Genomic DNA, 57,671 nt, shown 5'->3' on the forward strand with positions numbered 1-57,671 from the left:
GAAAGGACATCTTCAATACCACATGGGGCTGTTAATATGACGTTGTTTAGTTCATCAAGTGTAACTCCTAATGCCGTTGCTGTTTCAGGAAATTTAGAAATAGCATCAACAGAAGAAGAATATGGTGGCATATTATTCACTACATGCATACGAGCTTGATTTTTTACAGACCAAGGGATAGTAGCATCAATATTCATTAATTTCGTTTCTAATGATTGTTCGTATATCTCATCTTGATGTAGACTATCATAATAAATTACATCAACATCAGGCATAGCCGTTTTAGCTTCATAGTCATGTAAAGTATCCCAAATTTTAGAACGAACAAATCCGGCACAAATCCACCAATCAGGTAACTCTAGTGATTTTGCCATTTGTAATACATTCATCATCCATTCGTCGTTTTCTATTAAGCGAATGATATCTTGTTCTGTTTGTATAGTCATTTGTTATCTCACCTGCTTTTTTTTAGAGAGTAAATTTAATTCATAAGCTTTATAATCCATGTAATCCAGTAAGCACCTGGTATGAATAACAGTTGAGCAAGTAATGTACCAAAAAGTCTAGAAATCATTAGCCAAGCATACATTTTACTCATTGCTTCAGCACCTTCTTCTGATTGAAGAGCTCGCTCTGTTAAAAGAGCAATACGTGGATCTAGTAGCACTGTTAATAAAATAGTAGCAAAACCATTAATAAGACCAGAAGCTGTAGTGGCTTTTGTTGCGAAAGCTGGAATTAAAAAAGAAGCATATAGTGCGGAAAGAACTCCCGCTGTATAAATTGCAGTAGCGAACATGTTAATAAGCATTATACGCTTTGGAATACCGCCGATACGCAGTCTATGAATCATTTCTAACTTTGGAAAGCGGACATATTTTTTTGTGTACTTTAATTTTTGAATGTTATTCGTTTTCATCATTCGAATGAAAGAACCGTCTGTTTCAAAGTTTTGAATGACATATCCAAATAGTTTTGTCAAAGTTGGATACAGTATAATCGCAAGCAATGTACCGATAGAAGCAGATAATAGTACAAGACGTATAATATGCTCTAAATCAATAGAAGGATCTAGTTTTGCTTCGTCCACAATCCCGCCAAGTAAAAAGGCTTGTAGTAAGTTTGACGTTCTTGAAATGAGTAATACGATTCCTACGACGGATAATGCGACAGCAATCTTCTTTAAACGAACCCCCGCTAATCGAATACTATAAGAGCTTGTTTCAACTGCGTGGATCACAATTGTGAAAGCCATTATAAAAATTAACGTAATTGACATTTGTTTCACCAGTTTCTATTAAAATAATTGTAACTTTTTTACTGTATCATATCTATCGTATTTTGTAACTGAAAGTATGTGACATATGGAAATTGATTTTTCGAAAAAATAGATAATGATAGTATAATAGGGAGAAGTGGAAGAGATGTTAGCACTTAGTTATACAGCAAATTAAGTGGAGGAATGAAGCATGTATAAAACATTTCCATTTGATTTAGATGGAACTTTAACGGATCCGAAAGAAGGGATTGTAAACTCGGTTTTATATGCATTAAAAAAAGTAGGAATTGAAGAAGTACATATAAGTGAGTTAGATTCATTTATAGGTCCTCCTATTCAGCAATCATTCATAGAGAGATATAATATGAGTGAAGGAGAGGTTGAACGTGCTGTTTTTTACTTCCGTGAGTATTTAAAGCAGCGTGGATTGTTTGAAAATAATGTATACGAGGGGATTCTGAAGCTCTTGCAACAATTAAAAAGTTCAGGGAATCGCATATTCGTAGCAACTTCAAAGCCCACTGTATTTGCGAAACAAGTTATAGAGCATTTTCAATTAACGAATTATTTCGAAGACATCATTGGAAGTAATTTAGATGGTACGAGAATAAAAAAAGAAGAAATAATTGCTCATATTTTACAAACAAATGAAGAACTAAATAAAGAAGAAATGATAATGATCGGTGATAGAAAGCACGATATAATAGGTGCGAATCAGAATGGAATTGCTTCAATTGGTGTTTTATATGGCTATGGCTGTGAGAAAGAACTGACTGAAGTTAGTGCGACTTACATAGTGAAAGATGTTGAAGAACTGTATCATTTTTGTGTAGAGAAAAATTTAATAAAGCAGTAAATATAGATTCTAGCAATCCCTTTATAACGTATGACGATGAATTCGTTTCTGTTTAAAGGGATTTTTCATATGTAATCGAATAATTATAATTAGACATTTTTAGCATAAAAATTTGTATGAATAAGAGGAGGGATGTCAGAATTAAAAGGTTAGTAGAAATTTATCAATAAAATTTAGAATATTCTGTTTAATGGAGGGGTAAAATTGGAGTTAGTTATTATATTATTAGCACTAAGTTTACTTATGTTCGTAGCATACAGAGGTTTTTCTGTTATTTTATTCGCGCCGATATTTGCATTATTTGCAGTATTTTTGACAGAACCTAGTTATGTATTACCTTTCTTTTCTAATATCTTTATGGAGAAAATGGTTGGATTTATAAAATTATATTTTCCTGTGTTTTTATTAGGAGCAATATTTGGGAAAGTAGTGGAAATGTCAGGAATTGCAGATTCTATCGCAAAAACGATTATTGAGTTAGTTGGTGAAAAACGTACTATATTAGCGATTGTATTAATGGGGGCTATTTTAACGTATAGTGGTGTTAGTGTGTATGTAGTAGTGTTTGCTGTTTATCCGTTCGCAGCTAAGTTGTTTCGACAAGCTAATATTCCAAAGCGTTTAATCCCTGGAACGATTGTTCTTGGAGCAGTAACGTTTACAATGGATGCGTTACCTGGATCACCACAAATTCAAAATGTAATACCTACAACATTTTTTAAAACGGATATTTATGCTGCACCGATACTTGGGATTGTAGGAGCAATTTTTGTTCTTACATTAGGTTTACTATATTTAGAGAGTAGACGTAAGAAGGCAAAAGCGGCAGGTGAAGGATACTTTGGTTTTAATGATGGAAATACTGAAATGGCAGCATCTTTGCAAGTAGAACAAAAAAATATGCCATTAATTAATAACATTGAAATCACAAGAGCACAACAACTTATTGCATTTATACCACTTATTTTAGTAGGTGTAATGAATAAAGTGTTTACTATTATGATACCGAAGTGGTATCCAAGCGGTTTTGATTTTTCTGCAATTGGTATGAAAGCATTTGGAAAAGTAGAATTAAGTGCAGTAGTAGGAATTTGGTCTGTAGAATTGGCACTTATTATAGGGATCTTAACAACGTTATTATTATATTGGAAGCGAGTAGTAACAGGTTTCCAAGCTGGATTGAATACAAGTATTGGTGGAGCGCTACTTGCAACGATGAATACAGGAGCTGAGTTTGGATTCGGTGGTGTCATTGCAGCACTTCCAGGTTTCGCAATTATGAGAGATGGCATCTCTGTTACTTTCACAAATCCGTTAGTGAATGGTGCAGTAACGACGAATATTTTAGCTGGAATTACAGGCTCTGCATCAGGAGGTATGGGAATAGTATTAAGTGCAATGGGAGATAAATTTATTGCAGCGGCCAATCAATTTGATATTCCATTAGAAGTTATGCACCGTATCGTATCAATGGCATCAGGAGGAATGGATACACTACCACATAACGGGGCTATTATTACTATTCTTACAGTAACAGGATTAACACATAAACAGTCATATAAAGATATATTTGCTATTACAATTTTGAAAACGGTTGCTGTATTTTTAGTTATCGCATTCTATACTTTAACAGGACTCTATTAAAAAATTTGAATCGTAAAGATTCATCAAATCGATAATTTATGTTATAAAATATTAATTAGGATAAGAAGGGGTGGGGGACTTGCAAGAGGTTTCTGAGTTTCGTATGCCAAAGTCGGTATTATATGGAAGGAATTCGCTTGAAAAACTGGGAGAACAATCAAAAAAGTTAGGGAAAAGAGCTTTTATAGTTACTGATACAATTATGGAAAAATTAGGATATGTTGAAAAGTGTATGCAACAATTAAATAAGAAAGGTATTACTGTTAGTACATATAATAAAGTGGATGCTGAGCCTACAAATATACACGTATTAGAAGCGTTATCTCTTTGTAAAGAGGAAAAGTGCGATTTTATTATCGGTATTGGTGGTGGAAGTTGTATTGATGCTGCGAAAGCGGTAGCGGTTTTATATACAAATGGTGGAGAAGTTGAGGATTATGTCCAAAAGGATATTAAAATAGAAAACAATCCACTACCACTTATTGCAATTCCAACAACTTCTGGTACTGGATCGGAAGTTACAAGTGTAGCAGTAATTACGAATAAAAAAACAGATGTAAAAATGATGATGAAGCATCCTAGTTTTATACCGAAAGTAGCAATTATAGATCCAGTTTTGACAAGTTCGTTACCCCCACAAATTACGGCAGCAACAGGAATAGATGCGTTATGTCATGCGATTGAAGCGTATATTTCTAAAGTTTCACAACCACTTACAGATGTACTTGCTCTTTCAGCTATTGAAAGTATTATGAAATATTTACGTATAGCATATGAAGATGGACGTAATATGGAGGCAAGAGAAGCGATGATGATTGCTTCCTTACAAGCTGGAATTGCATTTTCTAATGCATCAGTTACATTAGTTCATGGAATGTCAAGGCCAGTGGGAGCATTATTTCATGTACCGCATGGAATATCAAATGCCATACTATTACCTACAGTGTTAGAGTTTACAAAAACAAGTGCAATGAAAAGGTTAGCAAAAATTGGACGTAGTTTAAATAAGGATTTGTATTCGAATTCTGATGAGGAAGTAGCAGACTACACACTTGGTGAAATAAAAAAACTTTGCTTTGATCTTCGTATTCCAAATTTAAAAGAATACGGAATCGATGAAATTGAATTTGAAAATGCTATTTCTAAAATGGCATCAGATGCAATTGAAAGTGGTAGCCCAGCTAATAACCCACGTGTTCCATCATATGATGAAATCAAAGAGTTGTATCGAGAGTGTTTTAATTATAAGTATAAAGAATTTATAAAAACATCAGATTGTTAATTTCAGAATATTCTATAAAAATTTCCTTGGAAATGAAAGTAGAATTATTCTTTATTATTCCGTTAAAACAAGACTTTATATTCCAAACTTAAAGTCTTGTTTTATTATGTATAATATACATAATAAAACATTGTTATTAGTTTTATAAAAATAGTTTAGGTAGGTGTTTATATGAAAACGATAGGTCTTATAGGTGGTATGAGTTGGGAATCAACTTCTGAATATTATCGAATTATTAATGAAGAAATAAAAGAGAGATTAGGAGGGCTACATTCAGCAAAATGTTTGATTAATAGTGTGGATTTTGAAGAGATTGAACGATGTCAGTCTAGCGGAGATTGGGATGGTGCTGGAGAAATTCTAGGGAATGCGGCATATTCATTACAAAAGGGGGGAGCAGACTTTATAATCATTTGTACAAATACAATGCATAAGGTAGTTGGAAAAATAAAGGCGAAAATTGATATTCCAGTCTTACATATTGCTGATGCAACTGCAAAAGAAATTAAAAGAAAAGACATTCAAAAGGTTGGTCTGCTTGGAACTAAATATACAATGGAGCAAGATTTCTATAAGTCACGTATTGAAGAGCATGATATAAAAATAATAGTACCATCAGGAACAAATAGAGAAAAAGTAAACGAAGTAATATATACAGAATTATGTTTAGGAAAAATAGTAGTTCAATCTAGAGAGTATTATAAAAGGGTTATAGAAGAATTAGTACAAGAAGGAGCACAAGGAATTATATTAGGTTGTACGGAAATAGGTTTATTAATAAAGCAAGAAAACGTATCAGTCCCGATATTTGATACGACCCATATACATGCAATTGAAGCAGTCAAGGTAGCTTTAGATAAATAGATTATAATTATATTATGTAAACTTAATTCGTATATCTGGAAAACATTCAGAAAATATTTTATAATGTAAGTGGTTACATTTAAGGGGGAATGCGTATGTTTTCAGTTCAACCAATCGCATTTGTACATAATGAAAGAAAGGAAATAAAAGATGATGAGTGGGGAGAAGTAAGATCCCGTATAACTTTAACTGAAATGTATGCAGAAGAAAGTATACAAGGGATTGAAGATTTTTCTCATATTGAAGTTGTTTTTTATTTTCATAAAGTAACTGACGAGCAAATTCAGTATTTTGCTAGACATCCTAGAAATAATAAGGATTATCCTGAAGTAGGTATTTTTGCACAGCGCGGGAAAAATCGCCCAAATCGCATAGGTGTAACAATTGTAAAGGTGATCAAAAGAGAAGGTAAATCAATTATTGTTGAGGGATTAGATGCTATTGATGGCACTCCTATATTGGATATAAAACCAATAATGAAAGAGTTTATGCCGAAAGAAGAAATACACCAGCCTAAATGGGCAACGGATATAATGAGACAGTATTGGAAGGGGAATGGAGTAAAATGAGAATATATGAGGCAACAATTGCAGATTTAGATGGACTAGCATCAGTTTTTAATAACTATCGCATGTTTTATAGGCAGGATTCTGATTTAGAAGGTGCAAAAGTATTTTTACGAAATCGAATTGAGAAAAAAGAGTCCGTTATTTTCGTAGCAGTTGAAGGCGGCGAATATATTGGATTCACGCAACTATATCCATCATTTTCTTCCATTTCAATGAAAGAATTATGGATTTTAAATGATTTATTTGTACAAGCGGCGAAGCGTGGAGCCGGAACAGGTAAAAAATTATTAGAAGCTGCTAAAGAATACGCATTAGAAAATGGAGCAAAAGGTGTAAAATTGCAAACAGAGATTGATAATTTATCAGCACAACGATTATACGCTGAAAATGGCTATTTGAGAGATAATCGTTATTTCCATTACGAATTAACGTTTTAAAAAATTAAGTTGAAAGAGGCATTTTCAAGAAAAAGAATTTCTTTGTAATGAGAAATTCTTTTTTATTTTTGCCTAAATTAAAAAACATGACAAAAATAAAACGATATTTATTTATTGTTAAACAATAAATGTTGTGATAAAATTATGTTGCCATTAAATAAGTGAGGTATTGTAAATGAATCTTAAACGAAGTTCAACAACGTTCTTAAAAGTAATTATTTTTCTTGCTGGAATTTCAGTACTTGCTTTATGCATATTTTTAGTGCCGGAAATGGCGAATTTCGCAGCAAATTTGTATCCTAATATTGCTCCGATGAAATATCTTGTTTTCATTGTGATGTATGGAGCAGCTGTGCCTTTTTACGTTGCTCTTTATCAGGCTTTCAATCTTTTACAGTACATTGATGAGAACACAGCGTTCTCGGAATTATCAGTAAAGGCGTTAAAGAATATAAAGCGCTGTGCAATTACAATCAGTGGTTTGTATGTATTAAGTTTGCCACTTTTTCATTTTATAGCGAAAAAAATGGACCCTCCTATTGGGCTAGTGGGACTCATTATCGTTTTTGCTTCGCTCGTTATCGCCGTTTTTACTGCTATCCTCCAACGACTTCTACAAGAAGCAATTCACATAAAATCAGAAAATGATTTGACGGTCTGAGGTGGCGGATATGACAATCATTATTAATATTGACGTCATGTTAGCAAAACGAAAAATGAGTGTAACGGAGCTTTCGGAGAAGGTTGGAATTACGATGGCGAATCTTTCTATTTTGAAAAATGGGAAAGCAAAAGCGGTTCGTTTTTCAACATTAGAAGCGATATGTAAAGCTTTGGAGTGTCAGCCAGGGGATATTTTGGAGTATAAAAACGATGAGAATACTCAATAAAAACAGATAACAAATGTAAATAATAGAAGTCAATAAAGAAGGGATAGCCACTAAGCTATTCCTTCTTTACGTTAATTGCTGTTACTAATAAAAAATATAATTTGAATTGCAATGTTTGCGTATCAAAAGGGAACTTGCTACCTTTTGAGGTGATCTGTTTTGTGGAATACAATTATTTGCCAAAAAGGCTATTTTAACTATGTTTTAAATTATTTCGGGTGAATCAAAATTTTCATTTGTATTATAGTTGATTTAAAACCCAGTTTGTTGCATCTTCAAAGTTATCTGCAATGTAGTTTGGTTCAATATGTGCCCATTTGTCTCGGTACGTATGCAAAGCATCATACCCAGCGCCTGTTCGGACTAGAATCGTAGTCGCATTTACTTTTGCTCCTGCAACAATATCAGTCCAACGATCACCAACTACAGCACATTGTGTTAAATTAAGTCCATGTTTTTTTGCTGCTTTAAGCAGCATGCCTGTACTTGGTTTACGGCATTCACAACCATCACCGTGTTTATGAGGACATACATAAATATCATCAAAACCGAAGCCTTCTAATTCTTGTACAAAATCGGCTACAGTTGCTATTCCATCTGCGATACCGGGTTGATTTGTGAAAGAGAAAATTTTTATATTTTTAGCTTTTAGTTTTTGCAAGGATGTTTTTGTGAATGGAAATAATGTAAAGGATCCTGGATAATGTATTGTAGTGTCACCACCAATTGTACCGTCACGATCAATGAAAATTGCTTTAATGTTTGTCATAGTTATAGTCCCTTCACTTTATAAAGTAGTTTAAAAATATTTTACAAATCGGTAGCCATTTACTTCATAACCTAATTTTTTGTAAAAAGGATGAGCTTCTACTCTTTTTGTTCCACTAACTAGCCATGTGTCAATGCAATTATGTTTCTTTGCTAATTGCTCGGCATAATCCATCAAAACTTGTCCAATGCCTTTCCGTCGTATGTTAGAATCAACGCTAATAATTGAAATCTCTCCATAACGTGTTACATCTTCTAAATTTTCACGTATACGAAATCCAAGTAATCCAAATATAGATTCTTCTTCCTCGTAAACATATAAAAAATCAAACGGACTCATTTGTACGAATTGTAGGCGGTTGTTCATATCTTCATAGGAAATAGAGGAACCTTTTAATTCTTTCGTTAAAGAACAAAGTGCGTCTATATCATCTATCGTTGCTTCACGAATTTGAAAAGACATATTATCAACTCCAATAAAATGTAATCAAACATTTAATATTCTGTTAAAAAATGTTTTTTCCTGCTATGAAAATAAATATTTTATAATAATATATAGATAATTATATGTTATTATTTTCCTTGATTGTATTAGAAATGGAAATAGGGGAGATACATGTTAGAAGTAAATATCCGCTCAGCTGGATATGAAATAGGCGAAAAAACAATTCATGATATAGCTTTTTCTATCGAAAAAGGTGAACTAGTTACTCTTATTGGAGCGAATGGTGCTGGGAAAAGTACGACGATTAAAACGATACTCGGATTACTTGTAAATATGGACGGTGAAATATCATTCGGTGAAAAGAAAAATCCGTATGCATACGTACCAGAACATCCAACATACTATGATTACTTGACGCTCTGGGAACATATTGAATTATTAATGGCAGCTCGTGGAAGTGAAATGGGAAGTTGGGAAGAACGAGCGGAACAATTATTACATACTTTTCGAATGAATAAGCATAAACATGAGTATTTATCAAAGTTTTCAAAAGGCATGAAACAAAAATCTATGCTAATATTGGAGTTTTTAACTGAGCCAGATTTTTATATCATTGACGAACCTTATATCGGTTTAGATCCAGTAGCTACGAAAGAGTTTTTAAATTATTTATATAAAGAAAAAGAGCGCGGGGCAGGAATTTTACTTTGTACGCACGTATTAGATACTGCTGAAAAAATTTGTGAAAGATTTTTACTCATTTCACAAGGTACATTAGTCGCAGATGGACATTTAGAATCTATTCAAATATTAGCGGAAATGCCGGGTAGTTCATTATTAGACTGCTTTGATGTAATTGTAAGGCGTGAACAACATGATTAAACAACAATTTTATAAGAGATTACGCCATGAACTCCAGCGGAAATGGAAGTCTATATGTTCGGTAACAGATTGGACAGTCGCATTATATATTATTATTCCAGCACTTATATTTATGGGAATCTATTATCGATCGCTATGGATAAATGAATTATCAACGGAAGAGACGATGTATTTCGGATTAGGATTACTCGCATTTTATTTAGTAACATATCCAAGAGGAGTTCGTTCATTTTTTGAGCAAGCGGATAGTTTATTTTTAATTTCGTATGCAACACATATGCGAAAATTAGTCCAGTATGGCATGATGTACACAGTTGTTCGAATAGCGATAACGAATATAATAGTAGTCGTTATTATGTTACCGGTGTTGATGAAAAGTATCGAAGTAACAGAGATACAAGTCCTGTTATTTTGGGTATTCTTTACTATATTTCGATTTATGTTGTCGTTGTTAACGAGATTTGTTCATGTACATGTGGGGAAACGATGGATTTTATGGATTGTAAAAAATGTAGTATTTTCTATGAGCGTGTCCTTTTTTGGAATTAGTTTATTTTTTATTTATAAAAATCCGTTGTATTCAATTTTATTTATCGGTCTAGTAATTTTCTTAAGTAGTGTATTAGTAAAAGAGAAAATGAATTATAAAAAGTTCTTTTTTAAAGAAATCGAGAAAGAAAAGGAGGAAAGCATGCGCTGGACGAGCGGAATTATGCAAGTTGGTGGTCATGCGGCTAAACCGAGTAGTTCGAATAAAAAACCGTGGATGTTTCCGCGCTCTAAAAGACTTTTAGGGAAAAAAGCTGATTCTCGTATTGTCGAATCTTTTTTGAAAGAATTTTTCCGTACAAGTACTGCACGAATATTTTATATTCAAATTGTATGTATCAGTACTGCAAGTATAATTATGACTCCAAGGTGGATTGCAGCTATTGTTCTCGTATTTACTGTAGTTGCAATTTCTCGCTATGCACGTGATTATTGGAATGAATTTACGAATAAGATGTTTCTTCGTTTATATTGTGATGAAGGGAAATTACTATTGTTAAGATGGAAGGCAGATCGTTATTTATTACTACCAGCAATACTTTTATATGGAATAGTTATACTTTCACAGTTTTATTTATTGCCAGCTGTGGTAGGCAGCGTTGTTTTTATTTTATTAATTGTATGGATTGTATTTGTACCATTAAAAAAGAGCCATTGACGGCTCTTTTTCTAGTCTGTAACACATTGATAAATAAAATATACTAAAACGAGTATACTTGCGGCGGAATACATGACATCTAAAGTCATCTGATCGCCTCCTTATTGTTGTTGTATTTTTATTGTATGAAATCTTACAATTTCATATTCAAGTGAAAAATATGTGAACGTTAACAAAAATGTAAAGTGCAAAAATTACAATCATTTTGTATAATAGAAGAAACCACCGTTATATAAAAAATAATGAGTGAAAGGGGAGGGAACATAAATGCCAAATTGGTTTAGAAAAACCTTAGTCGCATTAATTACCGTGTTTACATTTGGTTTAGTGACGCCTCCTTCCATATTACTTGATAATGCCAAAGCTGCGGACAAGCCTACGAGCACAGCTGGGCAACAAAGTTTGGAGAGCACGTCCTATACATATGAAGAAACGAATGACAGGTTAACCACCGATACTTTTATTACTTATGCAATGCAAGAAGCAGAGAAGCAGTCGATGCAAAAGTTTGGTACTAAAATTGGTCCAGTAATTGAAGATGAGTTTAAAGATGTAATATTACCGAAAATTGAAGAGGCAATTGCTGAGCTTGCTAGTGATGTACCAGAAGATTCACTACAATCATTAGCGATTTCTCAAAAACCAGCTGGTGGAAATAATGAGAAGATTTTTCACGTCTACGATACGAAATCTGGAAATGATTTATTGCGTTTCCATGTAAGAAGAGATCATCCACCGCAAGATGGTTATTATTTTAATTTCCATTACCACCGTTTTGATGATGGATACTCTGGACATCATGAGTTAGGAAATATTTATTGGAATACGAATGTACCACCGAAATGGTTGTCTTAAAAAGAACAAGAGAAAATCTTGTTCTTTTTTATTTTTATAGAAGGGACAGACAACTATGTTGTTGAATAACATAGGTTTAGAAAAAAGAAGCAAAGGGAGTATGGGAATGCAAAAATATATTGTTTTTGACTTTGATGGCACATTAGTAGATTCACAAAATATATTTGTACCGATTTATAATCAACTTGCTGAAAAACATGGGTATAAAGCAGTAAAGGAAGACGAAATTGAACATTTACGTAAATTAACGATGCCAGAGAGATGTAAACAACTTAATGTACCACTGTATAAACTACCGATATTAGCGTTGGAATTTTATAAATTATATCAGCCTGCTATAAAAAATCTCGTTTTGTTCCATGGGATGAAAGAAGTATTAGATGAACTACATAAAAAAGGCTACGGAATTGCAGTCATATCATCGAACTCAGAAGAGCATATTCGGGCGTTTTTACACAAGAATGGTATCGAAAATATTCAAGAAGTGTATTGTTCTAAAAATTTGTTTGGTAAAGATAAAATGATAAAAAGATTTTTGAAATCAAAAAAAATAACAGAGAAAGATATGTTATATGTCGGTGATGAACAGCGAGACGTAGCAGCGTGTAAAAAGGCTGGAGTGAACGTAATTTGGGTATCTTGGGGATATGATGTTATTGAAACAGTGAAAAAAGATGCACCAGATTACATGGTTCATAAGCCGATGGAAATTGTGCAAGTAGTACAAGGAGCGTATTCTTAATATGAATACACTGCGAGCAGGCATTCATCATATTGAATTTTGGGTAGCAAATTTAGAGGAATCCATTTCTTTTTATAATAAGTTGTTTTCCATAATTGGGTGGAGAAAGTTAAATGAAGTAGCATATAGCACAGGAGAAAGTGAAATATACTTTAAAGAAGTAGATGAGGAAATTGTAAGGACGTTAGGGCCTAGACATATTTGTTATCAAGCTATTCATAGAGAAGTAGTTGATGAAGTAGCAGATTTTCTTTCTAGTACGAAAGTCAAGGTAATACGTGGTCCAATTGAAATGGATCATTATTCGGAAGGTTATTATACGATTGATTTTTACGATCCGAATGGATTTATTGTAGAAGTTGCCTATACACCAAATGCAGAAATGTAAGGGGAATAGATATGAAGATAATTACAGCATGGCAAAATAATATACAAATAGTAAAAGATGCAGTGGATATTAAAGAAATTTCTAAAGGTTTTTCGCCTGATAAGAAATATATAATTACGAGTACGAATAATGAAAAATATTTATTGCGGACAGGCGATATAAAAGAGTATGAAAGAAAGAAAATAGAGTTTCAAATTTTAAATGAAATGCAAAATCGTAGTGTGCAAGCACAAAAACCAATTGAAATGGGTTTGTTGGCAGAAGAAGGTTTATGCTATGGCATTTTTTCATATTTAGAAGGGGAGGATGCGAAGAAGCTATTGCCTACGTATTCACCAAAAGAACAATATGATATTGGTATAGAGGCAGGAAAAGATTTAGCAAAAATGCATACATATGAAGCTCCTAATAATATACTTCCATGGTATGAAAGAGCAATGAAAAAACATAGTAAATATTTAGAGGCATATAAAACATGTGGAATAAACATAAAAAATGATGATAAAATCATAAAGTTTATTGAAGAAAATGAAATATCTTTAAAGAACCGCCCAAATCGATTTCAACACGATGATTTTCATTTAGAAAATATAATTGTACGGGATGGAAAATATGTAGGTGTTGTTGATTTTAATGGCTACGACTGGGGCGACCCACTTCATGATTTTGTGAAAATTGCACTGTTTGCAAGGGACATTAGTATTCCGTATTCAATCGGACAAATAGAAGGATACTTTAATAGGAAAATACCAGAGGAGTTCTGGAAATTATACACAGTGTACATTGGCATGACAGTTTTCTCCTCAGTTGTCTGGACATTACGAGCAGCACCGCATATGTTAGAGGATATGTTAGAGCGTCTTACTATAGTTTTAGAGGATCATAATAACTTTGAGTTATCGAAGCCAATTTGGTTTCAACCAGATAAGATTGATATGAAATAGAAAAGGTAGGTGTGATTCGCACCTACCTTTATTTTTTACCATCAAAATACTTATTTAATTTTCTTAAATGTAAGCGGCTGAGTACTTAATGTAGCTGGTACATGTAACTGAAGGGATGGGAATTCACCACTTACATTCATTTCATAAGCGAATAATAAGCTCATTTTCATTTGGAATAAGTCAACTTTTGCAGAGAAGATGTCGTAATGATGATGCCCTAATTGAATATCCATTTCCATAAATTGTGCATATAACGAATCATCTCGTTTGTATACTTGTAATGTTCCGTATGCAGGATGTTCAAAAGTACCAGTATAATCCTCTAACTTGTGCGAAGGTGTAGTCCCTTTAATTTGTTCAGGGAGGGATTCAGTTGCTTCTTTCATCATTTCCTTCATTTTTTTAGTATCTTCTACAGCACGTTTATGCCAATCAATGGATTCTAATTCAAGTAGTTCGTCATAAATTTGATTAGCGAGATAAGTAGGAAGTAATGTTCCTCCAGCATTCGTTAAAATGACAAGGCCTATGTTTTCTGTTGGTATGAATGAAACAAGCGCTGAAAATCCATCGATATTACCGCCATGATGAATCACTTTTTTACCACGATAAGCGCTAATAAACCAACCAAGACCGTAACTATTTAATGGAGATTCAGGGAGTGATAAAACCGGTTGGTCTGGAATTGAATTGTGTGGTGTATACATTTGTTGTAATAATTCAGAGGAGATTAATTCATGATCTCCAAATTTCCCTTCATTTAAGTGGAGAAGTACCCAATGTGCCATATCTTCAATTGTGGAATTAATACACCCAGCAGCGCCAACTGTATCGATGTTACGGAATGGAACTGTTTTTATTTCACCGTCATTTTCAATGTAAGGTAAAGCATAATCATCTGTAGTTTGTGAATCGTTAACAGAGAAGTTTGTATGTCTCATATTTAAAGGTTCTAAAATATGTTCTGTAGTGTACTGCTCCCACGTTTGATTTGTAATGTTTTCAACAATGTAGCTAATTGTTGCATACATTAAGTTGTTATATAGAAATGCAGTCCGGAACGGTGCATCAAGTGGTAAATGTTTTATTTTTTCAACGAGATCTTTTCGAGATAAGGAAGAACTGTACCAAAGAGCCTCATGACGACTCACTCCAGTTCGATGAGAAGCTAAATCCCGTCCTGTAACTTGTGAGCTAGCAAGTAGTTCAGATAAAGTAAAGTTAGGTATATAAGACTGGATAGGGGTATCCCAATTAAACTTTTTTTGCTGTGCTAACAAGCTTAATGAAAGTGTGCCAAATGCTTTCGTTGAGGAACCGATTGCGAATCGAGTATTCGGTGTAACAGCCTCTTTTGTTTCTATATTACGATAGCCAAAACCTTCTGAAATAATAACTTCACCGTCTTTTATAACAGCGACAGCAGCACCAGGAACATTTAAATCCTTCATCATTTTTTCAACCGTTGTTTGTAAAGAAGTCATAACAGGCGTTTCAATTTTAGACATACTTCTAACCTCCAAATATAAATTTTGTTCTACCGCACTATACTTTCGGTAATAGAAAATGAAAACCTTTTTATATTCGGAAAGTTAATAATTTTGTAAGAATTAGCGCAAGAAATTTTATTAATTAGGATTATTAAATTTATCATTTTTCATGTTATGATAAATTGCATATACGATTGAAAGAAGGTTTTCCTACATATGAAACATGCTGAAAATGAATACTTAAATTTATGCCGCCATGTAATGGAACATGGTACGAAGAAAGAAGACCGTACAGGGACAGGCACTGTATCTGTATTTGGATATCAAATGCGTTTTGATCTAAGTAAAGGTTTTCCTTTATTAACAACAAAGAGAGTACCGTTTCGCCTTGTAGCAAGTGAACTGCTTTGGTTTATGAAAGGTGATACAAATATTCGCTATTTATTGCAGCATAATAATAACATTTGGAATGAATGGGCTTTTAAGAGCTGGGTAGAAAGTGATGAGTATACTGGTCCTGACATGACTGATTTTGGTCTTCGCTCACAACAAGATGAAGAATTTAAAGTACAGTACGACGAGCAAATGGAATTGTTTAAAAAGAACGTTTTAGAAGATGATGAGTTCTCAAATAAATATGGTTATTTAGGAGACGTTTACGGTAAACAGTGGCGTGCTTGGAAAACGACAGCTGGTGAGACACTTGATCAATTAAAAGATGTAATTGAAATGATTAAAAAAACACCAGACTCACGTCGTTTAATCGTTTCTGCTTGGAATCCAGAAGATGTACCAAGTATGGCCTTACCGCCTTGTCATACGCTATTCCAGTTTTATGTAGCAGATGGAAAGCTTTCTTGTCAGTTATATCAAAGAAGTGGTGACATATTCCTTGGAATTCCATTTAACATTGCAAGTTACTCACTACTAACACATTTAATTGCACATGAATGCGGACTTGAAGTGGGAGAATTTGTTCATACAATTGGTGATGCACACATTTATACAAATCATTTTGAACAAGTAGAAAAGCAATTGGCACGTGAACCACGTCCATTCCCGAAACTTACATTAAATCCAGATGTGAAATCTGTTTTCGATTTTGAAATGGAAGATTTAACGATTGAAGGATACGATCCGCATCCAGCAATTAAAGCACCGGTTGCAGTATAATTGTAGAGGAGATGAAAAAATGATTGTTTCATTTATGGTCGCTATGGACGAAAATAGAGTAATTGGTAAAGATAATAATTTACCTTGGCGTTTACCGAGTGAATTACAATACGTGAAGAAAACAACGATGGGTCACCCGCTTATTATGGGAAGAAAGAACTATGAAGCGATTGGTAGACCACTGCCTGGAAGACGTAATATTATTGTAACTCGTAATGAAGGGTATCATGTTGAAGGCTGTGAAGTTGTTCATTCTGTAGAAGAAGTGTTTGAACTATGTAAAAATGAAGAAGAGATTTTTATTTTTGGTGGAGCGCAAATTTACGATCTCTTTTTACCTTATGTAGACAAGTTATATATAACAAAAATCCATCATGCATTTGAAGGAGATACATTCTTCCCAGAAATAGATATGACAAATTGGAAAGAGATTTTTGTAGAAAAAGGTTTAACGGATGAAAAAAACCCATATACGTATTATTACCATGTATATGAGAAACAACAATAATAAAAAAGATTGATGTGAGAATTCGCATCAATCTTTTTATTTATATTCACCAATATAAGTTTATAGATGAGATTCGATAGTGCTATAATGATAGGTAGCATGTAAAAATGCTAAAATTTTCAAAAGTACTAATATAGAAAGAGGAGGAGAATCGATTGAGAAAGATATGGGGGATTCTTTTTCTTTGCTTAACATTCATGTTAGTTGGATGTGGTAAAGAAGAAAAACCACAAGAAGCGTTTGATACATATGTAAAAGCGTGGAATAAACAAAAATTTGCAGATATGTATGATCAACTATCAAAAAATGCAAAAAAAGATATTTCAAAGAAAGAGTTTACTGAGAAATATGAAAAAATTTATTCTGGTATCGAAGTGAAAGACTTAAAGGTAGAAACAGGGGAAGTAAAAGAAGATAAAAAAGATGAAGGCCCTGTTCCTTTTAAAGTAAGCATGGATACAGTTGGTGGTAAAATTACATTTGGTCATGAAGCAAAAATGGTGAAAGAAAAAGATGGAGATAAAGAATCTTGGAAAATAGATTGGACTCCTGATTTTATTTTCCCAGGCATGACGAAAGATAGTAAAGTGCGTATGCAGACAACACAGCCAAAACGTGGTGAAATATACGATCGTAATGGAAAAGGTCTTGCAACGAATGGGAAAGCTTCTGAAATCGGATTGATTCCTGAAAAGTTAGGCGATACTGCTCCGCAAACGAAAGAAACAGTAGCGAAGTTATTAAATATGTCTGTAGAAGAAATTGATCAAAAATTAGCTGCTAAATGGGTAAAACCAGGGTATCTCGTACCAATTGGAATTTTGCCTGAAGGGGCAACACAAAATACGTACATTGATTTACCAGGTGTTTCAACAAAACCTGTAAATGTTCGTACATATCCGTTAGGGGAAGCGGCAGCTCATCTGACTGGTTATATTGGAAAGGTAAATGCTGAAGATTTAAAAACGCTACAAAAGAAAGGCTATCAAGCTGATGACCCAGTTGGGAAAGCTGGTTTAGAGCAAGTATTAGAGGAAAAGTTACGCGGTAAAAAAGGTGGCCGTGTCTTTGTAGAAGATGCGCAAGGAAAAGAAATTAAAAACTTGGCAAAAACAGATGCTGTTGATGGAGAAAATGTAACTTTAACTATTGATAGTGCTGTTCAAGAAAAAACGTATAATGAAATGAAGGGTGAAGCTGGTTCAAGTGCAGCAATTAATCCGAAAAGTGGAGAAACAATTGCACTAGTAAGTAGTCCAGCATATGATCCTAATATAATTGCACGAGGGACATCGAAGGCACAACGCGAAGCTTGGAATAATGATCCGAAAAAACCAATGACAAATCGCTTTACACAATTGTCGGTACCAGGTTCTGTATTTAAACCTATTACAGCTGCAATTGGTCTTGAAACGAAAACGATTGATCCAAAAGAAGAGTTGAAAATTGAAGGATTAAAATGGACAAAAGATTCTTCTTGGGGTAATTACTATGTAACGCGTGTGAAAGATGCAAATCCGATTGATCTTGATAAGGCGATGAAATACTCGGATAATATTTACTTCGCACAAGAAGCTTTGAAAATCGGAAAAGACAAGTTTATGAGTGAAGCAAAAAAATTCGGATTCGATGAGAAACTACCAATTGAATATGGATTCCCTGCTTCTAAAATTGCAAATGACGGCATTAAAAATGATATTCAAATGGCAGATACGGGATATGGACAAGGACAAGTATTAATGACTCCTCTTCATTTAGCTTTAACGTATGCGCCAATTGTAAATGATGGAACGATTCCGTCACCGTATATTATTAAAACAGATAAACAACCAAAAGCTTGGAAAGAAAATGTAATTTCTAAAGGAAATCAGGATATATTAAAAACTGCAATGACGAAAGTAATTAATGATCCAGATGGTACAGGGAAAATTGCTAAAATTGATGGCATGACTCTTGCTGGAAAAACAGGTACAGCGGAATTAAAAGTATCAAAAGAGGCCGAAGGAAAAGAACTAGGTTGGTTCGCTGCATTTGATTTAAATTCCCCAGATATGGTCATTACAATGATGATTGAAGATGTAAAAGGTAGAGGCGGAAGTAATATTCCAGCTGAAAAAGTAAAACATGTATTTCAAAAATAATATGTAATAGTAGGCTATCTCTATAAGTTGTAGAGGTAGCCTATTTATATGAAAGAGTTTGTAATATCCGTATACTAAATTTTAAGGAAACAAAGTAAATCATTAACTTACGAAAAAAAAGTAGCTATTTTTTATTGACATTGATTAAAACTTTTTGTATTATACTTACATAAGGTAAGTTATTAACTTTTGAAAAATAAATCTTGAATTAAAGATAAAGATAAAGAGAAAAAAGGGAGAGAATACAATGACAAAAGTACTATTTATCACAGCAAATCCAAATTCAGCAGAAGGTTCTTTCGGAATGGCAGTAGGGGAAGCTTTCATCGAAGCTTATAAAAACGAACATCCACAAGACGAAGTTGTAACAATTGATTTATTCAACACTACAGTACCAGCAATTGATGCAGATGTATTTGCTGCTTGGGGTAAATTTGCAGCAGGTGAAGGCTTTGAAGCTTTAACTGAAGTTCAACAACAAAAAGTAGCAGCAATGAACACAAACTTAGAAACATTTATGAATGCAGATCGTTATGTATTCGTAACTCCAATGTGGAACTTTAGCTATCCACCAGTAGTAAAAGCATACTTAGATAACGTAGCAATCGCAGGTAAAACATTCAAATATACTGAAAATGGTCCAGTCGGCTTATTAGAAGGTAAAAAAGCGCTTCACATTCAAGCAACAGGTGGCGTATATTCTGAAGGAGCATACGCAGCTGTAGACTTCGGTCGCAATCACTTAAAGACTGTATTAGGATTTGTCGGTGTAAATGATACTGAATATATTGCAGTTGAAGGTATGAATGCAAACCCTGAAAAAGCACAAGAAATTAAAGAAGCAGCAATTGCTAATGCTCGTGAATTAGCAAAACGTTTCTAATATAGAATGCTTAAAAAGTCCGAACACTTGCTGTTTGGACTTTTTTTCTTCTTTTTCCTTCGTTTGTCTAGTATAATGAAGGTCGGAATGATAATAGGTGGGGGTTCTGTATGATTCAAACGTTTTTTAAAATCTTTTATTTAATTTTAATCGTAATTGCGATTACACCGAGAATGTGGCGTCTTAAAAGACAAGTAAATACGATGGCGCCAAAAGAAAAAGACAATGCTGTGTATAAAACGACAAATTGGTTTGGTAAGAAAATGGTACGTGTAGCTGGAGGGGCAGTAGAAGTGAAAGGACTTGAAAATGTTCCGAAAGACAAGCCAGTACTAGTTGTAAGTAATCACCAAAGTAATATGGATATCCCTGTTTTACTAGGTTACTTAAATAAACCAATTGGATTCGTTTCAAAAGCAGAGATTAAAAAGTTCCCAGTTGTACCAACTTGGATGGAACTGATGAATTGTGTATTTATGGATCGTAGCGATCGTCGTCAATCTCTTCAAGCGATTAAAGATGGAATTGAACTATTAAAGAATGGACATTCTATCGTAATTTTCCCTGAAGGAACGAGAAGTAAGGGTGGCGAAGTTGGAGAGTTTAAGGCTGGTAGTTTTCATCTGGCAGTAAAGTCAGGTGTAGCAATTTTACCTGTAACATTAGATGGTACATATAAGATGTTTGAAGCGAATGGAAATCGTATGAAGCCAGCTCATGCAACAGTAACAATTTCTAAGCCGATTACACCTGAAGATTATGCGAATATGGATATTAAAGAATTAACGAAGCATACACAGGAAGTTATTGCCTCACAATTACATAAGTAATAAAAAAGGATTCAGCTTATCGTAAGCTGAATCCTTTTTTATTATGCTGTAGGTAAGACATAAAAGAGTACACAGAAGAACATCATCGCACTACCACCTAAAACGAACAGGTGCCATATGGCATGGTTGAAAGGTAGCTTTTCCCAAAGGAAGAATATAGCTCCAACAGAATATAAAATTCCACCTGCTAAAAGTAGTGAAAAACCATGTCCAGTTAGATTTTCATAAAGTGGTTTAATAGCAACGATTATGAGCCATCCCATAATGATGTAACATAAAGTTGAAGCCTTTATAAAGCGACGTACAAAGAAAATTTTGAAGACGATACCTCCGATTGCTAGTGTCCATATTATAGCAAGCAACGTCCATCCTAATGGGCCACGAAGTGTAATAAGTAGAAAAGGAGTATACGTGCCAGCAATCAATAAGTAAATGGCTGAATGATCTAAAATAGTAAATATTTTTTCTACTTTAGGATGATGAATGCTATGTAGCAATGTTGAAAACAAGTACAGTAAGAACATACTTACACCATAAACAGTAAATGCAACTACGGCTGATGCGGTACCGTGCTTAGAAGCATGAATAATCAATATGATTAAGGCAGGGATGCTTAAAATGGCACCGATACCATGTGTAATTGCATTTGCAATTTCTTCTTTTACAAATTGGGTCATTCGTGTCATTTTTTCAGTCATAATGCAAATCCTTTCTACTATCATAAAATAATATGTCATTTCCCTTACCATATCATACACAAGAGCAATAGAAAATGAAATTTGTATAATTGATTATATTTTTGAATTTTTTTGACAAAAGACAATGGATTTGTTGACGTTTTCAAACTTTTTTGACAAAATAAAATTATGTAATAGTAGGACAAGGAAACTACTAATAAAGGGGATGGGGAAATGTTTTCAAATATTGGCTTTCCAGGGTTAATTTTAATTTTAGTAGCAGTACTCATTTTATTTGGACCTAAAAAATTGCCGGAAATCGGGAAGGCTTTAGGGGAAACGTTAAAAGAGTTTAAAAAATCAACGAAAGAATTGACAGATGACGCATTTCAAGAAAAGGAAAAGAAAGAAAAAATGTAGTGTATTTTCCTTGTAATGGATAAATAAAGTGTGGTGAACGAGATGGAAAATCGGGAAATGAGCGTAGTAGAACATATTGTTGAGCTTCGAAAAAGAGTAATATATACGGTGTTATCCTTTGTACTATTTTTAATTATTGGATTTACTTTTACAAAGGATATTTATTTTTGGCTTGTAAAAGATTTACCAATGAAATTAACTGTTCTCGGTCCAAGTGATGTATTGTGGATTTTTTTCTCGATTGCTACAGTATTTGCTATCGTTTGTACAATTCCTTTTGCTGCTATACAAATTTGGTTATTTGTAAAACCGGGTTTACATCCAAATGAACAAAAGATGACAATAATGTATATACCGGTATTGTCTATATTATTTATCGCAGGTTTATGTTTTGGATACTTTATTGTAATGCCGTTTCTATTTCACTTTTTAACTACGATAGGTAATGAAATGTTTAATACGATGTTTACGACAGAAAAGTATTTTCATTTTGTACTTAATTTAACAGTTCCATTTGCTGTGATTTTTGAATTGCCAGTCGTTGTAATGTTTTTAACTAGTATTGGAATACTTACGGCGGAATTTTTAATAAAAATAAGAAGGTATGCTTACGTAGCATTAATTATCATTGCATCTTGTATATCACCGCCAGACTTTTTATCTCATAGTTTAGTTGCAGTGCCGCTTATTTGTATTTATGAAGTAAGTATTGCGTTATCAAAGGTTGTTAGTAAGAGGAAAAAGAAAAGAGAAGAAATGCAGTCGAAAAGTGCCTCGTTATAAAGGCACTTTTTTATTTATTTGTTATACTATAGCTATAAACGTATACAATATATAGAAGAAAAAAATTATAGAATCTCCAAAATTTAGACAAACTTTGCGCTTTTATAAGCTTATACTAAATGTATTAAACAATTGATGGATAATGAGATTCCCGTCTCAGAGATATTTAGAACGGGAAGGTGAATTAGGTGGAGATGAATAGAGTATAAATCTTCTAGCCATAAGGACTACAGAAATCATATAAGTCTGATTTTACTCCACTTTAAACAACGTGTTACAGCGCAAAGTAGAGGAAGTTCAAAAATCCAATGAAAAAGAGGATTGATATTGTGATTACGAAAAGTTTTTATTTCACTCATTCAACAGGGGATTGCATTAAAATATTTGAAATCCCTGTCCTACAGGCACAGCATCCATTATCGTTTCTAATTCAGTCTCGTCTTCAATTATTTATTGCAAAAATTCAAAAACAAAAACACCCAAGATTTTCGTATTCTTTCCGTGAATATTTACAAAATTGTTTGAAGTGGAATGATTATTTAAATGTATATAAAACAAATACCCTTGAAAAAAATGCATGATACGAAGTACGGACAGGGTTAGTAAACTCTGTCTTTTTCATTTTAGATATGAAAATATAATTAATTTGATGAAATTTCGTTCCAAATTGTTGAAAGCAATGGGAATACTAGTATAATAACAAGGAGAGCGTATTGGAAAGGGAAGAAGTATAGTATGCAAAAAATTAAAATTGTAACAGATTCAACGGCAGATTTATCACAAGACGTAATCGAAAAGTATGACATTCATGTTTTACCATTATCAATCTCTGTAAATGGACAAACATATTTAGATCGCGTTGATTTACAACCTGACGAATTTATTGAAGAAATGATTAAATCAGAGGAATTACCAAAAACATCACAACCAGCTATGGGTACATTTGTAGAAATGTATGACAAGCTAGGGGAAGATGGAAGCGAAGTCCTTTCTATCCATATGACAAGTGGAATGAGCGGTACTGTAGCAACTGCAAATAGCGCTGCATCAATGACTGATACAAAAGTAACAGTTGTTGATTCTCAATTTATTACACATGCTTTAGCATATCAAGTAATTGAAGCTGCAAAAATGGCAAATGACGGACGCTCACTAGAAGAAATTTTAAAACGTGTAGATGAAGTAAGAAAGAATACTCGTTTATATGTAGTAGTGGATACATTAGAAAACTTAGTGAAGGGTGGACGTATCGGTAAAGGAAAAGCGTTTATCGGTTCGCTACTTAATATAAAGCCAATTGCTAGTCTTGAAGACGGTGTTTATAATCCTGTAACGAAAGTTCGTAGCCAAGGCCAAATTGTAAAAACATTAGCTAAGTTATTTGAGCAAGATACGGCTGGAAAAGTCGTAAAAGCTGTTGCAATTCCGCATGCGAAAGCAATTCCTTTAGCTGAAAGTATGAAAGCGGCGGTTGAAAAAGTGAGTGGATTTGCTCAATCAGAAATTTTCTATACAACGCCTATTATTAGTACTCATACAGGTCCGGGCGCAATCGGATTTATGTATTTAGCAGAGTAATAAAAAAGCTACTTGAAAATATATTTCAAGTAGCTTTTTTATGTAAATAGAAAGTAAGAAATAAGAAGAGCTACACAGGCACTACCGCTAATGATATAGCGAGTCTGTAAATATTCATTCATAGAAAACACCCTTTATCCCGCTATTTGCGGACAGTAAAACTCTCTACCTCAAATTTAGCTGGAGCAAAGAGGTTAGGTAGCGGGCTGCCCGTAAAAGCTTGATTGGTGAAGGCAAATAATCAGTGGGGATGAAGAAAACCCACTAATTAAATTTTCACTATAGGATTTTCTATATTATATGTTGGATATAGAAAATCAGTCATTACGTTACACATGTAAAGTTTCAATTTTTTCGTTTATTTGCTTATTATTTGTTGCGTTACTATAAATAAAAGTTTGACCTAAAAAGAGTACATGCAGTTGTTCCCACGGTAACATGCGCAAATTCCAATTATTTCGAAGTCTAGTTATTGCTTCACGAGGTGTTTCATCGGCGAGTGCAAAAGCTCCGTAATGCATTGGTATAAAATGCGTAGCGTTTAAATCTAAATAAGCTTGCACGGCCTCTTCAGGTGAAACATGAGATACTTTCATAAACCATTCTGGTTCATAAGCGCCAATGGGCATAAGAGCAATATCAATTAAAAAGCGTTCACCAATTTCTTTGAAACCTTGGAAATAGCCACTGTCACCACAAAAATATATGGTTTCCATAGTCGTTTCATTATCAATAATCCATCCACCCCAGTGAGACGTATTCATATCAAATAAGAATCTTCTCGTCCAGTGCTGAGCAGGTACGAAGTGAAAAGAAACTTCGTTAATTATCGTACTTTCCCACCATTTATACTCTTCTACATGTTTAAATTTCTTACGAGTAAATAATTTTTTTAATCCAATAGGTACAAGATATAGAACATCATCATTCAACTGACGAAGAGTTGAAAAATCTAAATGATCATAATGACCATGTGAAATAAGGACAATATCAATTTTAGGTAGTGCTTCTATAGAGAGTCCAGGTTCTGTAAGTCTTGGAACTAGCTTTAATTTATTAGCCCATACTGGATCTGTTAATATATTAAGTCCATTCGTTTGGATAAGAAAAGTGGAATGCCCAATCCATGTGATAGTCGTTTTTTCAACATTACTTTGCAAAAATGCACTTTGTTTAACGGGTGATTGTTCTACTAAGAAAGAAAAATCTTTTTTGTTTTGCTTTCGTTCTTTACGCCAGCGTAAAAAAGAGCGAATTGATTTTTTTGTACTAACATTATCCATATTTTCATAGCGCTTTGCCATGAACATCACCTCATTTAAAATCGTTGTATTTGTATTGTACCGAAATGTTGTTAAGGAATACAGTGTAAAACATGGATTAATGTTTAAGGAATTGTTAAAAAATAGGGAGAGGTATTTACAAAAGTAACAATAAAATTAGTTTTATCACTTTTATTTATAGAAATAATAGTAAAAAAATATATTTTGTCTAGTAATTCGCTTGAAATAAAGAAGTAACATACGTAAATTCGTACGATTTCGTGAACAAATGTAGTAAACAATTTTCTCGTAGTGTTAACTTTTGTTATTATAAACATAACCTATTTAAATTTAGGATAGAGAAAAGAGGTTTATAAATGAAGCGTTATCAAAAAATAATTGGTCTTATGGTTGTATTTTGTCTCTTTGTACTTGCTGGATGTAGTGAATCAGGTTCAAAGCTTCGTAAACCATTAAATTGGGATTTAGAAACCTTCCAATTTACAAATCAAGATGGAAAGCAATTTGGTACAAAAGATTTAAAAGGGAAAGTTTGGGTTGCAGATTTTATGTTCACAAATTGTCAGACAGTTTGTCCACCAATGACTGCAAATATGGCCAAGCTTCAAAAGATGGCAAAAGAAGAGAAATTAGACGTTCAGTTTGTTTCATTTAGTGTAGATCCAGACCTTGATAAGCCAGAAAATCTGAAAGCTTTTATTCAAAAGTTTACAGAGGATACTAGTAACTGGAATTTATTAACGGGGTATTCGTTAGAAGATATTACAAAGTTTTCAAAAGATAATTTCCAATCACTTGTAGATAAGCCGGAGAACGGTCAGGTCATGCATGGTACATCATTTTATTTAATTGATCAAAACGGAAAAGTAATGAAAAAGTATAGTGGCATTAGTAATACGCCATACGAAGACATTATACGTGATATGAAGCGATTAGTGGGTTAAAAATAAGGGTGCATAGCACCCTTATTTTTTTGCATTAGTCTATCGATAAAATGTCATGTTGCTGGGGAAGTTTCGGCGCCCGAATTTCTAATACGCCGTTTTGATAAGAAGCTTTTGCCGCTTTTTTATTAATTGAATACGGCAATTTAATCAATCTTGATGCTTCTGAAATGGAACGTTCTCGGCGATAATAGTTATGGGATGTTTGTTCTTCTTCCTCTTCAAGTATCTCTTCTTTTACAGAGACTTTTAAGTATTCACTTTGTATTTCAATTTGGATTTGTTCTTTTTGTATACCTGGTAGTTCAGCTGTAACAACGAGTTCTTCACCAACTTCATATAAATCTACAGGGAATGTTAATAAACGGTTTCCTTTTTGGAAAAAATGATTTAAATCAGCGATTACATTGCGAAGAGGTGTTTGCTCGAAGAAATCATCAATTTGCTTTAAGTAATTACGAACCGGTGGGCGAGAAGAATCTTTTTTTTCTTCACTCATGGTATTCCCTCCTAGAAATCAATTTGCAATATCATATGACAAAAGCGGAGAAAGGTGAGTGCCTAGTTTTCATGTTTTCATAAAAAATTGTTAAAAATGTGAAATGGAGTGATTTTTTTATAGTTTTTGGTCGCCTTATTCAGTTGATTATGCTAGTATAAATAGGGTTGATATAGTAGTATAGAGACAGAATGAAAACTGAAAGAGGGTAAGAAGTATGTGTGGTTTTGTAGGATGTTTATGTGAAAACCCTAGAGAGTTTTCAGAAACAGAAAAACATCAATTTGAAAATATGAACACGATGATTTTCCACCGTGGTCCAGATGACGAAGGATATTTTCGTGATGAACATGTACAATTTGGCTTCCGCCGTTTAAGCATCATTGACTTAGAGGCAGGACATCAGCCGCTAACTTATGAAAATGATCGATATGTAATTATTTTTAATGGTGAAATTTACAACTATGTAGAATTACGTGAAATGTTACTTGAAAAAGGTGCAACGTTTGCAACGCAATCTGATACAGAAGTTATCATTGCATTGTATGCACATATGAAAGAAAAATGTGTAGATTACCTTCGTGGTATGTTTGCATTTATGATTTGGGATCGTGAAGAAAAGAAACTTTTCGGTGCACGTGACCACTTCGGTATTAAACCTTTATACATCGCACAACAAGGTGATACTACATTCTTCGCATCTGAGAAGAAAAGTATTATGCATGTGATGGAAGATAAAGGCGTTAATCCAACATCACTACAACATTACTTTACGTACCAATATGGTCCAGAGCCAGAAACTTTAACAATTGATGTTAATAAAATCGAGCCTGGTCATTATTTCGTAAAAGAAATCGGTAAAGAGATGGAAATCCATCGCTACTGGAAACCTTATTTCAACGCTTCAAGTGCAACGAAAGAGGAGCATATCCAAGCAATTCGTGATGTGTTATATGATTCAGTAAAAGTGCATATGCGTAGTGATGTACCAGTAGGTTCATTCTTATCTGGTGGTATCGATTCATCTATCATCGCTTCTATCGCAAGAGAAATGAATCCAAATCTTTTAACATTCTCTGTTGGTTTTGAGCAACGTGGTTTCAGTGAAGTTGATGTTGCGAAAGAAACTGCTGAGAAATTAGGCGTTAAAAACCATAACGTATTCATTTCAGCGAAAGAATTTATGGATGAGTTCCCAAAAATCATTTGGCATATGGATGATCCTTTAGCTGATCCAGCAGCTGTACCATTGTACTTCGTTGCGAAAGAAGCACGTAAACATGTAACAGTTGTTCTTTCTGGTGAAGGCGCAGACGAGCTATTTGGTGGTTATAACATTTACCGTGAGCCAAATTCACTAAAAATGTTCTCTTACATTCCTAGCCCAGGTAAGAGCGTTCTAAAAGCATTAAGTGGTGCTCTTAAAGAAGGATTTAAAGGTAAGAGCTTCCTAGAGCGTGGATGTACACCAATTGAAGAGCGTTACTATGGAAATGCTAAAATCTTCCGTGAAGAAGAAAAAGCTGAATTAATGAAGTATTACAATGAAAGTGTTAACTATATGGATATCACGAAACCATTGTATAACGAGATTAAAGATTATGATGATGTAAGTAAAATGCAGTACATTGACATGTTCACATGGTTACGCGGTGACATTTTATTAAAAGCTGATAAAATGACAATGGCAAACTCATTAGAACTTCGTGTACCGTTCTTAGATAAAGAAGTATTCGATGTTGCATCTAAAATTCCAACTGAATTTAAGATTGCTAACGGAACTACGAAAGCTATTTTACGTGAAGCAGCACGCGGAATCGTTCCAGATCACGTATTAGATCGTAAAAAACTTGGATTCCCAGTACCAATTCGTCACTGGTTAAAAGACGAAATGCATGATTGGGCTATAAATATTATAAACGAAAGTAAGACAGAGCATTTAATCGACAAACAGTATGTATTAAACTTACTGGAAGCACATTGTGCAGATAAAGGCGATTATAGCCGTAAAATTTGGACTGTACTTGCGTTTATGGTATGGCACCAAATTTATGTTGAGCATAAATACGATACGAATAAGTTCCATGAAGAAACAAAACGTGCGTATAGCTTAGTTTAATTAGAAAAACCTTAAGATCGCATACGGTCTTAAGGTTTTTTTCATAAATAGGAAGTATTATTGATACAATAATAGTAAAAGGATGGACAACATATGATTACGTTTGAGAAAGTTACTGTAGAAAATGAAAGCGTTGTTAAAGAAATGTTTAAATCGCATAGTTTAGGTGAGAAAAAGGTACAGTACTGTGTGAAAGTTGATGATACATATATTGGTGTAATAGATTATAGTGTACAAGAGGAACGGGCTGTTTTATCACAGCTAATTATTCATTTTGATTACCAAGGTTACGGTTATGGTACAAATACGTATTTTACATTTGAAGAAATGATGAAACAAAGAAATGTGAAAGAAATAAAAGTGCTACAAGAGAAATTAACAGAAAAGGCGAAGTCTTTCATAGAGAGTTTTGGTTTTACTTCAGAAGATGAAGAGTATGTAAAGAAAATATAACGATGATTATTTATGCGATACAATAAATATAAGGCAGGTGGATGTATGACGATGACTTCTGGTCTTGTATTAATTGGAGGGTGCTTTATAGTAGCAGAATTATGTCATATAATCATTCGGAAAAGAATGATTAAGAAAAAAAAGCCGTATGAATTACAATACGTCCCTGTCTTTTTCATTATGTTTTGTATGCTTAGTACATTACAAAATCTAACAAACTTTCCACCTCTTGTAAATGTTTTTTTAAAGTTCGGTTTACTTTATAGTGGTGTTGGAATAGCACTTTTATTTATTTTATTTTGCATACGTTATGTTCACTATCAATCGTATATATTTATTTTAAATTGGTTAAAGCAAGATGATAGAAACCGCCTTACATAAGGCGGTTTTTTTATTTGCAATTGTAACAGAACTTGTACATTTCACATAAAATAGGACGAGTAGAAATGCAAACATATTACAAGAAAGGGGCGGGGCAATAAAATGAAACTTGTTATAGACGCAGGGCACGGTGGATATGATTCTGGTGCTGTTGGTAATGGTTTAGTAGAAAAAAACTTAACACTTCAAATTGCTAGACGCGTTCGAGACATTTTAACGGTAAATTACCCAATTACAATTAAAATGACACGTGATAGTGATGTGTTTATTTCTTTATCTGAACGTGCTAATATTGCTAATGCTTTCAGTGCGGATTATTTTATTTCATTTCATATTAATAGCGGCGGGGGTACAGGTTTTGAAAGTTATATTTATAATGCGTTATCCAATAGCAGCACTGCATATGCAAAGCAACAAAAAATGCATACAGCTGTCAATCCTGTATTAACAAAATATGGTCTTCGTGATCGAGGAGCAAAAAAAGAAAATTATGCGGTATTAAGAGAAACCGCAATGGATGCAATTTTAACTGAGACTGCTTTTATTGATACAGCTTTTGATGCAAATTTATTAAAAAATCCACAATTTATTGAAGATCTAAGTCAAGCGTATGCAAATGGAATAGCAGCTATTTTTGGAGTAACTCCAAATCCACAACCTCCTAACCCACAACCGGTACCTCAAACGAAGGGAATCGCTTATGTTCTTGGGAAAAATGTAAATTTAAGAAATGGTCCATCAACTTCTTCCTCAGTTATTCGTCAATTAAATTCTCCAGAATCTTACGTTGTATATCAAGAAAGTAACGGATGGCTAGATTTGGGGAATGGACAATGGGTGTATAATGATTTTTCTTACATTAATTTTGTAAAGACAAGCAATAGTGATGGAAGCCCGATTGGGGTTGCATATATACAAGGGATGAATGTAAATTTAAGAAGTGGTCCATCAACTACATCTGCAGTTATCCGCCAATTAAATTCTCCAGAATCTTATTTAGTATATATAAATGAAAATGGTTGGTTAAACCTTGGTGGAAATCAGTGGGTATATAATGACCCAGCGTATATTAAGTATACTCAATATTAGGAATTGAAATGATAGTGCAATATGGATGCGTATCCTTGTTATGTATAACAAGGATACGCATTTTAATAACAACATTTTTTTCATACTTATGCACTATGTTTTAAAAAGAAACATTAGAAAAGCGGATAGAATCTAAATAGTATATATTAAAAAAGTTTTCTGATATACATTGACAATGTATGTAAGATACATTAATCTTTAAATGTTAATGATAATCGATTTCATCTAGGGAGGACATATGATACATACTAAAAAACTAATTATGTTCTGCATTATGATACTCATGGTTGTAATTGCAGGATGTGGTAAAGAAGAGGAAAAAGAAAATAATATATCAGCGAAAGCAAAAGATTCATATACGGTAAAGCATGCAATGGGTGAAACGACAGTAAATGGTACACCTAAAAAAGTTGTTGTTTTAACAAATGAAGGCGCAGAGGCTCTCCTAGCTGTGGGCGTAACGCCAGTGGGGACTACGAAACCACGTGCTGGTGATGAATGGTATCCTCATTTAGCGAAAGAGTTAAAAAACACGGAAGTTGTAGGAACTGAACGTGATATTAATTTAGAGGCTGTAATGAAGCTTAAGCCAGATTTAATTATCGGAAATAAAATGCGTCATGAAAAAATATATGATCAGCTAAAAGAAATCGCACCAACTGTTTATGCAGAAACATTACGCGGTGATTGGAAAGAAAACTTTACACTTTATACAAAAGCTGTAAATAAAGAAAAAGAAGGGCAAAAAGCTCTTGATGATTATAAAAAACGCATTGAAGGAATGAAAGAGAAGTTAGGCGATAAATTGAATTCTAAAGTTTCTATTATTCGTTTCGTGCCAGGTGATGTTCGTATTTATCAAAAAAACTCATTCTCGGGCGTTGTTTTAAATGATATTGGATTTAAACGACCACCATTACAAGATAAAGATGATTTTGCGATAAAAGGAATTACAAAAGAGCAGATTCCAAATATGGACGGAGACTACTTATTCTATTTCACGTCTGATAAAGATGCAGATAAGAATAATGAAGGAAATTCGTTAGCGAAGGAATGGACAGAAGATCCACTCTTTAAGCAACTACAGGCTTCTAAAAATAATAAAGTATTCCAAGTAGATGAGGTAATTTGGAATACAGCAGGCGGTATTAAAGCTGCGAACCTTATGTTAGATGATATTGAAAAATATTTCCTTAAATAAATGATAAAATACATCACTTTTACGAAGTGATGTATTTTTAGTTTGTAAAAATACAGAAAATTCCTTCTTTCAGGGTGTCATAAGTTGTACAATAAAATCAATCATGTGATAAAGGAGTGGGGAAGAATGAAAGCTATTCATAAAGATTGGATCTTGTTTAATGGGAGAATGATTAATACGAAAGAAAAACAGCCGATGGTAGCATTAGAAGAGCGAGGCTTCCAATTTGGTGATGGGATTTATGAAGTATTTAGACTATACGATGGCAAGCCTCATTTATTAGATTTACATTTGGAACGATTCTTTAACTCTATGGCAGAAATAAAACTAATTCCACCATTTACGAAGGAAGAATTAGTAGAAGAGTTATATCAAATGATTGAAAAAAATCAATTTCAAGAAGATGGGAATGTATATTTACAAATATCAAGAGGTGCACAACCGCGCAATCATTTATATGAATCAGATTTACAACCGACATATTTTGCAAATCTTGTTTCGTTCCCAAGACCAGTTGCTTCAATGGAGGCAGGGATTAAGGTGACAGTAGAAGAGGACATCAGGTGGAAGTTTTGCCATATAAAATCTTTAAATTTGCTTCCTAATATCATGATCAAAAACAAAATAAATGAACAAGGGTATCAAGAAGCAATATTAGTACGAGATGGTATTGTGACTGAAGGGTGTCATTCCAATTTCTTTATCGTGAAGAATAATAAGTTGATTACACATCCAGCGGATCATTTCATTTTACATGGTATTACACGTCACTATGTAATTACATTAGCGAAAGAGTTACATATCGATGTAGAGGAGCGAGAGTTTTCATTACAAGAAGTATATGAGGCTGAGGAGTGCTTCTTTACAGCGACGCCACTTGAAATATTCCCAGTCGTTCAAATTGGTGATGAACAGTTCGGGGCTGGTGAAAGAGGAACAATTACGAAAAAACTACAAGCTGCATACGAAGAGAGGATTCGTTTGTTGAAAGTGACAAATTAATCATGAAGAAAAAAGCTGGTATTCTTCCAGCTTTTTTTCATGATATAATTCAAGCATAGGACAAGTTTTGAAAACGCTGTAAAAAGGGGATTTAATATATGAATTATGAAGATTTTAAAGAAGTAATTCACGGAAGACGAAGTGTTAGAAAGTTTACAGATCAAGAAGTATCTACTAATGATATAAAAGAAATAATTGATTGTGCTCGTTACGCACCAAGTGATACGAATTCACAAACGTGGGAATTCTTAGTTATCATGAATCGAGAGAAGATTAAAGAAATTGAACAAATGACATGGGATGCATTACATAAACTTGCGGCAAAAGCAGCAGAAAATGGAGAAGAGAAAGCAGGGAAATTACTTACACGTTCTTTCGGACCATATGCAACAGCTTTCTCGGAGGCACCAGTATTAATCGTATGTTTGGCAACACCATATGAATCAAAGTTCCGTGAAAAGATATTTGATCCAATTGCTTTTGTTCCAGATTCAGTTTGGGAAGAAGAAGGCATTAAGAGTAGCTGTTTAGCGGCACAAAACTTAATGTTAGCTGCACATGCAAAGGGACTTGGTACTTGTCCAATGACAGGGCCAGTATTGCTAGCTCAAGATGAACTGCGCCAATATTTACAAATTGAGCCTGAAAAACAAATAAATATGGTTATTTCACTCGGATTTCCGAAAGATAAACCGAAGAAACTTCCAAGAAAAGAAGTAGATGAGATTACAACGTTTGTTTTTTAATTGCTGTATAGAAAAGACATTGAATTAACAATGTCTTTTTATTTTTGAGGGTATGTAATTCATATGTTGGGCTAAAATGATAGATAAGAGGGAATTACTATTTATTTCATAAAAAAAATTAATGTTCTATTAAGGAAAGTATGATACATTAATCGTGAGCAGGATTCTATTTGTTCATGAAAGTGTTGAATGTAGTCTCAAAATTTAAAAGTTATTTTTGTATAATAAATTATAATGAAGTTACAGGGGGGATGAATTTTGAAAAAATTCATAATCACTGGATTGTCTGTATTGTTATTAGTTGGTTGCGGTGCTCCACAGGAAAAAGAGGACGCGCAATCAAAACAGGAAGAACAAGTTGTAAACGCAAGTGATGAGAATATGGTTGTATTTCCTGAAGGAGCAATGTCAATTGGAGAAGGGAAAGTAAAAGTTATTACTCCAGATGGTACTTCTGAAAACGGCAATATACCGACTGTATTCATCAAAAAGGATACGTTAATTCAGCAAGTTGAATTAGAACTTTCTAATTTTCAAAGTGATAAAGAAACATTCGTATTTGTAGATCAAATGTATACAGATAAACATCAAGTAACTAGTACAACGCAGACAACAGTGCAGTTAAAAGAAAAAACGCTGGAAACAGGTAGTCATACAATTACTGCAGTTCAGTATGAAAACAATGATCCGAAAGGAAAGGTTATTAGTTTTAATCAAGCAACATTTGAGACAAAACCTGCGTCTTAATAAGAATAAAAAGTACATTACTCAAAAAGTAGTGTGCTTTTTTGTTTGGACTAGAGTGTGCAAGAGTGAATAACTTATTTCATTTTCTAATACGATTAAATAGGAAGTAATCACTTGTTACTACTATGACAGAGAAAGAGGTTGAATACGTGAATTGGTGTATTCGTATCATTTTGATTAGCCTAATGATGGCAGTAATTTGGTTTACGATACAAGAGTTTATGCAAATAACGCTCAATTATCAAATTCATGACTTGTTAATAGGAGTTATTTGTTTTACCATTGTTTATCTATTATATGATAAACTCGGACTAAGGTAAGTTTCAGAAGAAAAATGTAGGTATTTCATTTGAAATGTCGAATAGTACATACGATGTCGTAATAACAAATTTTCTATTGTTTACTGTGAAACAGAAGAAGGAGAGATAGTGGTTATGAAACGAGCTCTTATTAATATTGATTATACATATGATTTTGTAGCGGAAAAGGGGGCTTTAACTTGCGGGAAACCAGGACAGGAAATTGAGAAGGAAATTGTACATATAACGAAGCAATATATTGAAAATGGAGATTACGTTGTCTTTGCTATTGATAAACATGAAGAAAATGATGTATATCATCCAGAATCAAAGTTATTCCCGCCCCATAATATAGCTGGTACAAGTGGAAGAGATTTGTTTGGTGAATTACAAGATGTGTACGAAACATATAAAAATGCAGAGAATGTATATTATATGGATAAAACACGGTATAGTGCATTTGCTGGAACGGATTTAGATATGAAGCTAAGAGAAAGAGGAATAGAAGAAGTTCATCTTGTAGGTGTTTGTACCGATATTTGTGTTCTTCATACAGCAGTAGATGCTTATAATAAAGGGTTTAAAATTGTTGTTTATGAAAAGGCGGTTGCATCTTTTAATGCACAAGGGCATGAATATGCACTTGGACATTTTAAGTCATGCTTACATGCAGAAGTGAAGTGAAAAAAGAGGCCTTTAAAAAAGGTCTCTTTTATTTGTCCTTGTTCATTGAAAACAGCTACAGCAACTCCTGCTAGATTGAGTGGTCTTGATCCGACAACTTTTCTAAGTTCTTCAATATATCCCATTGTATGTAACCTCCGTAAGAAAAAATAAGAGCAAATAAACTATTCGTTATTATGTAGATATATTCCTCTTTATAAGGGGAGAGATGACATATAACTTATTTGTTTTATTTGGTAAAATATACATCAAAAAAGGTCAAACAAAAACTTTGACCTTTTTTGACCAAATGTTATAATAAAGGCAGAAAGAGATAATCTTTCATTCATAAATAATAAGGAGGAAAAAATATGCGTAATTTATTTCCAGAGATAACAAAACGTCAAAATGGCATTTTTGATTTTGGGCCTTCTTTATTAGAAGGGATGACAGATGCTTTCTTTAAGCCACTGAACATGGATACTTTTAAAGTAGATGTTCATGAGCAATCTGATAAATATACTGTGAAAGCAGATTTACCAGGTTTTCAAAAAGAAAACATTCAAGTTGATTTTGAACAAGATGTATTAACGATTCAAGCAACTAACCATAATGAAGTAGAAGAAAAAAATGAGAATGGCACATATATTCGTAAAGAACGTTCTATAGGTTCTGTAACTCGACGCTTTAGTTTTAAACAAGTTGAGGAAGAAAATGTTAGAGCAAATTATAAAGATGGCGTACTGACAATTGAATTACCAAAATTGAAAGAAGAAAAGAGCAGTAAGACAACAATTAATATCGAATAAAAGAGCTGATAAATTCAGCTCTTTTTTTACGTAGTTAATGAATAAATGAGTTGAAATCGTAATGACATGAATAAAGTTTTAACGTATAAAAAAATTTCACGATTTGCTCCCCCCTTAGGTTATTAAAAAGGGTATATTTAAAGGGAAAGGAAAAAGAACACCTAGACATACTGTTTAAGGTGAATTAGTAATAGAGTCAAAATACATAGTAAGGATAGTGGCATTTTAGATTAGGATAATAGATTTTTCTGGAACAAACTTAGGCGATTATGAATTTTTTAATTAGTAAGGAAGTGGTTAAATGAGCTTATTAACGTATACTGAAGAATTTTTTAATTATGTAAGAGAGTTTTTACTTTTAAGATTTTTACTATTTGCTTTAGTTTTAATCATTATTTCTTTTGTAATAAACCGTATTATTGATTGGTTTTTTAGGAAATCAAGCTTTTTTGATGAAGAGATAGAGCAGACGATTCAAAGTGTAATTCGATCTATTTTTAGATATATCATTATCATCAGTCTTATCATATATTTAATTAGCCAATTTGTAGATATAAAAAGTATTATTGCAGGTGCAGGGATAGCTGGAGTTGTCATTGGTTTTGCTGCACAACAGATGCTAAAAGATGTTATATTAGGCTTTGCAAGATTAGCGGACAAAGAGTTTCGGGTTGGTGATTTTGTAACTTTTAACGGAACAAATTCAGGAACTATTGAAGAGATTAGTATTCGTTTTATGCAAATTCGTGAATGGTCAGGAAAACTACTTACCATCCCGCACGGAGAGATTAGAACGATACAAAATTTTAATAAAGGATGGATGCGTGTAATTGAACGCATCACGGTAAGTTATCAGGAAGATCCAACAAGAGTGAAGGAATTGTTAGAAGAAGTATGTATTATATGTAATGAAGAATTGAATCAAACTCTTTATAGAGTAGAGGATGAGGCTGTTGAACCATTTAAATACGTCGGTGTTACAGACTTAAATCCTAATTTGAAATATGTTGGCTATGAATTTTGTATTACAGGTTTAATAAAGCCAGAAGATTATTTTGAAACTTCTAGACAAGTAAGATTTGAATTAATGTCTATGTTCCATAAGAATCAAGTGCAAATGCCAGCAGCGAATATGGTTGTTACTACTGAAGGTTTACAGCATATCCATGGTGGACAATCTTTATCGGACAGCTAAAGTAGAATCGTTTGTTAACAAAAATTCTGCTTCCAACATTGGATAGAATAACAATAATAAAATGATTGATATAAAGAAAGGGCTGAAGGAATTCGGTTCTTTTTTTATTTATAGAATTTAGAAATTTCTTAATGTTATAATTGTAGTTGGTGATGAGAATGAACTTTGAAGAAAAAGAGATGCGTCGTTTAGAAGCATTAAAAGAAATTGCTGAATTATTAAATGAAGCAACAAACTTACAGCATATGTTGGAAAAAGTGTTGCATACATTGTTACAAGTAATGAATTTACAAACAGGGTGGATATTCTTTATTGATGAAAGTGGAAAGCACAGCATGCTTGTAGACGAAAATTTACCAGAGGCTCTTACGTGGCAAAAGAAGAAGCCGATGTGTGAAGGAAACTGTTGGTGTGTAGAACGTTTTGTGAATGGGAGATTGGAAAAAGCGACTAATATTATTGAATGTAAGCGAATAGAAGATGCAATTGAATGTAATTGGGGAGAGACAGAAGATGTTACACATCATGCGACAATTCCGCTTAGGTCTGGATCAGAAAAATTTGGTCTACTAAATGTGGCTGCACCTCATAAGACTCATTTTTCTGAGGAAGAGTTAGCCTTATTAGAATCAATTGCATTTCAAATTGGAACGACAATACAACGTATTCAATTAGTTGAGAAAGAACGTAAATATGTAGTGGTAGCGGAAAGAAATCGACTTGCACGTGATTTACATGATTCAGTAAAACAATTGTTATTTTCTATTATGCTAACGGCGAAAGGTACTCTGAATATGACGCAAGATAGAGAATTGCAAGAGATGTTAAGTTATATTGGGGAATTATCACAAGAAGCATTACAAGAGATGACGCTATTAATTTGGCAATTAAGACCTGAAGGATTGGAGAAAGGATTAGCAGAAGCAATTCAAAATTACGGGAAGTTATTAGGAGTTCAAGTGGAAGTTCGAATTGATGGGATGGTTTCAATTGGGGATGAAATAGAAGAAGTTTTATGGCGTATTAGCCAAGAGGCGCTACATAATTGTAAAAAGCATGCTTCGTGTGAAAAGGTACATATTCTTTTGAAAATAGAAAATAACCAGTTACATTTTTACATAGAAGACAATGGAATAGGATTTATACAAGAACAAGTAAGGGAATCAGCACTTGGCCTGAAAAGTATGAAGGAACGTATTCAGTTAATGAAGGGATCGTTTCAAATTATAACAGAGCTGAAAAAGGGTACAAAAATAGAAATTCAATTGCCGATTTGAAGGGGAGAATAAGGTTGAAGATTAAACTGCTACTAGTTGAGGATCATCATATCGTTCGAAGAGGACTTGTATTCTTTTTGAAAACGAGAGAAGAATTTGAAATTATTGGGGAAGCGGAAAATGGCGAAGAGGCATTACATTTCGTGCAAAAAGAAAGACCAGATGTCGTACTAATGGATGTATCGATGCCGAAAATGGATGGAATTGAGGCAACAAAACGTCTAAAGCAATATGATGAGACAATAAAGGTACTTATATTAAGTAGTTTTTCAGAGCAAGATTATGTTATACCAGCACTTGAAGCTGGAGCAGATGGTTATCAATTAAAAGAAGTACAACCTGAGCAACTTGTCGCTTCTATTATTGCAGTACATCAAGGAAATGCGAATTTTCACCCGAAAGTAACACCTGCATTAATGGGGCGTTCTGCAGTAAAGAAGGAAGTAGAAAATCCTTTTTCAATGTTAACGAAAAGAGAGCAAGAGGTACTTCGCGAAATTGCGAAAGGAAGAAGCAACAAGGAGATTGCAGCAGAACTTCATATTACAGAACAAACTGTGAAAACACACGTTTCAAACGTTTTAGCTAAATTGGAAGTGGATGATCGTACGCAAGCCGCATTATACGCAGTGAAACATGGAGAGAATTATTCATAAGCATGAATAATTCTGTTATATCGTATGACAGAATACATAGGAGCAATTAAAATTTATAGTAATCCCTAATATAGGTTTTTCTTCTTTCGATAATTAGGTACAATAAAGTGAAACTCTAATCAGTGGGGGACCATCCCCACTGATGATTAGTTTAACTAATCGGTTTTTACAGGATAAAGCTACGATGGAAGGGGAGGATATGCTATGCCTGGTACAAGAAGTGGGATTGGAAAGATTCAGGCTTCGTTAAATGGTTTATCACCGAAATTGCGAAGTATTGCCGAACATATTTTGAAACATCCACAAGATGTTGTACATAAATCTATTACAGAATTAGCTGAAGTTACGAATAGTTCCGAAGCTACGATATTCCGCTTATGTAAAAACCTTGGTTTGCAAGGTTTTCAAGATTTAAAGATTACATTAGCTCGTGAAATTGTACATACACCGATGCAAAATATCCATGAAGAGGTATCAGCAGAAGATAGTATGGTAACTGTTGCTAAAAAAGTTTTTCATTCGCATATTACAGGACTGCAAGATACTTTACATTTGCTTAATGAAACGGCACTTGAGCAGGCTGTACGAGCCTTACAAGAAGCAAGTCGAATTGAGTTTTATGGAAATGGTGGCTCTGGTATTATTGCAATGGATGCGTATCATAAGTTTATGAGAACGGGTATTTCTTGTATCGCTCATACTGATTCGCATTTTCAAATTATGGGAGCAGGTTTACTCTCGGAAAATTCAGTTGTTATTGGTATTTCTCATTCTGGTAGCAATAAAGGATTACTTGAAGCGTTAGAAGTAGCGAAAGCAAGAGGGGCCAAAATTATTGCGATTACGAGCTATAAGAAATCAGCATTAAGTCAACTTGCTGATATAACGTTATATACATCAACACGTGAGACTGAATTCCGCACAGAAGCAAGTTCATCACGATTAGCACAGTTAAGCTTATTAGATACTTTGTATGTAGGGTTGTCGTTGCAGCGACAAGAGGAAACTCTAAAAAATTTACAAAGTATACGTGAAACGATTTCGATGAAGCGAATATAAAAAAAGCTCTTCAAATGAAGAGCTTTCAGACTGTAGACAAACTATTTTTGGAGAGTTCAAATGCTAAAAATAGTTTGTTTCTTATTTTAGGGATAATTTATCCAATGGAATTTATATGTAGTGCTTTCTATACTATAATTTACTATAAGTGAGGAAGATGTCTTATGAAAATATCTGTTTATGTTGCAAGTGCATTTAGCAAGGATCATAAAGGCGGAAATAAAGCAGGAGTGGTATTTATTGAGAATACAAATACATTGACCACTACTCAAAAAATGGAAATAGCCAAACAACTGGGTTATGCGGAAACCGCATTTATATCAGAATCTGAACTTGCTGATTATAAATTTGAGTATTTTACTCCAAAAGAAGAAGTTGATTTATGTGGTCATGCCACAATTGGCTCTTTCGCGATACTGATGCATTTAAATAAACTTTTCAGGAATCGCTATACGATTGAAACGAACAGCGGTGTTCTTACTATTACTATAACAGATGACATCATATTCATGGAACAAAATAAACCGATATTCTATGATGTTGTATCTCCAAATGAGTTCACCGACTGTTTTGATAGTAAAGATATAGACAATAAATACCCAATTCAAATTGTCTCCACGGGCTTAAAAGATATTTTAATTCCTATAAAAAGCGAAATACAATTACATGCACTGCAACCTAATTTTGAAAAAATTAAAGAAATCAGCAAGTATTATAATGTTGTCGGGATGCATTTATATACTTTTAATGACAATCGAATTATATGCAGAAATTTTGCTCCGCTATACGACATCAATGAAGAAGCAGCGACTGGAACTTCGAACGGTGCATTAGCTTGCTACCTTTATGAACAGGACTACTTGAAAAAAGAAGTCTATGTATTTGAACAAGGTTATTCTCTACACTCGCCTTCTGAAATATTAGTTAAATTAGCAACCAATAGCAAAAATAAAATAGAAAAAGTTTATGTTGGTGGCAAAGGATATTACTGTGAAACTAAGTGTTTACATGTAGAAAATATTGAGTGAAGAGCTTTTTTATCGGTGAGAAGTTTGTTACTTTATTTTGTTTTAGAAATATGTGACTTACTTATAGTCAATGATAAACTCTCATTTTTAAAAATTTAAAATAAAGACCGATTTGTGTAATAATTCAAATATTGTTCATAATTTCACAAGTTGTTTATGAAGTGTCATGTTATGATGAAGATGTAATGATGATTGAACACTTAAATTTGGTACAATAACTAGCCAGAGTAGTGAAGAAAGTAGTTGTGAGATAAACTCATTAAAATGCTAAAACACTAAAGGGGAGATCACATATGAAAGCAGTAGTGGTTAATAAAAACAGCAAAGCAAACATCGAAGTGATTGAAAAAGAATTACGTCCGTTACACTCAGGTGAAGCGTTAGTAGATGTAGAGTATTGTGGAGTGTGCCACACTGATTTACACGTTGCGAATCATGATTTTGGTAACACTGATGGCCGTATTCTTGGTCATGAGGGTGTAGGTATTGTTACGAAAATAGCTGATGATGTTACTTCACTAAAGATAGGTGACCGTGTAAGTATTGCATGGATGTTCCAATCTTGTGGACGTTGTGAATATTGTGTAACTGGTAGAGAAACATTTTGCCGTGAAGTTAAAAACGCTGGTTATTCAGTGGATGGTGGTATGGCTGAACAATGTATCGTTACAGCTGATTATGCGGTAAAAGTACCAGAAGGATTAGATCCTGCTCAAGCATCATCAATTACTTGTGCTGGTGTAACTACATATAAAGCTATTAAAGTATCAGATATTAAACCTAGTCAACCTATTGTAATCTATGGCTGCGGTGGATTAGGTAACTTAGCTATCCAATATGCTAAAAATGTATTTGGTGCAAAGGTAATCGCAGTAGACATTAATGACGACAAATTAGCCTTAGCGAAAGAAGTTGGTGCTGATATGACTATCAATCCAATTTCTCAAGGTCCTGCTGATAAAATTGTGCAAGAGGAGTTTGGTGGCGCTTATGCTGCGGTAGTAACAGCAGTCTCTAAAGTAGCCTTTAACTCAGCAGTTGATGCAGTACGTGCTTGCGGTAAAGTAGTTGCAGTAGGGCTACCAGTAGAAACAATGGACTTAAACATCCCACGACTTGTACTGGATGGAATTGAAGTAGTTGGTTCTCTAGTTGGTACTCGTAAAGATTTGGAAGAGGCGTTTATGTTCGGGGCAGAAGGAAAAGTAGTGCCAGTTGTTCAAACTTGTTCTCTAGATAAAGTACAAAATGTATTCGAAGAAATGGAACAAGGTAGAATTCAAGGGCGTATGGTAATTGATTTTAAAAAACATAATTGTGATTGCAAATAATTCACTTTAAATATAAAAAGCATGAGTCTAGCAAAGGACATGTAAAAAAGCTAGACAGCATAAGAAGATGATCCCTGTATTTAATAGGGATCATCTTCTTTATTTTCTACTAATATCGATGCCAATTAATACTTGATTAATGAGAAATGATTAAAGGTTTACTTTATTGGCAAACGAAAAGGAATCTTTATGTTTAACAAATTTTTTATGATCTGGAACGTTTTGAATTGCTACAATTTGCGAATCTCTTGCTTTCAGTGCATCTTGAATCCCGATGGTCATAAGCTTAATAAATAGAATCGTAATAAAGAATGAAGCGAGAGTATAAAAAATAATCCACCATGAAAGATTCATTTCATTACGATTTAATCCAATAAGACCTGCCCAATCATTAGATAGAGAAACAGGTTTGAGCACTCCGTCATAGAGTTCACGCATTTGTATGCCGCCAATTACAATGTTAAGCAGCGCTAAATGGATAACGAGTATGAGTGTTTGGACGATATGTTCCATAAATAATACAAATAAGCGGTCAAGTAATAAGACTCGTAAGTGTTTTTTAATAATATGAAAACGACTAGCCCCCAGTAATTGTGAACTTAAGATGTAATCTTGTTTCATAAATTCATCAACCTCTGAGGATATGTATAAAGAAAGTGTAGGCAGAGCGACGAAAATAAGTACGAGTACTTGATAAAACGTAAATGAAATATTTGGATCTACCCCATCAGCATTTGATGTGATTATAATATTAACGGGCGTGATGAGTATGAATGCGATAAATAGAGTTGGAATATAATAAAAAACTTCTGAGCATGACTGGAAAAATCTTTTGAGTTTTGGAGCAAATAAACTTAAGAGGATTCCTATACATGTTCCGCATAAAATTCGAAAGAAGCTAATTGCCATGGCTAATAAAATAGTGAATTTTGCTCCTTCTACAATTTGTAAGAAAACAGACTCTCCAAAACGATCAGATCCAAAAGGTGGAATTAACGATGGCGGAAAGGGGGCCTTTCCAAGTAATTCGTTATTGTCATTGTAAAGTAACTGAGGAGGTTTTGGGATGTTATCTTTAAAGAACCAACTATAAATAAAACTAGCTGAAATAAGTATGAATAGATAAGTAAAGCCGATTAAAAAGCGTTTTGATTTCCAAATAGATTTCATAATGATACTCCTTTCAATTGCTTTTTCCATCTATTCATCATGAATGAGACTATTTGGAAAATAGCATAAAATGGTAAAATAATCATAACAAGTATGATAAATGCAGCTGGAGGTGAAACAAACGCCTTATTAAATAAAAATTGAATAATGCCTTCCATATTAAAAACAAATTCTAAAATGAATAAATTAGAAAGTAAGAAAACAAAAATCGTTTTTAAATGGTGGAAGAAGTGGATAGATATATTTTTGAATAAATGAATGCATAGTATATAACTTGATGAAAGGCCTTTTCCATATGCAACCTCTACGTAATGTTTTCCTTGCTCTTCTTTTATGTATAACACCATCATCCGAAACATTTGTAATGTAGGTAAGACAGCTAATGATAAAATAGGGAGTAAATAAGCTCGATTTTCATTAAAGGAAATAATAGTGACAGGAGATTCCCCAAATTTCTGAAGTACCCATATGAAAAAAATTTGCAAACAAATCATCATCATCATATCAGGGACAGCTTCTAATATGAACACAATTCGGTTTATCCATTTTTTTATATAATCTTTTGCTAAAAAATAAAAAAATGCCATGCTAGATGATAAAAAGAGAGCAAGAAAAAAGGCTAAAAATAATATAGTAAATGAATATAGGTAAGGTTCTAAAACAGTTGGAAATAATGGTGTTTTTTTGAAATGGCCAAACTTCGGGTCTGATCCTATAATCACTAATGATTCAGGGGAAAAAACCTGTTTTAACATAGTAACGGTCTGATTAAAAAAATAAATTGGTTGAAAGGTAAATCCTTGTTGAGTAATAAATAAATAAGGTAAATTTAATAATAGTAAGAGTGATAAAAGAATTGATGAAAGCTTAATTGTGAATTGAGATATTTTATTTAACATTAAATCCCTCCGACATCTTTTTACAACATTATACAATAAATTTCGTGTTATTGTTTTTATTTTTCTGAAAAATAAAAATACTTTTCGATTTTATAGTATGCAAGATATATTTACAAGATAAAAAAGTGATAATAGGGGGTCACGCTCTATGTTTATCAAGATAAAAGACTAGTGAACCTAAAACAATAAATAAGAGTAAAATGCACAGAATTCTCATTCTGCGGTTAGTTACTTTTCTTGGTTTGATGGTGATGTTACGTGACCGCTAAAAATAAATATTGCTTTTCAACTCTTTCTTCAAGCAAATAAGTAGAACGTATGGAGGACTATGTATGTGTTGTTAATGAGAGAAAAGAGTGTATTGCGTAACGAATATAACGTAATTTTACCGCATGGAAAAGCTAAATTTAGTATATAAGTGAAATGGAATGAGGGGATTTATTTTTTGATATGAAAAAAATTTTCTTTTTATAACTTGATAAACGAAAAAATATTTTATATACTAATTCATGTAAACGGTTTACTAAATCGTATTTTGCTAGAAATGAAGGGAAGATTCGCATGGAAACAAGGGGGAGAGTAATCGGGATTGATATCGGTACCACAAGTACAAAAACGGTTGTGTTCACAGAAAAAGGAAAAGTCATTGCATCACATGCAATCGATTACCCAATTATTCAACCGAATGTAGGATGGGCTGAGCAAGATCCTGATGTAATATGTGCCGCTGTATACAAAAGTGTAAGCGTTGCCATTGAAAAAGGTAATGTATTACCAGAAGATATTTCTTCAATCGGTATTAGTACAGCTATGCACGCATTAATTGCAGTAGATGAAAATGGTGCGCCATTAACGCGTTCTATCATTTGGGCAGATAATCGAAGTACGAAGCAATCAGAAAAATTATTACAACAAATGAATGGGCATGAGATTTATAGACGTACAGGTACACCGATTCATCCAATGTCACCACTTTCTAAATTGTTATGGATGAAAGAAGAGGAACCAGAGTTATATACAAGTGCCTATAAATTCATTTCCATTAAAGAGTATGTGATTTACCAATTATTTTCACGCTACGTAGTTGATTATTCGATTGCTTCTGCTACGGGGTTATTTAATTTAGAAACATTAAACTGGGATGAAGATGTTTTAACTATGTTACATATGTCACCAGAACAATTATCAACCCCTGTACCAACTACATATATTTTATCAGGTATGAAGCCAGAATTAGCACAGAAGATGGGGATAAGTGCAGAAACACCAATTGTCATCGGAGCAAGTGATGGGGTTCTTGCAAATGTAGGAGTTGGTGCGATATCACCGGGTGCGGCTGCAATTACGATTGGAACGAGTGGTGCGGTTCGAACAATCTCATCAAATATAAATACAGATGAGAAAGGGAGAACGTTTTGTTACGCATTAACAGATGAGCACTGGGTAATCGGTGGTCCAACGAATAACGGCGGAATATTACTGAGATGGTTACGTGATGAATTTGGTAGTCCAGAGCAAGAAGTAGCAAGAAAGCTCGGCATTGATCCTTATGATTTATTAATTAAATATGCAGAAAGCGTACCAGCTGGAGCGGATGGGCTATTGTTCTTACCTTTCTTATCTGGAGAACGCGCACCTTACTGGAATGCAAATGCTCGTGGTACATTCTTTGGAATCAATCTTCAACATAAGCGAGAACATTTTATACGTGCAGTGATGGAAGGTGTTTGTATGAGTGTATATTCAGTAGCACTCGCAATCAGGGATTGTACAGGGCCACTTACTGAAATACGAGTTTCAGGAGGGTTTGCAAAATCTGCATTTTGGAGACAAATGTTGTCCGATATGATGGGAAAAGAATTGCTTGTACCTGAAAGTCATGAAGCATCTGCGCTTGGGGCAGCGGCAGTTGCTTTATATGCTGTAGGAAAAATTGATTCTCTTGAAGAGGTAAAGGATTGGATTGATATTGTCCATCACCATGTACCGAATAAAGAAAATACGGCTATATATTTAGAAATGTTTTATATGTATGAACGACTTTACAATCGCTTGAAAGAAGAATTTGATTGTATAGCTGCTTTCCAACGTAAACAATAGGGGGATTGGGAGAAATGGTAGTTGGGATCGTACTAGCGGCAGTTGTCATACTACTTTTACTTATTACGGTAGTAAAATGGCATCCATTTGTCGCATTAATTTTAACAGCAATTGGTGTAGGATTAGCAATGGGAATGCCTTTAATTGGAACTTCACCAAAAGATCCAGGGATTATTGATTCTATTAAACTAGGGCTTGGTAATACGTTAGGGTTTTTAGCGATAGTTTTAGCACTAGGAACGATGCTTGGAAAAATGATGGCCGAATCTGGTGGTGCTGAACGTATCGCTAACACATTAATTAATCGTTTTGGGAAGAAACGAGTTCACTGGGCGATGATGTTCGTTGCATTTTTAGTAGGGATTCCGGTATTTTTCCAAGTTGGATTTGTACTATTAATTCCGTTAGTATTTACAATTGCGTTAGAAACTGGGGTATCACTTATTACAATTGGTATTCCGCTAGTAGCAGGACTGTCAGTCGTACACGGACTTGTTCCACCGCATCCAGCGGCAATGGCGGCAGTTGGTATTTTTAAAGCAGATGTAGGGAAGACAATTTTATATGCGTTAATTGTCGGACTTCCAACTGCAATTATTTCAGGTCCACTTTACGGGAAATGGATTGGTGCTCGTATACATAAGGAAGTACCATTAGATATAGCGGAGCAATTTGTTGAAAAAGATAATAAAAAAGAGCTTCCTAGCTTTTGGAATACATTGTTTACAATTTTACTTCCAGTATTTCTTATGCTTGGTGCATCAATAGCAGAAGTTGCATTAAATAAAACGAGTCAACTAGCACAAGTATTACACTTTATTGGAGATCCGATTGTGGCTTTATTAATTGCAACCATTTACTCTTTCTTTAGTCTTGGATATGCAAAAGGTTTCTCAAAAGATAAAGTGTTACAATTTACAAATGATTGCCTTGGACCTATTGCAAACATATTGTTAGTGATTGGTGCAGGCGGCGCATTTAATAAAGTATTATTAGATTCTGGAATTGGAACGACAATTGCAGATATGGCGAAAGAATCACATATTTCACCGATATTATTAGGGTGGGGAATTGCGGCACTAATCCGAATTGCAACTGGATCGGCAACTGTTTCTATGATGACAGCAGCTGGTATTGTTGCGCCGATTGCAGCAAGCACACCAGGTGTAAATGTTGAATTATTAGCACTTGCAACTGGTGCAGGGTCATTAATTTTATCACACGTGAATGATTCAGGATTTTGGATGATTAAAGAGTATTTCGGAATGACTGTGAAAGAAACATTATTAACATGGACTGCAATGGAGACTATATTATCTGTAGTAGCACTTGGGCTAATTTCGATATTAAATATATTTGTATAGAATAGGAGATTGATTAATATGAAACTAGGATTAATTGGATTAGGAAAAATGGGATTCCCATTAGCTGAACACTTATATGAAGACAAGCATGAAGTAGTTGTATACGATGTAAATAAAGAGCTTGTTGAAAAGGCAGGAAAACTAGGAATTACTGCACGTCATACATTAAAAGAAATGATTGCTGAACTAGAAGCTCCTCGTACAATTTGGGTAATGGTGCCTGCAGGAGAAGTTGTAGAGTCAGTATTAAAAGATGTGTATCCGTTATTAGATGAAGGTGATATCGTTATTGAAGGTGGAAATTCATTCTATAAAGATACGTTACGCCGTGCTGAAGAAGCAAAAAGCTTCGGATTACATTATGTAGATATCGGTACATCTGGCGGTGTAGAAGGAGCTAGATACGGTGCTTGTTTAATGGTTGGTGGAGAAAAAGAAATTTACGACCAATTAGAACCTTTATTTAAAGATTTAGCAGTAGAAAATGGCTATTCTTATGCTGGCCGCGTTGGTAGTGGTCATTTCTTAAAAATGGTTCATAACGGTATTGAATACGGCATGATGCAAGCAATTGCTGAAGGATTTGAAGTACTAGATAAGAGTGACTTTGATTTCAATTATGAAGATGTTGCAAAAGTATGGGCGAACGGATCAGTAATCCGCGGTTGGTTAATGGACTTAACTGAAAAAGCATTTGCAGATGATCCTAAACTTGATGGCATTAAAGGTGTAATGAACTCTTCAGGAGAAGGGAAATGGACTGTTGAAACTGCGCTTGAGTTACAAGCAGCGGCACCAGTAATCGCGATGTCATTATTTATGCGCTATCGTTCTCAGGAAGATGATACATTCCATGGAAAAGTAGTTTCAGCACTACGTAATCAGTTCGGTGGACATGAAGTTGTAAAAAAATAAGGATGTTTTTGAAAAGAAACTTGTGCATAAGCGCAAGTTTCTTTTTTATAGTTTAAGAAATTACTAATTTAAAAATACCAATCAATCATCGTTTTTTTGTCACAAATGACAGTTTCAACATTCATTGATTGAACAATATATTCTATATTTTCTTCTTTAGCTAATAATAAGGTTGTAAAGGAATCGTATATACTCATAAACGCATACTCATTGTCTTCTCCAGTAATAATTAACTCATTATTGCTAATGTCCCAAATATCTAATGGAGTAGTATTATTTACCTGTAATAATCCGTTTGTATCAAGAATTGGTTCAGAGAAATATAGATTTTTTGCACCTTTAGAACCGAGGAGTTTAAGTAATTTGTGTAATAAAAATATAGACGTATAATCTTCTGTTGGATAATAAAGATCTTTTTTTTAGTTTGAATGTAGCTTTTCAGCTAAATCCTCTCTTTTATATTCTTCTGAAAGGGCACTAATGGAAGTCAACATGGCCATTGCTAGGTCTGCGTATGAATGTAATCCACTACAAGACAACATTTCCTTCCAAGAAACGGATTTCCCATTATAAATGATTTCTTCAGCGCTAGGATAGATGTGCTCATATGGTCTTTTTCTCACAGACTTTTCCCATCCTAAAGGCATTTGGATAAAAGGATGTAGCAATATAGCTGCAGATTTAAAGTTTCTTGGTAGTTGTTCTAAAATTGGTGATTTGTCATCTAGCCAAATGTAATCCAACAAAATATAACCTCCTCTTAGACTTTGAAATGTACGGATTCCCGTATTATGTTTTTTGTATTGATTGTATCAAATATAAAGCGAAGCATGAAATATGTCCCAACATAAAAGTAAGAATAAATAAAATGAAGTTTTCATAAATAGTAAAAGGGTGCTTATGTCATCAGTATAGCTAAGAAATGTTGTTACATATGAGAAGAGCGTGTTAATAAAATATGAGGTGGTTAAATGGGAAATGAGCAAGTGAAGTCTGTAAAGGAAGAAAAAAAGTTATGTCTTTGTATGATCGTCAAAAATGAGTCTAGAATTATGGAAAGATGTTTAAATGCAACAAAATCAATTGTAGACTTTGTTTCTATTTGTGATACTGGATCGACGGATAATACGCCTGAAATTATTGAAAATTGGTGTAAGGAAAATGAGATACCTGGGACGGTTCATCATGAGCCGTTTAAAAACTTTGGTTATAACAGAAGCTTAGCTGTTTCGTTAGCGCAAAAAACATACCCAGAAGCAGATTATTTATTAATATTAGATGCGGATATGATTTTAGAGGTTGATCCGAATTTCGATAAAACGAGCTTAACGGAAGATCATTATCTTACATTACAATATGATGTTCATATTAAATATTGGCTTACACGTCTTTTGAAAGCTTCTTTACCATGGAAATCTGTCGGTGTTACTCATGAGTATTGGGATATAGATCGTTCAAAAGTTGGAGCGAATTACAATACGAGGGTAGCTCGGTTAGAGACTCTTGTCGTGAATGATCCCGGAGATGGCGGGAGCAAAGCTGATAAATTTGAAAGAGATGAGAGGTTGTTGTTACAGGGAATAAACGACCCAGAAACAACGCCAGATTTGCATATAAGATATTTATTTTATTTAGCTCAGACTTATTTTCATTTAAGCCAATTTGAGAATTCAATTAAATGGTATAAAAAACGAGTGGAAGCAGGAGGATGGGTTGAAGAGGTATTCTATTCGTTATTGCGAATAGGATTTTGTTATGAGCAGTTAGCAAATCGTTCAGCAAATAAACAAAATGAAGTGACAGATGCTGATGAAAAAGAAACTGTTAAAGGGCAAGAAGAGCAATATTTAGCATTAGCTGTTTTTTATTTTCAAAAAGCGTGGGAATATAGACCAACCCGGGCTGAACCATTATACCAACTTGCAAGGTTGTATCGATTACGATCTCAAAACAATATTGCTTTGATGTATGCTCTGCAAGGGAAGGAAATTCCTTTTCCAAAGGATGATCTACTATTTGTAGATTATCATGTGTATGATTACTTATTTGACTATGAAATTTCTATTAGTGCTTTCTATATACCTCATAAAAAACATTTAGGGGCGGTGTCGCAAAAGTATTTGGAATCGATAAAAGAAAAGATTCCATTTCATATAGCAAATATAGTAGAGAATAATGCGAAATTTTATTAAATACATTTTCGATTAAAGGAGTAGTGGAGTAATCATGGAATTAATGCGATGGGCGATTGAACTAGGAGAATCGGTGCATGGAAATACGTATGAAGAATTGATGCCACTACTAGACTATTATTATGATCGTGATCATTTAAAAGCGTATTGTATCGCAAATCTTCTTTTAAACATGGATGTATTAGATGAAGATCGGGAAAGAATCGAATTAAGAAGATGCATCGCTGCTTATTATGCTGGATTATATAAAGTAGCAAGAAAACATGCAAATGAGTTGGTACTTAAACATCCGGATGTAGATCTATATAAAAATAATTTAAGATTAATGGAAGTTTATTTGAATAAAGAATATGATTATTGTCTTTTTATATGCCCAAAGACATACGGTAGTTTCATAGATGTTGCGCGAGCTTTAAAGTGGCGGTTGGAGCAGGAGGGAAATACAGTAATTATATCAGAAACAATACTGGAAAATGTAAAGAATACAGTTGTTTTTGGAGCCCATACATACGCATATAACCCGAACCTTCTTCCGAAAGATGCAATTATTTATAATTTAGAACAGCTATACGAAGGAAGTCCATATGCGCATCCCCTTTATTTAATATTATTAAAAGATAGAGTGATTTGGGATTATAGTAAACAAAATATAGAATGGCTTAAACAAAAAGGGGTAGGAAAAGAAATAAAACATGTAGAAATGAACTATGCTCCAACTTTGGAAATAAAAAAAGATGCGTTTGAAGATGAGATTATTGAAGATATTGATATTCTGTTTATAGGTGCTCTTAATCCGAGGCGACAAGCTATTTTTGATCATCTAAAAGCGATTGCCCCGAATTTAAATATAGTTTTTAAAAATAATGCGTGGGGAATTGTTCGAAATGAATTGATTGCTAGAGCTAAAATTATATTAAATATTCATTTTTACTTATCAGGAATTCTTGAAACACCTCGCGTATCTTATGCAGTCGCAAATAAGAAATTTATTATTTCCGAAAATAGTAATCCAGAAGATGAGGTAGAGTGGCCAGGAATTGTATTTACTCCGTACGAAAAAATAATTGAAAACGTAATGAAATATATAGAATTACCAGAAGAACGGAAAAGATTAGCGGAAAAAGCATATAATCATTTTGAAGCAAATGAAAGTTTAGGTACATTGAGCATGAGAGATGAATCAAAGTAATTGTACGAAACTCATACGAAAGTATGAGTTCTTTTTTTGTTTATCATACTATTTTATGAAACAAGTTAACTCTTTATATTGTGTTTTGTATAGAAATTTCTGATAATATATAAGTAGAACTTGAAAACAAAGGGGAGAAATAATCATGAAACTAGTCGTTATTAACGGTACACCAAGAAAATTTGGTAGAACTCGCGTGGTGGCAAAATATATTGCGGATCAATTTGAAGGGGAATTATATGATTTAGCAATTGAGGAGTTACCTTTATACAATGGAGAAGAGTCGCAACGTGATTTAGAGGCAGTAAAAAAATTAAAAACGTTAGTGAAAGCTGCGGATGGGGTTGTATTATGTACACCAGAATATCATAATGCGATGAGCGGTGCGCTGAAAAACTCTTTAGATTACTTAAGTAGTAGTGAATTTATTCATAAACCAGTTGCGTTGTTAGCGGTTGCTGGTGGCGGTAAAGGTGGAATAAATGCATTAAACAGCATGCGAACGGTCGCTAGAGGTGTTTATGCAAATGCAATTCCAAAACAAGTTGTGCTTGATGGATTACATGTGCAAGATGGTGAACTTGGGGAAGATGCAAAACCATTAATTCATGATGTAGTTAAAGAATTGAAAGCATATATGAGCGTATATAAAGAGGTGAAAAAACAACTAGGAGTGGAGTGATATGTCCTCACTTTATCATGATTCTCGCTTGTATTACATTCTAGGAGCCAATAGTCTATCTGCTATTGGTTCCGGAATTGTTATGATAACGATTCCTTGGCTGTTAATTAAAGAGAGTGGAGGAGAGACAACATTTGGTTATGTTTCTATCATTGCAACCCTCATTATGTTTTTATTAACACCATTCATTGGGCAAAGTATTGATCGTTTTTCAAGAAAATCTTTATTGCTATGTAACGAAGGAATCGGAATAGCCGTAATCGGAATAATGGTTATATGGGGATTTGCTGGGCAACCTTATCATTCTATTCACTATATTCTTATTTATATAGCCGGATCATTCTACTATTTATTATTTTATCCTACAATATTTGCGTTCAACCAAGAGATATTTCAAGCAGAACATTATAAAAGTTTAAGTGGAACGATGGAAATACAAGGACAGTTAACACAAGTTATTTCTGGAGCGGCCGCGAGCTTCTTAATTGAAATTGTATCTTTGAAGTGGATTTTGTTAGTAGACATGTTAACTTTTGCTGGAGCATTTTTTCTTTTCTTATGTATACCGTACGTAAAGAAAAAAGAAGTGAAAAGAAAAATAACATTTAAGAAGCAATTGTTTGAAGGAATTCACTTTATGAAAAAACGTCCTAAGCTCTTTTGGTTCTTACTGGCCACTTATATGCCGTTTATAGGTGTTATGATGGCAAATTATTTAATACCAGTTTATATTTCGGATATACTTAAAGCCAATGCCTCTGTATACGCAATAGAGGGGATGATGTACGGGGTTGGAGCGGTTGTTGCAGGAATCTGTATTCCACTCATAATGAAATATATCAAAACAGAAGTTTCAATCGTTATGACGATGTTCATTTATGTAATTTCAATTACCGCAATGATTATTGAACCTTCCGTAATTTTCTTATATGGACTTGCAATTTTTCATGCAGTTGGAAATGCGGGTACAAGAGTGGCGAGAAATGTATTGATGATGGAGGAAATTCCAAACGAAGTAATGGGACGTGTAGACAGCTTATTTCGCCTAATTGGTACTGGAATACGAATTGTATTATTAATGCTGTTTACAGCGGGTGTATCTAAAGCCGGAGTAATGCTTCCGTTTTACGTATTAAGCTGCATATTGATCTTCTCATTAGGAATCGCTATTTATTATGTACTATCACAACGTAAAGTAGCGGCGAATGTTTCTAATAAATCAATCGTTTAAAAAAACACTTCTGCCGCCCTTTCTTTTTCTGTATAATAAAAAGAAAGGGAGTGCAAACTTATTTATGAACAAATGGATCTTTCTTATCATTTTATTATTACCGCCACTATACATCATTTATATGACGTTTAGAATGAACAAAGTTGCTCGTGAAAAGTTGAGCTATCACTCTCCGTACGTTCTTATACTGGGTGCAAAGTTATTTGGAGATAGACCGTCTTTATCTCTTCAAAATCGTTTGGATGTAGCGTTGGAGTATTTATTTTCACATCCTGAAGCGAAAGTAATTGTTTCAGGTGGTCAAGGAGAAGATGAAGATATACCGGAAGCTCACAGCATGAGAAACTATTTAATGGTACACGGTATAGATGAGAGTCGTATTTTAATAGAAGATCAATCTACAAATACGTATGAAAACTTAAAGTTTAGTATGGATTTATATAATGTGAAACATGCGGTAGTTGTAAGTAATACGTATCATTTATATCGAACGAAAATAATTGCAAAGCGTTTAGGCATGAAGATGGAGGCACTAGCTGCTGAAACGCCAATTCGTTCTAAGAGAAAAATGTATGTTCGCGAATATGCTGCTATTATGAAAACAATATTGTTCGACCGTTAGAGCTCAAATGTGAGCTCTTTTTTAATTTAAAAGCGTATCATTTGAAATGAATGCCATATTCCATCAAAATAAAGGAAACAACATTAAAGGAGTTGTATTTGTGATTCAATTTAATCATGTGTCAAAATCGTATGAAGATGGCACGAAAGCAGTGGATTCATTGCATTTAGAAATTAAAAAGGGAGAATTTTTTGTTCTCATCGGTCCGAGTGGATGCGGGAAAACAACGACAATGAAGATGATTAATCGTTTAATCGAAACGACTGAAGGATCGATTTTAATCGATGGAAAAGATATTCAACAATATAATATAAACGAATTACGTTGGGATATAGGATACGTGTTGCAACAGATTGCTTTGTTTCCTCATATGACAATTGCTGAAAATATTGCAGTTGTTCCTGAAATGAGGCAATGGAGCAAAAAAGAAATTAAAGCACGCGTCGATGAATTGTTACATATGGTTGGATTAGATCCGGATATTTATCGAAATCGTATGCCTGATGAATTGTCAGGAGGACAAAAACAACGTGTCGGTGTCGTGCGAGCATTAGCTGCAAACCCGAAAATCGTTCTTATGGATGAACCATTTAGTGCGTTAGATCCATTAAGTAGGGAACAGCTTCAGAAGGATATTGTACAGTTGCAAAAAAAGATTCAAAAAACAATCGTATTCGTAACACATGATATGCAAGAAGCATTATCACTTGGAGATCGCATTTGTATTATGAAAGAAGGAAAAGTTGTTCAACTAGATACACCAGAAGGAATTATACATAATCCGAAAAATGAATTTGTAGAGGAATTCATTGGAAATCGTGGGCGAACTTGGTATGAGGGGAAAAGTATAGCAGATGTATTGCCGCTCGATCAAAGTGTGCAATTAGAAGGGCAGGCGCTATCATTACATTCTTCTTTACAAGAAGCGTTAGTTCGTGTGCGTAATGAGGAGGTCGTTCCAGTTGAAAAAAACGGTCAATATATTGGAACGTTAACAAGTCGTCATATTGTCAATTACATTGTTGAACAAATGAAGGAAAGAGGCTAAACAGTGACTAATTTTATACAAACGTTCCAAGAACGAAAAATAGAATTACTAACTGCATTAAGTGAGCATTTACAAATATCGCTTATTTCATTATTTTTTGCAGTAATTATAGCGGTGCCACTTGGCATCTTATTAACAAGAAAAGAACGAATGGCTGAATTTATAATAGGAACTTCTGCAGTAATGCAGACAGTGCCATCACTTGCATTACTCGGACTATTAATTCCATTAGTAGGAATCGGAAAACTTCCAGCGATTATCGCATTAGTTGTGTATGCACTATTACCTATTTTACGAAATACATATACAGGAATAAGGGAATTAGATGAATCTCTAATAGAAGCCGCGAAAGCTATGGGGATGAATAGTTGGAGAAGATTGTGGAAGGTAGAACTTCCTCTTGCATTGCCTATCATTATGGCTGGTATTCGTACAGCGATGGTATTAATTGTTGGAACGGCTACATTAGCAGCTCTCATTGGTGCTGGTGGGCTCGGTAAGCTTATACTATTAGGTATAGATCGAAATGATCATGCACTTATCATTTTAGGGGCCGTACCAGCCGCGTTACTCGCTTTATTCTTTGATATAGTACTTCGCATACTTGAACGACCGAAACGCTCTTCTAAGCGTGTTATATTGACGATATGTATTGTTTGTATAATGATTGCTTCTCCATTTCTTTGGAGTACAGAAAAGAAAGATATTGTTATTGCGGGCAAACTTGGATCAGAACCTGAAATTTTAATTCAAATGTATAAGCAGCTTATTGAACAAGATACAGATTTACACGTACAATTAAAACCAGGTCTTGGAAAAACAGCATTTGTATTTGAAGCGTTGAAATCAGGGGAAGTAGATATATACCCAGAATTTTCAGGAACAGCTTTATCTACTTTCGTGAAAGAAGAACCAAAGAGTACAAATCGTGATGAAGTATATG

At 33.9% G+C, this 57,671-nt stretch carries 61 protein-coding genes and 2 pseudogenes (2 of these 63 only partly in view); 51 read left to right on the top strand and 12 right to left on the bottom strand.

Annotated features, from left to right (window positions below; genetic code table 11):
• Window positions 1-446, bottom strand: partial view of a nucleotidyltransferase family protein gene (locus tag DN404_RS19850; protein ID WP_006922721.1) — the 5' portion only. It extends 130 nt beyond the left edge of the window; 446 of the gene's 576 nt are visible here — the first part of the coding sequence; the start codon lies at window positions 444-446; the stop codon falls past the left edge of the window.
• Between the two features lie 35 nt (window positions 447-481).
• Complete coding sequence (locus tag DN404_RS19855) at window positions 482-1,279, bottom strand: lipid II flippase Amj family protein (protein WP_000028911.1); 798 nt, start codon at window positions 1,277-1,279, stop codon at window positions 482-484.
• 190 nt (window positions 1,280-1,469) lie between these two features.
• Here DN404_RS19855 and DN404_RS19860 point away from each other — a divergent pair, with 190 nt between their 5' ends.
• The 8 genes from DN404_RS19860 to DN404_RS19895 all read left to right on the top strand — a co-directional run bounded on the left by DN404_RS19860 (window position 1,470) and on the right by DN404_RS19895 (window position 7,821).
• Window positions 1,470-2,135 (top strand): HAD family hydrolase, encoded by a 666-nt coding sequence (locus DN404_RS19860; protein WP_149215370.1) that lies wholly within the window; start codon window positions 1,470-1,472, stop codon window positions 2,133-2,135.
• Between the two features lie 204 nt (window positions 2,136-2,339).
• The gene (locus DN404_RS19865) at window positions 2,340-3,779 is read left to right on the top strand and encodes a GntP family permease (protein ID WP_070179280.1); all 1,440 of its coding nucleotides are present in this window, start codon (window positions 2,340-2,342) and stop codon (window positions 3,777-3,779) included.
• Between the two features lie 79 nt (window positions 3,780-3,858).
• On the top strand, window positions 3,859-5,061 hold the full coding sequence (locus tag DN404_RS19870) for an iron-containing alcohol dehydrogenase (protein WP_006925116.1): 1,203 nt from the start codon (window positions 3,859-3,861) through the stop codon (window positions 5,059-5,061).
• Between the two features lie 171 nt (window positions 5,062-5,232).
• Window positions 5,233-5,925 carry an aspartate/glutamate racemase family protein gene (locus DN404_RS19875; protein WP_000848568.1) on the top strand — a complete coding sequence of 231 codons (693 nt, stop codon included), beginning with the start codon at window positions 5,233-5,235 and terminating at the stop codon, window positions 5,923-5,925.
• A gap of 95 nt (window positions 5,926-6,020) precedes the next feature.
• Window positions 6,021-6,494, top strand: a complete 474-nt coding sequence (locus tag DN404_RS19880) for an SAM-dependent methyltransferase (RefSeq protein ID WP_000493250.1) — start codon at window positions 6,021-6,023, stop codon at window positions 6,492-6,494.
• Complete coding sequence (locus DN404_RS19885; protein WP_006925117.1) at window positions 6,491-6,931, top strand: GNAT family N-acetyltransferase; 441 nt, start codon at window positions 6,491-6,493, stop codon at window positions 6,929-6,931. The genes DN404_RS19880 and DN404_RS19885 overlap by 4 nt, the downstream gene beginning before the upstream one ends.
• A 175-nt stretch (window positions 6,932-7,106) precedes the next feature.
• The gene (locus tag DN404_RS19890) at window positions 7,107-7,592 is read left to right on the top strand and encodes a DUF2975 domain-containing protein (RefSeq protein ID WP_149215371.1); all 486 of its coding nucleotides are present in this window, start codon (window positions 7,107-7,109) and stop codon (window positions 7,590-7,592) included.
• 10 nt (window positions 7,593-7,602) lie between these two features.
• Window positions 7,603-7,821 (top strand): helix-turn-helix domain-containing protein, encoded by a 219-nt coding sequence (locus tag DN404_RS19895; RefSeq protein WP_000152534.1) that lies wholly within the window; start codon window positions 7,603-7,605, stop codon window positions 7,819-7,821.
• Window positions 7,822-8,062: 241 nt separating this feature from the next.
• On the opposite strand, the gene DN404_RS19900 is transcribed toward DN404_RS19895, so the two are convergent.
• Together DN404_RS19900 and DN404_RS19905 are read right to left on the bottom strand one after the other, a co-directional pair.
• Complete coding sequence (locus DN404_RS19900; protein WP_000181785.1) at window positions 8,063-8,590, bottom strand: HAD-IIIA family hydrolase; 528 nt, start codon at window positions 8,588-8,590, stop codon at window positions 8,063-8,065.
• 30 nt (window positions 8,591-8,620) lie between these two features.
• Window positions 8,621-9,052: a GNAT family N-acetyltransferase gene (locus DN404_RS19905; RefSeq protein ID WP_149215372.1), complete on the bottom strand. Its 432-nt coding sequence runs from the start codon at window positions 9,050-9,052 to the stop codon at window positions 8,621-8,623.
• Window positions 9,053-9,205: 153 nt separating this feature from the next.
• Between DN404_RS19905 and DN404_RS19910 the strand changes: the two genes are divergently transcribed.
• The 6 genes from DN404_RS19910 (at window position 9,206) to DN404_RS19935 (ending at window position 14,052) form a co-directional block, all read left to right on the top strand.
• Window positions 9,206-9,916, top strand: coding sequence for an ABC transporter ATP-binding protein (locus DN404_RS19910; protein WP_006925123.1), 711 nt, complete (start codon window positions 9,206-9,208; stop codon window positions 9,914-9,916).
• Complete coding sequence (locus tag DN404_RS19915) at window positions 9,909-11,123, top strand: ABC transporter permease (RefSeq protein WP_149215373.1); 1,215 nt, start codon at window positions 9,909-9,911, stop codon at window positions 11,121-11,123. The genes DN404_RS19910 and DN404_RS19915 overlap by 8 nt, the downstream gene beginning before the upstream one ends.
• Window positions 11,124-11,390: 267 nt before the next feature.
• The gene (locus tag DN404_RS19920; protein ID WP_001134421.1) at window positions 11,391-11,978 is read left to right on the top strand and encodes a YpjP family protein; all 588 of its coding nucleotides are present in this window, start codon (window positions 11,391-11,393) and stop codon (window positions 11,976-11,978) included.
• A gap of 106 nt (window positions 11,979-12,084) precedes the next feature.
• On the top strand, window positions 12,085-12,720 hold the full coding sequence (locus DN404_RS19925; RefSeq protein ID WP_025687389.1) for an HAD family hydrolase: 636 nt from the start codon (window positions 12,085-12,087) through the stop codon (window positions 12,718-12,720).
• A gap of 1 nt (window position 12,721) precedes the next feature.
• The gene (locus tag DN404_RS19930) at window positions 12,722-13,108 is read left to right on the top strand and encodes a VOC family protein (RefSeq protein WP_001094666.1); all 387 of its coding nucleotides are present in this window, start codon (window positions 12,722-12,724) and stop codon (window positions 13,106-13,108) included.
• Between the two features lie 11 nt (window positions 13,109-13,119).
• Window positions 13,120-14,052 carry an aminoglycoside phosphotransferase family protein gene (locus DN404_RS19935; RefSeq protein WP_149215374.1) on the top strand — a complete coding sequence of 311 codons (933 nt, stop codon included), beginning with the start codon at window positions 13,120-13,122 and terminating at the stop codon, window positions 14,050-14,052.
• A 50-nt stretch (window positions 14,053-14,102) separates the two neighbouring features.
• On the opposite strand, the gene DN404_RS19940 is transcribed toward DN404_RS19935, so the two are convergent.
• Window positions 14,103-15,560 (bottom strand): serine hydrolase, encoded by a 1,458-nt coding sequence (locus DN404_RS19940; RefSeq protein WP_149215375.1) that lies wholly within the window; start codon window positions 15,558-15,560, stop codon window positions 14,103-14,105.
• A gap of 198 nt (window positions 15,561-15,758) precedes the next feature.
• Between DN404_RS19940 and DN404_RS19945 the strand changes: the two genes are divergently transcribed.
• The 5 genes from DN404_RS19945 (at window position 15,759) to DN404_RS19965 (ending at window position 21,077) form a co-directional block, all read left to right on the top strand.
• On the top strand, window positions 15,759-16,715 hold the full coding sequence (locus DN404_RS19945) for a thymidylate synthase (protein ID WP_000679609.1): 957 nt from the start codon (window positions 15,759-15,761) through the stop codon (window positions 16,713-16,715).
• 19 nt (window positions 16,716-16,734) lie between these two features.
• Entirely contained in the window at window positions 16,735-17,223 is a 489-nt protein-coding gene (locus DN404_RS19950) for a dihydrofolate reductase (RefSeq protein ID WP_000637205.1), read from the top strand.
• A gap of 155 nt (window positions 17,224-17,378) precedes the next feature.
• Window positions 17,379-19,364: a penicillin-binding protein 3 gene (gene pbpC, locus DN404_RS19955; RefSeq protein ID WP_001227243.1), complete on the top strand. Its 1,986-nt coding sequence runs from the start codon at window positions 17,379-17,381 to the stop codon at window positions 19,362-19,364.
• 247 nt (window positions 19,365-19,611) lie between these two features.
• A complete protein-coding gene (locus tag DN404_RS19960) occupies window positions 19,612-20,247 on the top strand; it encodes an FMN-dependent NADH-azoreductase (protein WP_000170025.1) in 636 nt (211 codons plus the stop codon).
• A 110-nt stretch (window positions 20,248-20,357) separates the two neighbouring features.
• Window positions 20,358-21,077: a lysophospholipid acyltransferase family protein gene (locus DN404_RS19965; RefSeq protein WP_000616577.1), complete on the top strand. Its 720-nt coding sequence runs from the start codon at window positions 20,358-20,360 to the stop codon at window positions 21,075-21,077.
• Window positions 21,078-21,118: 41 nt separating this feature from the next.
• Here the strand turns inward: DN404_RS19965 and trhA are convergent, their stop codons facing one another.
• The gene (gene trhA, locus DN404_RS19970; protein ID WP_000136889.1) at window positions 21,119-21,775 is read right to left on the bottom strand and encodes a PAQR family membrane homeostasis protein TrhA; all 657 of its coding nucleotides are present in this window, start codon (window positions 21,773-21,775) and stop codon (window positions 21,119-21,121) included.
• A 213-nt stretch (window positions 21,776-21,988) separates the two neighbouring features.
• On the opposite strand from trhA, the gene DN404_RS19975 reads away from it, so the two are divergent.
• From DN404_RS19975 to DN404_RS19990, 4 genes are all read left to right on the top strand, one after another.
• Entirely contained in the window at window positions 21,989-22,174 is a 186-nt protein-coding gene (locus DN404_RS19975; protein WP_000492443.1) for a twin-arginine translocase TatA/TatE family subunit, read from the top strand.
• Between the two features lie 42 nt (window positions 22,175-22,216).
• Window positions 22,217-22,957 carry a twin-arginine translocase subunit TatC gene (tatC, locus tag DN404_RS19980; RefSeq protein WP_000431523.1) on the top strand — a complete coding sequence of 247 codons (741 nt, stop codon included), beginning with the start codon at window positions 22,217-22,219 and terminating at the stop codon, window positions 22,955-22,957.
• 329 nt (window positions 22,958-23,286) lie between these two features.
• Window positions 23,287-23,538, top strand: a complete 252-nt coding sequence (locus DN404_RS19985) for a DUF2535 family protein (protein WP_000629012.1) — start codon at window positions 23,287-23,289, stop codon at window positions 23,536-23,538.
• Between the two features lie 154 nt (window positions 23,539-23,692).
• Window positions 23,693-24,535 (top strand): DegV family protein, encoded by an 843-nt coding sequence (locus DN404_RS19990; protein WP_001169470.1) that lies wholly within the window; start codon window positions 23,693-23,695, stop codon window positions 24,533-24,535.
• A 329-nt stretch (window positions 24,536-24,864) separates the two neighbouring features.
• On the opposite strand, the gene DN404_RS19995 is transcribed toward DN404_RS19990, so the two are convergent.
• On the bottom strand, window positions 24,865-25,839 hold the full coding sequence (locus DN404_RS19995; protein ID WP_001129630.1) for an MBL fold metallo-hydrolase: 975 nt from the start codon (window positions 25,837-25,839) through the stop codon (window positions 24,865-24,867).
• A 335-nt stretch (window positions 25,840-26,174) separates the two neighbouring features.
• On the opposite strand from DN404_RS19995, the gene DN404_RS20000 reads away from it, so the two are divergent.
• Window positions 26,175-26,762: an SCO family protein gene (locus tag DN404_RS20000; protein ID WP_000833335.1), complete on the top strand. Its 588-nt coding sequence runs from the start codon at window positions 26,175-26,177 to the stop codon at window positions 26,760-26,762.
• Window positions 26,763-26,796: 34 nt separating this feature from the next.
• Here DN404_RS20000 and DN404_RS20005 read toward each other — a convergent pair whose 3' ends face one another.
• A complete protein-coding gene (locus DN404_RS20005; RefSeq protein WP_001288085.1) occupies window positions 26,797-27,261 on the bottom strand; it encodes an Hsp20/alpha crystallin family protein in 465 nt (154 codons plus the stop codon).
• 217 nt (window positions 27,262-27,478) lie between these two features.
• Between DN404_RS20005 and asnB the strand changes: the two genes are divergently transcribed.
• From asnB to DN404_RS20055, 10 genes are all read left to right on the top strand, one after another.
• Window positions 27,479-29,380 (top strand): asparagine synthase (glutamine-hydrolyzing), encoded by a 1,902-nt coding sequence (asnB, locus tag DN404_RS20010; protein WP_000333816.1) that lies wholly within the window; start codon window positions 27,479-27,481, stop codon window positions 29,378-29,380.
• Window positions 29,381-29,473: 93 nt separating this feature from the next.
• Window positions 29,474-29,833: a GNAT family N-acetyltransferase gene (locus DN404_RS20015; protein WP_000627523.1), complete on the top strand. Its 360-nt coding sequence runs from the start codon at window positions 29,474-29,476 to the stop codon at window positions 29,831-29,833.
• Window positions 29,834-29,884: 51 nt separating this feature from the next.
• Window positions 29,885-30,214 carry a hypothetical protein gene (locus DN404_RS20020; RefSeq protein WP_142384854.1) on the top strand — a complete coding sequence of 110 codons (330 nt, stop codon included), beginning with the start codon at window positions 29,885-29,887 and terminating at the stop codon, window positions 30,212-30,214.
• A gap of 102 nt (window positions 30,215-30,316) precedes the next feature.
• Entirely contained in the window at window positions 30,317-31,303 is a 987-nt protein-coding gene (locus DN404_RS20025) for an N-acetylmuramoyl-L-alanine amidase (protein ID WP_016122426.1), read from the top strand.
• A gap of 238 nt (window positions 31,304-31,541) precedes the next feature.
• Window positions 31,542-32,504, top strand: coding sequence for an ABC transporter substrate-binding protein (locus tag DN404_RS20030; protein WP_016122427.1), 963 nt, complete (start codon window positions 31,542-31,544; stop codon window positions 32,502-32,504).
• Window positions 32,505-32,630: 126 nt separating this feature from the next.
• Window positions 32,631-33,506: a D-amino-acid transaminase gene (gene dat / locus DN404_RS20035; protein ID WP_149215376.1), complete on the top strand. Its 876-nt coding sequence runs from the start codon at window positions 32,631-32,633 to the stop codon at window positions 33,504-33,506.
• Window positions 33,507-33,604: 98 nt separating this feature from the next.
• Window positions 33,605-34,252 (top strand): nitroreductase family protein, encoded by a 648-nt coding sequence (locus DN404_RS20040; RefSeq protein ID WP_001105284.1) that lies wholly within the window; start codon window positions 33,605-33,607, stop codon window positions 34,250-34,252.
• A gap of 258 nt (window positions 34,253-34,510) precedes the next feature.
• The gene (locus DN404_RS20045) at window positions 34,511-34,999 is read left to right on the top strand and encodes a putative periplasmic lipoprotein (protein ID WP_000713496.1); all 489 of its coding nucleotides are present in this window, start codon (window positions 34,511-34,513) and stop codon (window positions 34,997-34,999) included.
• Between the two features lie 125 nt (window positions 35,000-35,124).
• Window positions 35,125-35,319: a hypothetical protein gene (locus tag DN404_RS31335; protein WP_033686798.1), complete on the top strand. Its 195-nt coding sequence runs from the start codon at window positions 35,125-35,127 to the stop codon at window positions 35,317-35,319.
• Between the two features lie 114 nt (window positions 35,320-35,433).
• The gene (locus tag DN404_RS20055; protein ID WP_000816761.1) at window positions 35,434-35,982 is read left to right on the top strand and encodes a cysteine hydrolase family protein; all 549 of its coding nucleotides are present in this window, start codon (window positions 35,434-35,436) and stop codon (window positions 35,980-35,982) included.
• Window positions 35,983-36,011: 29 nt separating this feature from the next.
• Here the strand turns inward: DN404_RS20055 and DN404_RS31025 are convergent.
• Window positions 36,012-36,107: pseudogene (locus tag DN404_RS31025) on the bottom strand (NUDIX hydrolase); the annotation flags it as partial.
• A gap of 225 nt (window positions 36,108-36,332) precedes the next feature.
• Here DN404_RS31025 and DN404_RS20065 point away from each other — a divergent pair.
• From DN404_RS20065 to adhP, 7 genes are all read left to right on the top strand, one after another.
• On the top strand, window positions 36,333-36,770 hold the full coding sequence (locus DN404_RS20065; RefSeq protein WP_001245053.1) for an Hsp20/alpha crystallin family protein: 438 nt from the start codon (window positions 36,333-36,335) through the stop codon (window positions 36,768-36,770).
• Window positions 36,771-37,071: 301 nt separating this feature from the next.
• Complete coding sequence (locus tag DN404_RS20070) at window positions 37,072-37,965, top strand: mechanosensitive ion channel family protein (protein WP_006925149.1); 894 nt, start codon at window positions 37,072-37,074, stop codon at window positions 37,963-37,965.
• Between the two features lie 158 nt (window positions 37,966-38,123).
• Window positions 38,124-39,242: a two-component system sensor histidine kinase CasK gene (casK, locus tag DN404_RS20075; protein ID WP_001008471.1), complete on the top strand. Its 1,119-nt coding sequence runs from the start codon at window positions 38,124-38,126 to the stop codon at window positions 39,240-39,242.
• A gap of 14 nt (window positions 39,243-39,256) precedes the next feature.
• Window positions 39,257-39,898: a two-component system response regulator CasR gene (casR, locus tag DN404_RS20080; protein ID WP_000694629.1), complete on the top strand. Its 642-nt coding sequence runs from the start codon at window positions 39,257-39,259 to the stop codon at window positions 39,896-39,898.
• A gap of 204 nt (window positions 39,899-40,102) precedes the next feature.
• Window positions 40,103-40,957 (top strand): MurR/RpiR family transcriptional regulator, encoded by an 855-nt coding sequence (locus tag DN404_RS20085; RefSeq protein WP_001119646.1) that lies wholly within the window; start codon window positions 40,103-40,105, stop codon window positions 40,955-40,957.
• A 164-nt stretch (window positions 40,958-41,121) separates the two neighbouring features.
• On the top strand, window positions 41,122-41,985 hold the full coding sequence (locus tag DN404_RS20090; protein ID WP_000704323.1) for a PhzF family phenazine biosynthesis protein: 864 nt from the start codon (window positions 41,122-41,124) through the stop codon (window positions 41,983-41,985).
• 293 nt (window positions 41,986-42,278) lie between these two features.
• Window positions 42,279-43,316, top strand: a complete 1,038-nt coding sequence (gene adhP, locus DN404_RS20095) for an alcohol dehydrogenase AdhP (protein WP_000649119.1) — start codon at window positions 42,279-42,281, stop codon at window positions 43,314-43,316.
• 150 nt (window positions 43,317-43,466) lie between these two features.
• Here the strand turns inward: adhP and DN404_RS20100 are convergent, their stop codons facing one another.
• The gene (locus tag DN404_RS20100) at window positions 43,467-44,486 is read right to left on the bottom strand and encodes an ABC transporter permease (protein ID WP_000836565.1); all 1,020 of its coding nucleotides are present in this window, start codon (window positions 44,484-44,486) and stop codon (window positions 43,467-43,469) included.
• Window positions 44,483-45,385, bottom strand: a complete 903-nt coding sequence (locus DN404_RS20105; RefSeq protein WP_000932683.1) for an ABC transporter permease subunit — start codon at window positions 45,383-45,385, stop codon at window positions 44,483-44,485. Before DN404_RS20105 ends, DN404_RS20100 begins: the two co-directional genes overlap by 4 nt.
• A gap of 561 nt (window positions 45,386-45,946) precedes the next feature.
• Between DN404_RS20105 and gntK the strand changes: the two genes are divergently transcribed.
• From gntK to gnd, 3 genes are read left to right on the top strand one after another with little or no spacing between them, the layout of a single operon-like run.
• Entirely contained in the window at window positions 45,947-47,485 is a 1,539-nt protein-coding gene (gene gntK, locus DN404_RS20110) for a gluconokinase (protein WP_000449999.1), read from the top strand.
• A 14-nt stretch (window positions 47,486-47,499) separates the two neighbouring features.
• Window positions 47,500-48,849 carry a GntP family permease gene (locus DN404_RS20115; protein WP_000260208.1) on the top strand — a complete coding sequence of 450 codons (1,350 nt, stop codon included), beginning with the start codon at window positions 47,500-47,502 and terminating at the stop codon, window positions 48,847-48,849.
• Between the two features lie 18 nt (window positions 48,850-48,867).
• On the top strand, window positions 48,868-49,764 hold the full coding sequence (gnd, locus tag DN404_RS20120; RefSeq protein WP_000765994.1) for a phosphogluconate dehydrogenase (NAD(+)-dependent, decarboxylating): 897 nt from the start codon (window positions 48,868-48,870) through the stop codon (window positions 49,762-49,764).
• A 68-nt stretch (window positions 49,765-49,832) separates the two neighbouring features.
• Here gnd and DN404_RS20125 read toward each other — a convergent pair.
• Window positions 49,833-50,596: pseudogene (locus DN404_RS20125) on the bottom strand (DUF2711 domain-containing protein).
• A 139-nt stretch (window positions 50,597-50,735) separates the two neighbouring features.
• On the opposite strand from DN404_RS20125, the gene DN404_RS20130 reads away from it, so the two are divergent.
• From DN404_RS20130 to DN404_RS20160, 7 genes are all read left to right on the top strand, one after another.
• A complete protein-coding gene (locus DN404_RS20130; protein ID WP_000526219.1) occupies window positions 50,736-51,956 on the top strand; it encodes a glycosyltransferase in 1,221 nt (406 codons plus the stop codon).
• Window positions 51,957-51,990: 34 nt separating this feature from the next.
• Window positions 51,991-53,145, top strand: a complete 1,155-nt coding sequence (locus DN404_RS20135; RefSeq protein ID WP_000422328.1) for a CgeB family protein — start codon at window positions 51,991-51,993, stop codon at window positions 53,143-53,145.
• A 145-nt stretch (window positions 53,146-53,290) separates the two neighbouring features.
• Entirely contained in the window at window positions 53,291-53,827 is a 537-nt protein-coding gene (locus DN404_RS20140; protein WP_000780355.1) for an NADPH-dependent FMN reductase, read from the top strand.
• A gap of 1 nt (window position 53,828) precedes the next feature.
• Complete coding sequence (locus DN404_RS20145; protein ID WP_000097159.1) at window positions 53,829-55,058, top strand: MFS transporter; 1,230 nt, start codon at window positions 53,829-53,831, stop codon at window positions 55,056-55,058.
• Window positions 55,059-55,122: 64 nt separating this feature from the next.
• Window positions 55,123-55,680 (top strand): YdcF family protein, encoded by a 558-nt coding sequence (locus DN404_RS20150; RefSeq protein ID WP_001045713.1) that lies wholly within the window; start codon window positions 55,123-55,125, stop codon window positions 55,678-55,680.
• 100 nt (window positions 55,681-55,780) lie between these two features.
• Window positions 55,781-56,728: an ABC transporter ATP-binding protein gene (locus DN404_RS20155; protein WP_149215377.1), complete on the top strand. Its 948-nt coding sequence runs from the start codon at window positions 55,781-55,783 to the stop codon at window positions 56,726-56,728.
• A 3-nt stretch (window positions 56,729-56,731) separates the two neighbouring features.
• Window positions 56,732-57,671: the 5' portion of an ABC transporter permease/substrate-binding protein gene (locus tag DN404_RS20160; RefSeq protein WP_071740453.1), read on the top strand. 572 nt of this gene lie beyond the right edge of the window; the window shows 940 of its 1,512 coding nt (coding positions 1-940); it begins with the start codon at window positions 56,732-56,734; its stop codon lies beyond the right edge, outside the window.

This window comes from Bacillus sp. TE8-1 (assembly GCF_008368855.1).
Taxonomy (GTDB): Bacteria; Bacillota; Bacilli; order Bacillales; family Bacillaceae_G; genus Bacillus_A; species Bacillus_A cereus.

Excerpts from the sequence above, each read along its gene's own strand:
- DN404_RS19940 (WP_149215375.1), bottom strand. The coding sequence starts at position 15,560 with ATGTCTAAAATTGAAACGCCTGTTATGACTTCTTTACAAACAACGGTT.
- DN404_RS19930 (WP_001094666.1), top strand. The coding sequence starts at position 12,722 with ATGAATACACTGCGAGCAGGCATTCATCATATTGAATTTTGGGTAGCA.
- DN404_RS20090 (WP_000704323.1), top strand. The coding sequence starts at position 41,122 with ATGAAAATATCTGTTTATGTTGCAAGTGCATTTAGCAAGGATCATAAA.
- DN404_RS19880 (WP_000493250.1), top strand. The coding sequence starts at position 6,021 with ATGTTTTCAGTTCAACCAATCGCATTTGTACATAATGAAAGAAAGGAA.
- DN404_RS20100 (WP_000836565.1), bottom strand. The coding sequence starts at position 44,486 with ATGAAATCTATTTGGAAATCAAAACGCTTTTTAATCGGCTTTACTTAT.
- DN404_RS19990 (WP_001169470.1), top strand. The coding sequence starts at position 23,693 with ATGCAAAAAATTAAAATTGTAACAGATTCAACGGCAGATTTATCACAA.
- adhP (WP_000649119.1), top strand. The coding sequence starts at position 42,279 with ATGAAAGCAGTAGTGGTTAATAAAAACAGCAAAGCAAACATCGAAGTG.
- gnd (WP_000765994.1), top strand. The coding sequence starts at position 48,868 with ATGAAACTAGGATTAATTGGATTAGGAAAAATGGGATTCCCATTAGCT.
- DN404_RS20130 (WP_000526219.1), top strand. The coding sequence starts at position 50,736 with ATGGGAAATGAGCAAGTGAAGTCTGTAAAGGAAGAAAAAAAGTTATGT.
- tatC (WP_000431523.1), top strand. The coding sequence starts at position 22,217 with ATGGAAAATCGGGAAATGAGCGTAGTAGAACATATTGTTGAGCTTCGA.
- casK (WP_001008471.1), top strand. The coding sequence starts at position 38,124 with ATGAACTTTGAAGAAAAAGAGATGCGTCGTTTAGAAGCATTAAAAGAA.
- dat (WP_149215376.1), top strand. The coding sequence starts at position 32,631 with ATGAAAGCTATTCATAAAGATTGGATCTTGTTTAATGGGAGAATGATT.
- DN404_RS20115 (WP_000260208.1), top strand. The coding sequence starts at position 47,500 with ATGGTAGTTGGGATCGTACTAGCGGCAGTTGTCATACTACTTTTACTT.
- DN404_RS19945 (WP_000679609.1), top strand. The coding sequence starts at position 15,759 with ATGAAACATGCTGAAAATGAATACTTAAATTTATGCCGCCATGTAATG.
- DN404_RS20025 (WP_016122426.1), top strand. The coding sequence starts at position 30,317 with ATGAAACTTGTTATAGACGCAGGGCACGGTGGATATGATTCTGGTGCT.
- DN404_RS20020 (WP_142384854.1), top strand. The coding sequence starts at position 29,885 with ATGACTTCTGGTCTTGTATTAATTGGAGGGTGCTTTATAGTAGCAGAA.
- DN404_RS20065 (WP_001245053.1), top strand. The coding sequence starts at position 36,333 with ATGCGTAATTTATTTCCAGAGATAACAAAACGTCAAAATGGCATTTTT.
- DN404_RS19920 (WP_001134421.1), top strand. The coding sequence starts at position 11,391 with ATGCCAAATTGGTTTAGAAAAACCTTAGTCGCATTAATTACCGTGTTT.
- DN404_RS20015 (WP_000627523.1), top strand. The coding sequence starts at position 29,474 with ATGATTACGTTTGAGAAAGTTACTGTAGAAAATGAAAGCGTTGTTAAA.
- DN404_RS19875 (WP_000848568.1), top strand. The coding sequence starts at position 5,233 with ATGAAAACGATAGGTCTTATAGGTGGTATGAGTTGGGAATCAACTTCT.
- DN404_RS19925 (WP_025687389.1), top strand. The coding sequence starts at position 12,085 with ATGCAAAAATATATTGTTTTTGACTTTGATGGCACATTAGTAGATTCA.
- DN404_RS19885 (WP_006925117.1), top strand. The coding sequence starts at position 6,491 with ATGAGAATATATGAGGCAACAATTGCAGATTTAGATGGACTAGCATCA.
- DN404_RS19915 (WP_149215373.1), top strand. The coding sequence starts at position 9,909 with ATGATTAAACAACAATTTTATAAGAGATTACGCCATGAACTCCAGCGG.
- DN404_RS19895 (WP_000152534.1), top strand. The coding sequence starts at position 7,603 with ATGACAATCATTATTAATATTGACGTCATGTTAGCAAAACGAAAAATG.
- DN404_RS20070 (WP_006925149.1), top strand. The coding sequence starts at position 37,072 with ATGAGCTTATTAACGTATACTGAAGAATTTTTTAATTATGTAAGAGAG.
- gntK (WP_000449999.1), top strand. The coding sequence starts at position 45,947 with ATGGAAACAAGGGGGAGAGTAATCGGGATTGATATCGGTACCACAAGT.
- DN404_RS19890 (WP_149215371.1), top strand. The coding sequence starts at position 7,107 with ATGAATCTTAAACGAAGTTCAACAACGTTCTTAAAAGTAATTATTTTT.
- DN404_RS19855 (WP_000028911.1), bottom strand. The coding sequence starts at position 1,279 with ATGTCAATTACGTTAATTTTTATAATGGCTTTCACAATTGTGATCCAC.
- asnB (WP_000333816.1), top strand. The coding sequence starts at position 27,479 with ATGTGTGGTTTTGTAGGATGTTTATGTGAAAACCCTAGAGAGTTTTCA.
- DN404_RS19860 (WP_149215370.1), top strand. The coding sequence starts at position 1,470 with ATGTATAAAACATTTCCATTTGATTTAGATGGAACTTTAACGGATCCG.
- DN404_RS31335 (WP_033686798.1), top strand. The coding sequence starts at position 35,125 with ATGACAGAGAAAGAGGTTGAATACGTGAATTGGTGTATTCGTATCATT.
- DN404_RS19950 (WP_000637205.1), top strand. The coding sequence starts at position 16,735 with ATGATTGTTTCATTTATGGTCGCTATGGACGAAAATAGAGTAATTGGT.
- DN404_RS20135 (WP_000422328.1), top strand. The coding sequence starts at position 51,991 with ATGGAATTAATGCGATGGGCGATTGAACTAGGAGAATCGGTGCATGGA.
- DN404_RS20030 (WP_016122427.1), top strand. The coding sequence starts at position 31,542 with ATGATACATACTAAAAAACTAATTATGTTCTGCATTATGATACTCATG.
- DN404_RS19995 (WP_001129630.1), bottom strand. The coding sequence starts at position 25,839 with ATGGCAAAGCGCTATGAAAATATGGATAATGTTAGTACAAAAAAATCA.
- DN404_RS20085 (WP_001119646.1), top strand. The coding sequence starts at position 40,103 with ATGCCTGGTACAAGAAGTGGGATTGGAAAGATTCAGGCTTCGTTAAAT.
- DN404_RS19960 (WP_000170025.1), top strand. The coding sequence starts at position 19,612 with ATGACAAAAGTACTATTTATCACAGCAAATCCAAATTCAGCAGAAGGT.
- DN404_RS19975 (WP_000492443.1), top strand. The coding sequence starts at position 21,989 with ATGTTTTCAAATATTGGCTTTCCAGGGTTAATTTTAATTTTAGTAGCA.
- trhA (WP_000136889.1), bottom strand. The coding sequence starts at position 21,775 with ATGACTGAAAAAATGACACGAATGACCCAATTTGTAAAAGAAGAAATT.
- DN404_RS20000 (WP_000833335.1), top strand. The coding sequence starts at position 26,175 with ATGAAGCGTTATCAAAAAATAATTGGTCTTATGGTTGTATTTTGTCTC.
- DN404_RS19905 (WP_149215372.1), bottom strand. The coding sequence starts at position 9,052 with ATGTCTTTTCAAATTCGTGAAGCAACGATAGATGATATAGACGCACTT.
- DN404_RS19910 (WP_006925123.1), top strand. The coding sequence starts at position 9,206 with ATGTTAGAAGTAAATATCCGCTCAGCTGGATATGAAATAGGCGAAAAA.
- DN404_RS20150 (WP_001045713.1), top strand. The coding sequence starts at position 55,123 with ATGAACAAATGGATCTTTCTTATCATTTTATTATTACCGCCACTATAC.
- DN404_RS19935 (WP_149215374.1), top strand. The coding sequence starts at position 13,120 with ATGAAGATAATTACAGCATGGCAAAATAATATACAAATAGTAAAAGAT.
- DN404_RS20005 (WP_001288085.1), bottom strand. The coding sequence starts at position 27,261 with ATGAGTGAAGAAAAAAAAGATTCTTCTCGCCCACCGGTTCGTAATTAC.
- DN404_RS20040 (WP_001105284.1), top strand. The coding sequence starts at position 33,605 with ATGAATTATGAAGATTTTAAAGAAGTAATTCACGGAAGACGAAGTGTT.
- DN404_RS19900 (WP_000181785.1), bottom strand. The coding sequence starts at position 8,590 with ATGACAAACATTAAAGCAATTTTCATTGATCGTGACGGTACAATTGGT.
- DN404_RS20105 (WP_000932683.1), bottom strand. The coding sequence starts at position 45,385 with ATGTTAAATAAAATATCTCAATTCACAATTAAGCTTTCATCAATTCTT.
- DN404_RS20140 (WP_000780355.1), top strand. The coding sequence starts at position 53,291 with ATGAAACTAGTCGTTATTAACGGTACACCAAGAAAATTTGGTAGAACT.
- DN404_RS19965 (WP_000616577.1), top strand. The coding sequence starts at position 20,358 with ATGATTCAAACGTTTTTTAAAATCTTTTATTTAATTTTAATCGTAATT.
- DN404_RS20145 (WP_000097159.1), top strand. The coding sequence starts at position 53,829 with ATGTCCTCACTTTATCATGATTCTCGCTTGTATTACATTCTAGGAGCC.
- DN404_RS20055 (WP_000816761.1), top strand. The coding sequence starts at position 35,434 with ATGAAACGAGCTCTTATTAATATTGATTATACATATGATTTTGTAGCG.